This window comes from Photobacterium sanctipauli, assembly GCF_003026495.1.
Lineage (GTDB): Bacteria > Pseudomonadota > Gammaproteobacteria > Enterobacterales > Vibrionaceae > Photobacterium > Photobacterium sanctipauli.
On the sequence record NZ_PYMA01000013.1, the window covers coordinates 1 to 57303 of the forward strand.

Genomic DNA, 57303 nt, shown 5'->3' on the forward strand with positions numbered 1-57303 from the left:
CTTCCTTCAGACCCTACCGTTGGCCAATAACGCCCTTGCCATTCGGATTATCTTCCCCTTAGTCGGGGCGATTCAGGTTTCTTTCAACCTGACGGGTTTGCCAGCTTTGCTGGGCAAACAAAAAAGCAGCGCGGAAAAACGCACTGCTTCTTTCGTTTTTTAGCTAGTCAGCGTTGGCTTATAAGAAAGCAACACCTGGGCCATGCTCAGCCAGCGCTACCGGCGGGTATGGGTTGATACACGGGTCGCGCTTCTCTGCTGCGAACTGCCATAACTTGATGTACAACGCTTTGCGAATTGCCGCAAACTGAGGCTTCTCGGCAAGGTTTTTGGTCTCTTTCGGATCATTTTCTAGATCGTAAAGTTCATCAATATCAAAGCTGTTATAAACCAGTTTCCACTTGCTGGTTGTGATCGAACGCTGGATGCCGTAGATCTCGTTACCATTGGTTTGCGTGTATAGCGCCTCACGGAACGGGCCTTCTTGCTCTTCGCGCAGAAGCGGCACCAAGCTCTGGCCTGAGTTTTCAACCTCAGATTCAACGCCAGTCAGCTCAAGAATGGTCGATGCGAAGTCAACCAGGCTGACCATTTCGTGGCAGACCTGCCCCTTGGTCACACCCGGCACCTTCACGACGGCCGGTACATGGTAGGCTTCCTTGAAGCAAGGTAGCCCCTTAGTCCATAGGCCGTGGCTTGCCATGTAGTCACCGTGATCAGAGAGGAAAATCACAATGGTGTTATCTTCCTGGCCAGTCTCTTTCAGTTTCGCCAGCAACTTGCCGAACAGGTAATCTTCGTAGCTACATAGCGCCAAGTAGTGGTGAATCGTCTCTTTTTGCTCTTGCTCTGTCAGCACATCGAAGCGGGCACGAGTCTTACGGTATAGCCCCGGCTTATCTGCCATCACATCGTTAAACGTCTCAGGTAATTCGATATCATTGATGTCGTACAGATCCAGGAACTCCTGCGGTGCCGTGTAAGGATCATGCGGGCCACGGGTACCGACATACATACACCACGGCTGGTCGCTATCGGCATGGCGGTCCATCTTCTCTAGCGCATCGTCAACAATGGTGCCGTCTTTGAACGGGTCATCATTTTGGCCATACCATTTGAAGTGCGGGTAGCCGTTGCGCAGCAGGTAGCTGTGCTCACGCTCTTTGTCCAGTTCGAGATCTTTGTACTTCTCCCACATTTCTGCTTCTGGGCGGTAGTGGCAATCACGACCATTCAGTGTTTCGCCAAACAGGAACTCCTCGTGGAAACCGCGATCGGATGGGTTCTCAATATTTGATACGTGCCACTTACCTGAGTAAAGCATGCGGTAGCCCGCTTCGTTCAGATCTTCGGTCCAGGTTCTCACCCCTTCATAGAAACCACGCGACAAGGCGCTAGCCACTTCTACGTTGTTCCATACCCCGTGCTCTGTAGGGTATAAGCCCGTAAAGAACGTCGCGCGAGACGGGCAACAGTGCGGAGCAATGGTATTAGCATCAGCAAAGGTCATCGACTCTTGGCAGAACTCATCCATGACCGGCATCTTCGCCTTGTTGAATGGGAAAATAGAATCAGCACGCTGCTGATCGGTCATAAAAATTAATACGTTAGGCTTGTTCATCGTTCTTATTCCTATTTCGCTTCCGCTACTTCTGCATCAACACCAGCGTCTTTACCCGCTGCTTGGTTTTTCTTCGCTTCTTTCGAGATGTAGGCAATACCAATGCCTGTGAAGCCCCATAGTGCTGCGAAGAACAGTGCCGCGTAGTTTTGGATAGCCCAAGGTAGGTAATCAAGTACCGCCACACCCAGTGTGCCCGACATAAAGATTGCGCCCTGAGACCATGGAATCAGCGGGCCAATAACGGTACCGGCATCTTCAAGCGTTCGTGACAAGTTCTTAGAGCAAAGGTCGAACTTCTTGTACATGCCACCCATCAACTCAGCCGTTACGATAAGAGGCAGCTTACCTTCCGCAGTTACCAGCTGGACAGAGATTGCTGTTGCCATGGTTGAACAAATCAGACCGCCTACAGACTTAATGCGCTTGGCCATTTTCTCCATCATCAGATCCATACCGCCACATAGCCCAGTCACACTCGCGAACGAGAAGGCACAGAAGGCGAATAGCGTCAGGCGCATCATCTTCACCATACCACCACGGTTAACCAGCTTAGCCACATCCGCGTTCACCGCTTCAGTTAGACCGAACATCGCCGTGTTGAAACCGGTCATCATTGCGTCAACAGAGGTCTTGATATCAAAGCCCTGGAAGACAATTGCGTTGAAGATACCGAGGAACGCTGCAATCGCCATACAAGGGATTGGTGGGAACTTCTTGATCGCGCCACCAAGAACAAGCAGCGGCGGGATCAGCAGGAACAGGTTCATATTGAACAGTTGCTCGATTGACGCCAGCATGGCATCGACTTTTTCAGAGCCAGACGAAGCGATATCAAGCTGAAAACCAGCGAACAGGAACACCACCAATGCCAGCAATGCACTTGGAATTGTGGTCCAAAGCATATGGCGAATGTGGTCATAAATATCTGTACCCGTTACGATTGAAGCCATGTTGGTACTGTCTGACAGCGGCGACATCTTGTCACCAAAGTAAGCACCAGAGATCACCGCACCGGCAACCGCCGGCAATGGCGCGCCCATACCGGCTGCGATACCCATCAATGCCACACCGATAGTACCTACCGAGCCCCATGAAGTACCGGTACAGATTGAAACCAATGAGGTCACCACAAACGCGGTGACAAGCAAGTAATCAGGACTGATAATTTTCAGGCCGTAGTACACGATCATCGGGATGGTACCACCGGCCATCCACGCACCGATCATGGCACCCACCAAGATCAGGATGAAGTTAGCTGGCAGGGTTTCAGCAATCTTTTTAGTGATTGCCCCCATGATTTCTTTCCATTTGTAACCTTGGAACCATGCAACGGTACACGCAACCGCAGCCGAGGCCATCATAATAAATTCAACCGGTAGCTTTAATTGGCCATAGCCCACTACCAATAGAAAAACCATAGCCAAAATAGGAATTAATCCAAGGCTACGGTTGATGTTATTTTTCTTTTCTACCATCAGAAACCCCCTGTTTCTCATGCTGAATAAAACTAGTTATTGGAAATATAAAGAAAGAGTTATTTATTGAAGCTATTTATATGTCATCTATAAATAACTATTTATTTAATAGGGAACATCATAATAAGAGGGCGTTATTAGATTTATGATAAAAATCATAGTGATATTTTGTCACTACAATAGTTGAGAACTTCAACACAGCTTTATCTATAAAACTTATTAACCCACGCATTCATGTCACATAAATTATTAAAATAAACATTTTAAAGGTGCGTACGATCACATGAGGAAAACATGGCTAACTTTGCTATGATACATATCATATAAATCCATTAATAAGTAATGATAGTTTAATAGTAATCTGAAAATAAAATTAGGATACCACTATGATTGGCGGAATAAGCCCTTGGCAACTGGCTATTGTTGCTCTAATTGTCGTACTGTTATTTGGAACAAAGAAGTTGCGTACACTGGGAACCGATTTAGGAGAAGGGCTAAACGCATTTAAGAAAGCAGTGGATGAACCTCAAGCTAACAAGCCAGATGAGAAAAATAACTATACTGACTCTTCAATTTAAACAAAAAAAGCACGATACAAAATTAGTGCATCGTGCCTTTAAAATTCAATATTAGTATCATAAGTACAAAAGAGAGCTTTCACTCTCTTTTGATTCTTTTTAGTTACTTGAAAGCTGGTCCGTGATCCCACTCATCTTTCCACAAACCTTTCTTACGCAATTCAGCTTCTTTACCAAACTTACGGAAATAGAACGGTAGCTCAGCATCACTAAAGCGTGCACGTGGTAATGGCTCATCACACAGGCGCATAATCACCGTACCGATGATCTGGCTATGACGCTTAACGTCATCAACAGAGATTTTATCCATGGTATCCATGTGTGTATGATAAATTTCTTGCAAACGCTCTTCACCAATTTCCATATCATGATATGGGTTAAGTGATGGCACACCATCCACCAAGAAACTACGCTGGTCACTACCAAAGCCAACCATATGGTCACGGTTTTCGTTAATGTACTCAGGGTAAATCTCTCGTATCACTTCACCTAAGTTATCCAGCATCTGCTTGGCTTCCGGTACTCCAAAGGTGTTAAAGCCTTTCGCATTACCTGACATGTCGATATTCACGTAGTACTTAAGGTTTTCACGTAAACCACGACTAGTCATTTCAGCAATATAGGCTTCTGAGCCCATCATACCCTGTTCTTCAGCACCGAATAGTACGAAGTGGATGGTACGTTTTGGTTGATAGCCAATTTGCATAAAAGCATTGGCAATATCAATAATTGTAAAACAGCCTGAGCCGTTATCAACCGCCCCCGGCCCCAAATCCCAACTGTCAATGTGGCCACCAACAACAATGATTTCATCTGGCTTCTCGCTACCTTGAAGTTCGGCTACGATATTAATTTCTTCTTTACTTTCCCAGTTTTTATTTGTGATAGATGCTTTAATTTTAATTGGTGATGAACCACGCTCTAATAAATAATCTCTTAGCTCTTCGCCATCAGTTTTTTTAATATTTAATGCAGGGATAGCAATAGCCCTTTTACTATCAGGTATACCAGCCCCAGCAGCATTTAACACATCTCGTTTATTAATAATTATCAGAGCAAGCGCACCGTGTTGAGCAAAGCGTTCAGCTTTCTCACCGCGGCCTAGTTTTTCGTCACCACCAGCACCAGTAGCAAGAATAACCTTATTGGCATAAGTAGTTGATATAGAGTTATCAGGTACAAAGTCACCGACATATACTAACTCTGCTTCACTATCCTCGCTAATCAATGTTTCATCAGGAGAACGGGCAAAACAGATAACATCCAATGGTTCCCATACACCAGACTCTTTACGCTCAATTTCAACAGTACAAGTATTTCGATTCCAAACCTGCGCTTTAAATTGCCACGGTTCCACCGGTGAAATACCAATTTCGCCGAAAAGATTAATACAGTATTCTTCAGAATCACGTAGTGGCTGTGTACCAACCATACGAGTTCCAAAAGTATCTATAAACTCTCCTAGTTTTTCATGGCCAATGGAACTACTCGATATATGCTCCCAAAGTTCTACCATCTTTGGAATTGCATCAGTCGGGACATCAGACTTTGAAAGCGTGTCGAAAAAATTACAGCCTGATAAAGCTGGAGCCATTGCAACAGCGCCTGCACCGTAACCCATTTTCTTCAAAAAACTACGTCGATTGTGGTCCATTTGTCACTCCGTTATTGGATATATCTTATTGTTTTAAACCACGTTATTAGAAGGGATATTGACTGGTTTTTATTATGACAAATATCATATCAACCATTCTATAAATTAGAACCACGAAGAAAATCACAAATTCTGAAAATAAAAAAAGGGTAATGGTTATCTCCATCACCCTTTTAATAATTAATTTTTAAACTAATTATATATTATCACATGCCAATTAATGTCATGAATAAACTAATACTTATGATTGCGATTGAAACCATATACATACCGCTATCAGTAATATTTTTAACCACCCTAACTGCCAGCGGCACACCAATAAATGAACCAGCAACAAGTACCAAGGCTGTCGCGATATCGCTCTGACCGCCGCTGCTGTATTTGATGGCTGAAATACCTGATAGCACCAAGGCAATAACAATCGAAGAACCGACTGAGCGTTTAATATCAACGCCAAGAATCGAGTTTAAGGTTGGCAAAATTAAGACTCCACCACCGACTCCGGTTGAGCCGATGATCGCCCCACAAGCTGCACCAGAGCTAATACCTTTCACTTTATTGTCGCCCTTAACTTCAGTCGCCTCTACACCTGATTTAGACTTCCTCAGTTTGATAATCATACTTGCCAAAGCGAAAGACATGATAGAGATAATCAGCACTTCAACGACGCTGTTGATCATACTGTTGTATTTCGGGTTTGCCGTCAGCCTTACAATCACTTCCGTGATAGCGAAGGTAACGGGTACGGCGCCCATTAATACGTAAGATACTTCTTTCCAAGAAACATTTTTAGCCACAACGTGTGAGATAGCCGCATTCACTTTTACCAGTGACGAAATAACACTTGCTGTACCCACGGCTAATACTGGGTTCATACCAAATGCAAGTTGTAGAATAGGGATAATAAGTACTCCGCCACCCACACCGGTTAAACCAAGGCAAAATCCAATGACCGCGCCAAACATCAACCGAATAAATAGTTCATTCAAAGTTAATGTTATAAATAAATCTTGATATAACGTTTCCATAGAGCCTGCTGTACGTATTGCTGTATGAGTTTAATGTAATACAACTTCTTCTACTGACTTATGATAAAAAGCATAAACATAAATAAATTTATAACTATGGCCACGAACCATAAGTCCGAGTTGTTTATACTGGTAAAAAAAAACCTTAACCAAGCGGTTAAGGCTAAAACAAAAGGAATAAAAAATAGATTGCATCAAATTACATGAAAAAGACGGAGACACTTAGCACAGTATTTACTCACATCTTGGTCAGTATTAAATATCAAATTGACTGTTTTACTTATGACAGGGATCATAACGAGAAAGGAAACAATGAAAAAAGCCTTAATAAAAATAAAGCCTCGCTATTTCTAACGAGGCTTTATTAAGTAAATTAATAAATCATTTATAGTTTATTAAATACCGCAATGATTCGCTCTATCTGCTCTTCCACTTGGCTACGCGGGCAACCTAGGTTCAAACGCACGAAGCCTTTACCCATTTCACCAAAGCTGGCCCCCATTGAAGGGATCACTTTCGCTTCTTCGATGATTTTATGCTTAAGGGCATCATCATCGATACCAAAGGCACTGAAATCTAGCCATGCCAAGTAGCTCGACTCAGGCAGTTTAAAACGTACCTGAGGCAGCTGCTCTGCCAACATCTGTTGTGCTAACAGCATATTACCTTCGATGTAGCTACGTAGCTCGTTTAGCCACTGCTCACCGTCTTTATATGCAGCCATGATCGCAGTAATGCTCAATGCATCATAAACATCAAACCCGAATGCCAGCATGCGGGCTTCCAGCTTTTCGCCAAGCTCAAGGTTTGGCACCATCATGTTGGCAATACGCATAGAAGCAAAGCCAAAGGTTTTGGTTGGTGCTAAGCATACTGCCATGTTGTCATGGTATTGCTTAGGCAGGCGCAAGGCACTGTGATACTTGTGGCCAAAGAAGGTCAGATCGGCCCAAATTTCATCAACGATTAGGAAAACATTGTGCTTTTGGCATAGCTCAGCCACCTTAAGCAGCTCCGCTTCTTGCCACACACGGCCAATTGGGTTGTGAGGGTTGCACAGGATCATGGCTTTTAAGTCACCAGCCAACGCCTTATCCAGCGCATCAAAGTCCATTGCGTAAGCACCGTCTTCGGTTTTCACCAGTGGGCTATCAATGGCTTCACGACCAATACCAGTAATCGCACGTTCAAAGGCATGGTAAACCGGGTTCTGGATAAGTACCTTGTCGCCAGGCTTGGTCATGGTTTGCATCATCAACACAATCGCAGGGATCACACCGGGAATAGTGTGGAACCATTCACGCTCAACCGTGGTGTTGTGGTGCTTCTGATACCAATCAGTTACTGCCGTGAAGTAATCTTCGCTTACACCGGTATAGCCCATCACACCATGGTCAATACGTTCGTGCAGTGCCTTCTGAACTGCCGCAGGCACTTGGAAGTCATAGTCTGCCAGGCCACTTGGAATCGTGCCGCTGACATTATCAGTATGCCTAAAACGGAAGTCCCACTTCAGGCAGCTGGTGTCGCGGCGGTTAATAACAGTATCAAAATCACACATAATGTTTTCCTACTAAAAAAGGTGGCTTTGCAGCCACCTTATATATCGTTTTTGTGCTTACTTAGCTGCTGCAGCGTCGGCGACTTCAGCAGCCTGTTCAGGCTTTTTTTCGGTTGGTTCGTCATCTGAGATTGGTGCGATACCAATGCCAGTGAAGCCCCAGATTGCAGCGAAGATCATCGCTACGTAGTTAACAATTGCCCATGGTAGGTAATCTAGCGTTGCAACACCTAGCGTACTCGCCATGAATAGACCAGCCAGTGTCCAAGGCATTAGCGGCTCAGTAACCGTACCCGCATCCTCGATGGTACGAGAAAGGTTCTTACGAGACAGGCCAAACTTCTTGTACACGCCACCTAGTAGCTCAGAAGTCACTAGAAGCGGTAGTTTTGCTTCAGAAGTAATGGTCTGAACCGTTAGCGTCGTTGCCATTGTTGAACAAATTAGCGCGCCTACAGACTGAATACGCTTCGCTAGTTTTTCCATGATTAGGTCAAGACCGCCGCTTAGCGATGTCACACTTGCGAATGCAAATGCACAGAAAGCAAACAGGGTGATCTTCATCATGCCAGCCATACCGCCACGCTGTACCAGTTTAACAACGTCAGCGTTAAGCTCAGTTTCAAGGCCAAACATTGCCACCTTGAAGCCAGTCATCATTGCATCTACTGCACTCTTGATGTCAAAGCCCTGGAAAGCAATGGCGTTGAACACACCTAGTAGAGAAGCAAATAGCATCACTGGAACGGTAGGCCACTTCTTAAGAGCACCAAACAGTACAAGGATTGGCGGAAGGAACACAAGTACGTTCAGGCTGTATAGGCTATCAAGCGTTAGAAGCATGTCTGTTACTTTATCAGATGTTGCTTCAACGGCATCAAGCTGGAAACCGATGAATAGGAAAACCACACAAGCTACGATTGCACTTGGGATTGTTGTCCATAGCATGTGACGAACGTGCTCGTATAGCGGGGTTTCCGTTACGATTGCAGCCATGTTCGTACTATCTGAAAGCGGCGATAGTTTATCACCGAAGTACGCACCAGATACGACCGCACCGGCAACCGCTGGCAATGGCGCACCCATCACGCCTGCAATACCCATCAGTGCCACACCGATAGTACTTGCAGAACCCCAAGATGTACCCGTACATAGTGATACAGCCGCTGTTACAAGGAATGCAGTAACAAGAATGAAATCAGGGCTGATTAGCTGAAGGCCGTAGTATACCAGCGCTGGGATAGTACCACCGGCCATCCAGCTACCAATCATCGCACCGACAAGGATAAGGATGAAGTTTGCTGGCAAAATCGTAGATAGCTTACCAACGATAGTATCGATGATATTTTTCCACGAATAACCCTGGTAGCAAGCCACCAAACCCGCAACCGTTGCAGATGAAAGCATGATGAATTCAACAGGCAGCTTCAGGTAACCGTAGCCCACAGAAAGCATGAATACCATCCATACGATTGGAATTAACCCAAGTCTTTTGTCAATGTTGTCTTTTTTAATTGTCATCGTTTTATAACCAGTAGGGTACAGAAATAATATTTAGAACTTTTGCTTTTTGTCTTCTACGTGAACGCCTTTTGTTGGCATTCCTGTGTCGTAATCACGTACAACGGGCGCATAGCCATCTTTCGGACGAGGACGGAACGCACCCATCCACTCTGCTTCTTTATCGTCACGCCATTCACGCATTGCCCACTCGTAAGTACGGAACGGGTCGCGGCTATCGAAAATCTTCTCAAGCAACTGGTCATGCAGCTCGTTACGGATAGTGGCGAAAGACGCTTCATTGATCAGGTTGTTTAGCTCGTCAGGATCATTGATGCGGTCATATAGCTCATCAGTAACAAACAGGTTCAGTACCATCTTGTATTCGTTGGTCACTAGGCAGCGAACAGGGATAAAGCCACCGAACGAGTCATGTTCGATCTCGTAACGGTTGAACTCAACCATGATGCCGCGCTTGTTCTCTGCGTTTTCTGGCTTGAATAGCGGAGAAATATCATCACCGTGAAGAATTTCAGGCACAGATAGACCAGCCATTGACAGCATGGTCGGCATTAGGTCGATGTGGCTTACTGGTGTGTTAACTTCACCGCGATCTTGCTCTGCCTGCTCCATTGGGGGGCGGATAATAAAAGGAACACGGGTGATGTCGTCGTACATCGCCGCGCCTTTGCTGATCAGGCGGTGTGCACCCATCATTTCACCGTGGTCAGAGGTATAGATAACCCAAGTGTTCTCGATTTGCTTTTCGTCAAGCGCATCAACAATACGGCCGATTTCGTCATCAACGAAGTCGTTACACGCAAAGTACATTGGATGGCGGTATTTACCATCTTCGCCCACTGGTGATGGCATTGCCTTAGACCAGAACTTATGGTGGCGTGGCTTGTTCTCAAGCGTGTCGGTCGCCTTCTCGCCTAGGTCGTAAGCAAAGTCTTCGTACTTATCAACATACTCTGGCGGGCAGGTAAACGGGTGGTGCGGCTCATCGTAAGATAGAACCAACAAGAACGGCTTATCAGCATCACGCTCTTCTAGGAATTGCAGACCACGGTTGGAAATACGGTGACCCCAAATGAATTCCTTGCCGATGTTGTGCTTGCGCAGGTCTTCTGCTGTGTTTAGACTATTACGCCACAATTCAATTTCATGATCAGTCAATTCTGCTAGGTAGTTAGCACCATCGTACCAGTATTTACCATCCCACTCTTCAGGACACTCACCCGTGCCGAAGTAGTCATGACCATCTAAGTGCCACTTACCAACGTAAGTGGTATGGTAGCCACCGTCTTTGAATAGTCGACCCATGGTATTAATATTTGAACCAGGAGCAACGTTATTAGTCCAAGGGCCTGAAGTGTTTGAATAAATACCTGTAAATAAACCAGCTCGGGCAGGGGTACATACGGGCGCAGTTGTATAACCTGAATTAAATTTAATACCTTTTTCTGCTAATGCATCAATGTTATTAGTATTGAGTTCTTTATTACCCGTGTAGCAACCAACCATATTAGTTGCCTGAGTATCTGTCATGATGAAGATGAAATTTGGTTTAGTCATAGCACTTATCAACCGTTCTTTACTTTGCGGCTACTTTAACGAAAGCAACCTCTGAAAATTATGATTTTAGTCATATTTGAAAATTGCCGATTTAATATTGTGATCGCACACACAAAGCAAGAAAAATCCATCAATTAGCACAAGCTAAATTAACAAGTGGAAACGTTAACACCACCTCTTACCCACAAAAAGATAAGCCATTGAAATAAATGAAAATAACAACAATAAAAACATTCATAAAAAAGATATTTAAAAATCACTAACATTAGAAATACTTATGGTTTGGGCTGGTTGATTTTTTATGAAATATTTTGTTACATTTAACGTGAGGTAGGGTGGTAGGTAACACCGAATCTTATTGATAATATTTATATGTCGAAGTGCAGAGCATAGTTCAAGAAATTATATGACTAAATTTGTTAGAACACCTTTTCATATCATGGCAAAGCCAACCAGCTTTGAATGTAATTTATCTTGTGATTATTGTTTTTATCTTGAAAAAGAAAAATATTACAACAAAAAAAAGCAAGCCGTAGCCATGAATGACGAAGTGCTTCGCCAATATATTAAGCAATATATTCAGTCACAAGATACTGATAGTATTAATTTTGCATGGCAAGGTGGCGAGCCAACAATGGCCGGCCTTGCGTTTTATGAAAAAGCAATTAAATACCAAAAGCAGTTTGCTAATGGTAAAAATATCAGTAATTCGATCCAGACCAACGGTATTTTGTTCAACCAGAAGTGGGCTGACTTTCTAGCTGAAAACCAATTCCTTGTCGGTCTATCTATTGATGGGCCAGAAGCGCTGCACAACAAATACCGGGTGACCAACAGCGGTAAAGGCACCTTTGACAAAGTCATTAAGTCGTTGGAATTACTGCAGAAAAATAAGGTTGAATACAATACCTTAACCGTAGTAAACAGTGTCAACCAAGAGCACCCGCTCGAGGTATACCGTTTCTTGAAAGAAATTGGTTCGGCATATCAGCAATATATTCCTATTGTAGAAACCCGGCACAACATTTTCTCCGATCCGTCATTAATCACCGCCTGTGATCCGGAAGGCAACCACTTGCTGCCTTGGAGCGTGGACGGACTCAGCTACGGCAAGTTCATGACCACAATCTTTGACGAGTGGGTGCGCAACGACATAGGTCAGGTGTTTATTCAACTGTTCGACACCACGCTGGGCAGCTGGGCTGGCTACCAGCCAGGATTGTGCATCTTCCAAGAAGAGTGCGGCAGCGCCATGGTGATTGAACGCAACGGCGATCTCTATTCATGTGATCACTACGTTTACCCAGAATTTAAGCTGGGCAACGTGCTGGATAAAAACATGTCAAAACTTGCTCAGTCAAAGCAGCAAGTTAAGTTCGGTAAAGCGAAAAAAAGCAAAATAGCGAAAGAATGCCTTGAATGTGAGTTCCGCTTCGCCTGTAACGGTGGCTGTCCTAAGCATCGCATTAGCTTGCAGGCTAATGGCGACCGACAAAACCACTTATGCGAAGGCTATAAGCACTTCTTCAGCCAAACCAAGCCATACATGCTTGCCATGGTGAACGAATTGCGCCAGCGCCGCTCACCAGCCAATGTCATGGCTTACGCTGATGCTATCGCTGCTCAAAGCAAATAAGTTGGTATGTTATGAACACGCTTCCATCATCCCTTGATACATACACAAAACACCTATGCTTTGATAAAACGGAATTTATCTACGACAACGGTGAGGTGCCTTCAAGGTTCTATTTCATTAACTCTGGATTGGTCACACTAAAATGTGTGTCAGACTCAGGCAAAGACAGTATTCTGCGCCTTTACCAAGAAGGTGAATTCTTCGGTTTCCGCTCAATGATCTCGAACGAGAAATACTATGCATCAGCACGTGCTTTGATCGATTGCGACGTGACATTTATCCGTATTCCAACCTTGGAGCTGCTGAACCAGGTATCGCCGGAAACCAGCTCTCTACTGTTTGCACAGTTGGCGAAAGAGTTACGTGAAGCCGAGCAGCGCATGGCAAAAATTGCCACCAGCAAAGTGAAGGATCGGGTACTGGATTCAATCTACCACCTGATCAATAACTACCCGGACTACCCATGGACTCGCCGTGAAATCGGTGAATACTGCGGAAGCGAAACCGAAACCATTATCCGAGTATGCCGCCAGCTAAAATCCGAAGGGCATATTGATATTTCCAACCGGAAAATCACCCTGCCACCAAGGCACTAAACGGCTATTCAGACAAAAAGCCATCATGACGATGGCTTTTTGATATTGGAAAGACACCAATTAGCCAAGATGTTGCTTGGCAGCGTCTTCCCAGTCGGTCAGCAGCTGCATGATCTGGCGTGAGTCTGCCGGCGTTGCTGCAGGGCGTGCCAATGCCTTCTTCCCCCGCTCTACTGCATGCCTGATTGCCCTTACCTGATACAAGAAGCCATTGCCATCAGCATTGACGGTTACCACCTTGGACGGTTGTTCATACTCGGTGATCACCAGTTGGTTTTCTTGTTCTGGCAACCAGGGATTCGTTGCCAATTGCAAGCTACCTTTTGAGCCAAGTACCGTAAACTCAGCATGCAAACCATAGTCTTCAGCGGTATGAAGTTGTGCCATGACCCCATTGGCAAAGCGCAAGTTCACTGTCGACTCACAGACATTGCCGTCTGCCCCTTTGCGCCCCATCGCTGATAGTTCATAGCTGCTTACTGCCGCTACATCACAACACTGCTGCATAATAAGATGCGTTAGCGACGCCGGGTAGCAACCTAGGTTGTATATCGCGCCTTTGCTATCAGGATTCACAAATTGCGAAATGGCCGCCGTGTATTGGCCATTGATTGTACGAACATCTCCAATGGCACCGCTATTAATCACATCTAATATCTCGGCCACCAAAGGATGATTTAAGTACATCAGGCCTTCAGCAAAGAAGACTTGGTTGCGCTCAACAGCAGCCAGCGCTTGATCGGTTTTATCCATATCAACCGACAAGGACTTTTCACACAAAATGGCCTTGCCGGCATCGGCAGCCTTAACCACATACTCATGATGGAGGTGATTAGGTAAAGCGATATAGACAATATCGACTTGCTCATCGGCAATCACCGCATCATAGCTATCGTAGACAACCGGAATACCGTATTGCTCGGCCATTGCCGTGCGCGGCGCTTCAGAGCGTCCAGCCACTGCATAAAGCTCGGTGTTACCCTCTAGCTGGATGGCATCAGCCATCACGCCGGAAATAAAGCTGGTTCCTAGCACGCCCCACTTTAATGGCTGACTCATTGTGTATCCCCTTGATTCATCAAATTGGTTTCAAAAGCTTGAACTAACTCAGTTATACCTAATTGAATAAAATGCTGGGTATGGGCAGCATTGAAATGTTGCTGAAACGCCGCTTCGTCATCATAGCGCTCCCACAAAATAAATCGGCGTGGATCGCTGTTATCTTGGTGGGCAACAGCCATTGAACAACCGGGTTCGCTGTTCATCCCTTGGCAAAAAGCAGCAATGGCTTGTTTTGCCTCACCCAAATCAACCTCAGCCTTTACCCTGATTTCTGCGGTAATAAATAACCCTGGCTCAAACATTACCTCTGGCTCAAACATAGTACCAATGCCTCTGTAATCGATAATTATCGCACTGTAATTGACAATTCATGCTTGATAAACAACGATCCAATTGGTTATTTATCAACTTATAGTTTGCAGTATGGATAAACTCAAAAGCATGCAGGTGTTTGCCGATGTTGTGCAACGTGGCAGCCTGGCCAAGTCAGCCGCCCATTTCTCGATCACCTCAACCATGGTCGGCAAACACATTAAGGCATTGGAATCTTACCTGGGGATCAAACTGCTCAACCGCACCACCCGCAAGCAATCACTCACCGAGGCCGGAGAAGTGTATTTTCGGGAGTGCCAACGGATATTGGCTGAAATTTCCGAAGCAGAAAACAGCCTGCAAGCAATTACCAACTCACCCCGTGGGCTGATTAGGATTAACTCGCCCGTCACCTATGGCAACTTGGTGCTGGCGCCCATTGTGGCTAAATTCCTCCAACAGTATCCAGACATCAACATCGAACTGACCCTAGACAACCAGCGTATCGACCCGCTAGACGAGCATGTGGATCTCATCGTGCGTATTGGCGAGTTGGAAAATTCGACCCTCATCGCCAAGCCCATTGACCACTACCCAATGCTGTTTTGTGCTTCACCGCAGTACCTGACCCGCCACGGTACACCGCAATCTATCAATAGCCTCATTGACCATGACTGCCTTGGCTTTAGTTACGGGGATATCCAGCCAAGCTTAGCATTAGGGATCAACACGCCAGCATTCAGCCGACAGCATTCTCGCCTGAGCTCGAACAGTGGGCAAGCGCTAAAAGAAGCAGCAATGCAGGGCGCCGGAATCATCTATCAACCTGCTATTTTGGTAAAAACCGCTATCTACGAGGGTACCCTGGTGGAAGTGCTTCAGCACGAGCGTCCTGCCCCTCGCCCGGTGCAGCTACTCTACAAAGGGCGCCAGCAACCGCTTAAAACCCGCACCTTTATCGATTTTTTGGTGTCGTCGTTGAAATAGGCTTGCAAACAATGTGGCAGCGGATGGCATAAAGCGAGCTGGATTCCGTTATGCCTCGCCCCCACAGAGGCCAAACACCAAAACAAATATACTGACCGCCCCAACGAAATCATGAGCGGCCTACTATGAAGGGGTTACATCTCGCCTTGTTGTTCTTAGCGGCAGCATCAGCGTCGGCAGCAGCAACATTGCCATCAACATCGGTTTCAGCAACAAGCGTCACCATTGCCAGTTGGAACATGCAGTGGCTTGATAACCAATCGAGACGCCCTGAATCCCTTCGTACCACCGAGGACTACTCGGCAATGGCAAAAGTCATTGATCAACTGGGTGCCGACATCCTTACCTTTCAAGAAGTCGCGGATATCGATTCACTGAATGAAGTGCTCAACAAGGTCGATCGCCCACATCAATACCGTATCGAGCTTTCAAGCAGGGCCCGGCACCAGAAGACACAGCCAAATCGTGCTGGCAAGAGAAGCTTGCGCTGGCAGCAATATGTCGGCTTCGCGATCAAGCCCCATGTACGTTATGTCCGCAGCCCCGATCTGGTTGCGCTTGATGTGACCAAGCGCCACTACCTCCGCTACGGCGTTGATATCACCTTACTGGATAACAAGCAGCGACCAAGCCTGCGCATACTGGCCATCCACCTTAAAAGCGGTTGCGCTTACTCGGAGCGGCTATCAGGCAAAACCTGCAAGCAACTCGCGAAACAATTCAAGGTTCTGGCACGCTGGGTTAAGCAACGCTACCGGGAAGGCATACCCTTTATGGTTGTGGGCGACTTTAACCGTCGGCTCAACCAAGCAGAAGATAAACTATGGCATCGACTCAATGACCATTCGCCAGCTGGCTTGAAGCTTCACAGAAGCACCCAAGCACAAATAAATCGGTGCCAAGTCAGGGCCTATAACCGCCAACGTCAACAGTGGTACACCCGCCGCAACCGGCATTTTATCGATCATCTCGTCATCGGCCCCCGAGCACAAAAAATGGCCGTCGCACATTCGTTCCAGCAACAGCGTTTCAACTCAAGTCACCAAGTGAAATACCGGCTTTCAGATCATTGCCCAATCAAAATGACGATAAATATCGACCCAGTTTGAAACTGCAACCTAATTTCAAGCAATCAGTAGAACGTCCAGCCTAGAAAATATGATCCTACTCATAAAACCACTACTGCAACATGCCTAATAAACAATACATACATTACCCTGCACACCAGCTGTGATACTCTCCCTGTTTAATATAATTAGAATTATATATAGCGCCCAATTTATATAACTTTTCTATAAAAAGCGCTCAAATTACGCAACCATTACGCAAGATATTTAACCTTGCGCAACCAACTGTAAACAAATTGGTACTAAAAATGAGAATTGGTGTATTACTCGGTGGTGACTCCAGCGAGCGAGAAGTCTCTTTAAAGTCAGGAAATTGCATTGCAAGCGCAATTGAGTCACTGGGTCACGAAGCAATCAAAATAGACCCGCGTCATATTGATATTACGCTTCAAGGTTTCTTCAACCTTGATAAAGTCTTTATCGCCCTGCATGGCGGCATGGGAGAAAGTGGCCATATTCAAGCCCTGCTCGACCTGCTCAAAATTCCATACACGGGTAGCGGCCTGCTCGCTTCTGCGACATCGTTGAACAAAAGTAAAACCAAGGAAGTGTGGAAATCCCACGGCCTTAAAACCGCTGACTGGATCCAAGTAAACAAACACACACCCACCGAATCCATCAAGAACTCTTTAGCAGATCTCACCTACCCGGTCGTCGTCAAGCCACTCAACCAAGGTTGCAGTATCGGTATAACCAAGGCAGATAACCCAGAGCAGCTTTTTGATGCCCTCATCAAAGCCTTCGAGTATGACGATAACATTCTCGTAGAAACCTTCATTACAGGTCGCGAGTACACCTGTGCCATCCTTGATGGCCAGCCGCTACCTTCGGTTCAAATCAAATCTGATACCTTCTTCGATTGGGATGCCAAATTCGGCAAGCAAACAGCGACCTACCACTGCCCTTCCGACCTCACTGCCGAGCAGGAAGAAAAGATGCAACAAGCCGCCTTGAAAGCCTATCAAGTATTGGGTTGTCGAGGCTGGGGCCGCGTCGATACCTTCCTTGATGACGAAGGCGAAGTGCACCTGATTGAGATGAACACCGTGCCGGGCATGACGACCCGCAGTGTCTTCCCGATGGCAGCAAAGGAAGTGGGGTTGAGCTTTGAGGATACCATCGCCAAACTGCTTGATGCCGCTAGCTATGATGAAGTGAATTAAGTCATTTTTTGTCACCCCAAATGCAAAAGGGCTATCAACCTCAGTTGATAGCCCTTTAAATTAGACCGTTTCGCTAACTACTAATGGTAAGCGCTATTTCAACGCTCGCACTAGCTCAGCAATACCTTCCCAGTCGCCATTGTCCATCATCTTCGTTGGTACCATCCAAGTACCACCACAAGCCACAACAGACTTAATCGATAGGTAATCTTCAACATTTGAAGGACTTACACCACCTGTTGGCATGAAGTTCACCGGGTAAACCGCAGTCAGTGCTTTCAGCATTGGTACGCCACCTGATGGCTCGGCAGGGAAGAACTTCAATGTACGTAGGCCCATCTCCATCGCCTGCTCAACCAAGCTTGGGTTATTCACCCCCGGTACAATCGGTACATTACGCTGCTGACAGTACTTCACCGTGGTTGGGTTGAAGCCAGGACTTACAATGAAGTCCACACCCGCATCAATAGCAATATCAACTTGCTCAGTGGTTAGTACCGTACCAGCGCCAATCAATAGCTCTGGGTATGCTTGGCGCATTTGGCGGATTGACTCTGCCGCCGCTTCAGTACGGAAAGTCACTTCCGCACAAGGTAGGCCGTTCTCTACCAGTACCTTAGCCAAAGGCAAGGCGTGTGCAACATCGTTGATGGCAATTACAGGAACGATTTTGATCTCTTTTAATCGTTGTTCAATGGTCGTCATAGATAACCTCTATAGAATGAAGCTTAAGGTTGCAACGATGATAAATGCGATACCACCCAGCAATGTTTCCATTACAGTCCATGTTTTCAGTGTTGTTTTCTCATCCATTTCCAGCAGACGAGATACCAGCCAGAAGCCAGAATCGTTAAAGTGTGAAAGTACTGTCGCACCACCGGCAATGGCAATAACGATGAAACATAGATCCAACTCGCTCAGACCGGTTGACGCAGCAACTACCGGCGCAATTAGCGCAGCCGTTGTGGTAAGTGCAACTGTAGCCGAACCTTGGGCAACACGTAGACAAGTTGAGATAACGAATGCCGCAACAATCACTGGCATACCTGTGTCTGTTAGTACGCCTGCCAATGCATCACCGATACCGCTGGCACGAAGTACGCCACCGAACATGCCGCCAGCACCCGTTACAAGGATCACACCACAAATCGGAGCTAGTGAGTCACCACATAGTTTTTCCAGTTTCGCCATACCGTAGTCTTTGGCAAACACCGCTAGACACGCAATCAAAGTAATTAATAGAGCAACAGGTGTCTTACCTAGCATGCGTAGGAACTCAACCACAGGCGTTTTACCGTCGATAACACCCGCTACAGCTAACGTGTTCAGACCCGTATCCAAGCAGATTAGGATCACTGGCATAACCAATAGCGTCATTACCGTGCTGAATTTCGGTAGCTTAGACTCATCAACAATGGCATCGCTGCTGAACGCTTTCGATAGTGGGATATCGAACTTCTTACCCGCGTAAAGTGCAAACAGGTATGAGCCAAGGTACCAAGTTGGAATAGCCACCAGCAGACCAACCACAAGCAATAGACCAATGTTCGCGCCAAGGAATTCAGCAGCAGCAACCGGACCTGGGTGCGGAGGAACAAAACCGTGCATCACAGCAAACGCACCCGCTGATGGCAATGCGTACTTAATAGGCGAACCGCCGAAGCGCTTAGCAACACTGAAGATGATCGGCATCATTACCACAAGGCCGGCATCAAAGAAGATTGGGAAGCCAAATAGCAAAGAGGCAACACCCAAAGCAAACGGCGCCCGCTCTTTACCGAAACGGCCAATCAAGGTATCCGCCAGTACTTTCGCACCGCCGGTGACCTCAAGAATCTTACCAATCATGGCGCCAAGACCAACCAGAAGAGCAACCGAGGCAAGTGTGCCACCAAAGCCGTTCATCATTGTCGGTACTACCTGATCTGAGGTAACGCCCGTCGCAATTGCGGTACCTAAACTCACAATCGTCAATGCCGCAAAAGCATGTACTTTAAGCTTAATAATTAAGACTAACAGCGCAACGATAGAGAGGGCTGCTATGGTTAGTAAAAAGGCTGGGTCAGGGGTTTGAGCAAGCTGCTCCATAAGTTCACCTATTAAATTTTACTTTGTGTGGTTGTTCACATTTATTGAAGTTACCGGTAACATGTTACCGATAACCTAACTAAGATAAACCCATATTTTAAAGTGAATTCAAAAATTGAGATCACGCGCAAATTTTAGTACGAGGAAAGATTATGGCGGGTAGTAGTGTCATTGTGATGGGCGTATGTGCTTGTGGTAAAAGCACTATTGGTGAACTTCTGGCTCAAAAACTAGGCCGAAAATTCATTGATGGTGATGACCTTCACCCTCGCGCAAACATTCAAAAAATGTCTTCTGGTCAACCACTTAACGATGAAGATCGTAAACCATGGCTAGAACGTATCCGTGATGCTTCTTATAGCCTCGAAAGCAAAAACGAGCATGGCATCATTGTTTGCTCGGCATTGAAGAAAAAATACCGCGACCAAATTCGCGAAGGTAACAACAACGTGACTTTCCTGTTCTTGAATGGCGACAAAGCACTGATCATGGAGCGTATGCGCATGCGCAAGGGCCACTTCATGAAAGAGCAAATGGTTGAAAGCCAGTTTGCTGCACTTGAGCGCCCGGACGACGAAGACGGCACTGTTGTCGTCAGCATCGATGCCACTATCGAGCAAGTTGTCGAAGAGGCTGCGAATAAAATCATCGCCAAGCAGGAGGCGGTACTATGACCCACCCAGTCGTACTCGCCGTTACCGAGCGCTTAGTTGAACGTAGCCAAGATCGCCGTGCAGCATTTCTCCAGCGTACCCAACAACAAGCCGATGCAGGCAAAGGGCGCATGGGACTATCATGCGGTAACCTAGCCCACGCAGTGGCCGCCTCTTGTTCAAGCGAAAAGAAACAACTACTGAACTTTACCCAATCCAATGTGGCTTTGATCAGCGCTTATAACGATATGTTAAGCGCCCACCAGCCATACAAGGATTACCCAGAGCAAATCAAGCAGGCGCTAGCTCAATATGGTCACACCGCCCAAGTTGCCGGTAGCGTACCTGCCATGTGTGATGGTGTTACCCAAGGTCAGGCCGGTATGGATATGTCGCTATTCTCACGCGACCTGATTGCCCAGGCAACGGCCTTGTCACTGAGCCATAACGTATTTGACTCAACACTGTTGCTGGGGATTTGTGACAAAATCGCACCGGGTCAGTTGATGGGGGCACTGTCTTATGCCCACCTGCCGACGGCTTTCGTCCCTGCCGGCTTGATGGCAACTGGCATTAGCAACGATGAAAAAGTCAATGTGCGCCAGAAATTTGCAGCAGGTGAAGTAGGTAAAGATGCCCTGCTTGAAATGGAGTGCAATGCCTACCACTCGGCTGGCACCTGCACCTTCTACGGTACGGCAAATACCAACCAACTGGTATTTGAAGCCATGGGCCTAATGCTGCCAGGTTCGGCATTTATCCACCCGCATTCCGAACTTCGCCATGCACTAACCGATCATGCCGCCGTGAAAATTGCCGCAATGACCGAAGGATCAACCCACTTCCGCCCGCTTTCTGACGTGGTTAACGAGAAGAGCCTGATCAACGGTATCATTGCCCTATTGGCATCGGGGGGGAGTACCAACCATACCATCCACATGCTAGCTGTTGCCCGTGCCGCTGGCCTGAACCTAACTTGGCAAGACATTAGCGATCTATCTGAAGTAGTACCGCTGCTAGCACGCGTTTACCCTAACGGTCCCGCAGACATGAATGCCTTCCAACAAGCCGGTGGCGTACCTGCATTGCTGCACCGCCTGAATGAGTCGGAGCTACTTCATCGTGATGTGACGCCGACCTTCGGTACTTTTGACGATCAAATGACCTTGCCGGCATTAGAAAACGGCGAATTGGTTTGGCACTCATGCCAAGGAAGCCAAGATCCTGAGGTGATCGCCGCACCTGCAAGCGTTTTCCAAAACACGGGTGGTACCCGGGTACTTAAGGGCAACCTCGGCTCATCGGTCGTCAAAGTATCGGCGGTAAAAGAAGATCAGCGCCTGATCGAAGCGCCGGCGGTGGTTTTCTCATGCCAGCATGAAGTTGAAGCGGCATACAAACGTGGCGAGCTCAACAAAGACTGTATTGTTGTTGTCACCCATAACGGCCCTGCCGCAAACGGCATGCCTGAGCTGCACAAGCTCATGCCAATTCTGGGTAACATCCAGAAAGCGGGCTTTAAAGTGGCACTGGTGACGGACGGTCGCTTATCGGGCGCCTCGGGCAAGATCCCATCGGCTATCCACCTATCACCGGAAGCCATCCGTGGAGGGGCTATCGGCTTGGTTCGCGATGGCGATCTCATTCGCTTGGACTGCGAAACCGGCACGCTAGACAACTTGGCTGACACCTCAGGCCGTACCCATACCGAACTCGACACCGAAGCGAACCAACAAACTTGGGGACGTGACTTGTTCAAAGTGTTCCGCCAAAACGTCACCAGCGCGGAACAAGGCGCAAGCTTTATCATCTAATAAAAAAAGTGGAGCCAGCTGGCTCCACCCTTTGTCTATACCTTACAAACTCTTGTTTATACCTTACAAGCTTTCGCCTTCGGTGACGGTAAAACCAAGATCATGCACCTTCAGCGCTTCAGGCTTTCCCTCAATGGACGACAGCAACAGCTCAGCACTTTTCTCACCAATCTCAAATCGTGGTGTATCAACACTGGTCAAGCGTGGCGAAATTGCCTGACCGATATCAAGGGCGTTATAACCCACAATACTCAGCTGCTCTGGCACTTGGATCCCGCGCTCCTTACAAGCAAGGATGGCCCCGATGGCAATATCATCATTGGTGCAAAACACCCCGTCTAACGCTGTCGTTTCCTCCAATGCGCGCACCAGCAGCTCCCCGCCTAGGGTAAAGCTGGAATGCTCCTGGGTCAGGATATGGGATTTTTCCAATCCGGCTTCATCCATCGCCCGATCGTAGCCTGCCATACGCAGTTGGGTACGGGTATCCAAACGGGCACCAAAATAAGAGATGTGCTTTTTACCCTTCTCAATCATGGCTTTAACTGCGGTATATGACGCTTCGACATGATCAAGCCCAACCACCATGTCGATAGGGCTATCTGGCAATTCCATCGCTTCCACTACCGGAATGCCAGCCGTTTTGATCATCTGTAACGTTCTTGCCGTGTGTGATGTGCCGGTCAGGATCAGGCCATCCACCTGATAGGACAACAACGATGCGATCTTACGCTCTTCCACTTCTTCGTCGTAACTAAAGTGGGCAATCAAGGTTTCATAGCCCTTGGCATTGGTCACGGCCTCGATGCCCTGGGCAAAGCTGGCAAACACTTGGTTCGACAACGACGGCAGTAATACCCCAATGGCCTTACTGGAGGACTTAGACAGCATGGCCGGCGCGCGGTTTTGGATATAGCCCAGCTCTTCAACCACAACCGCTATTTTCTCGCGAGTTTTTGCCGAAACCGACTCAGGGTTGCGCATGTATCGGCTAACGGTCATTTTGGTAATACCAACACGGTCGGCAATATCTTGAAGGGTTGGACGGGACTTTTTTTGTTCTTGTTGCATGCTGGGAATCGTAAACTGCGAGGATTAAGTATGATGTTACAGTAACATAACAATATAGCTAGGTAAAAGTAATTGCATATCATTAAAATGACAGCACTTTATCGCCAATGTTAAGCTGACAGTCAGCATATGCAATAGCATTAAACGTATACTGAAAGAATAGACAAGCAGCTGATCACTCAGTGTAATTCTCGCAGTGCAATGCTCCACCATGATTTCGCATCGCGTGATCACCCTCTCCCCTTAGCTGTCGCAATCACTTGCTAGTCTTAATTTAAAGCGTGAAAGAAAGCCAAACACTGCTACGCTTTTACTGTCTGGCTCTTATCCCCCGAATCATTTCGGGCACAAGGGCCACACTGCATCTGTACCTTGAAGTCGGTGGACTTAGTCATGTAATGCTCAACAAGTGGAGGAAACAATGAAAAAGCTCTTCGTGCTGTTCTGTATCGCCTTCTCTAGCTTTACTTTCGCTGAAGGAATGAGTGGAGGCAGTAGTGCCACAGTACCGTATATCATCTGTATGCAAGACGGTAAGATTCTCGGCACCACAGCAATCCCTGTATACGAGTGTGACAAACTCAAAAAAGCCGAGGCTAAAAAGTCTCAGTACTAATGCATACCTTGTAGACATACCATCGGCTAGGCAACCTCGGTTGGCTAGCCTTTTCTTTTATTCCTGCACCCACACTGCAAAGATACAAAACTTAACAATATATTCATGGCACAAATAATTGACGATTGGTATTTTCCCTACGCTTATTGGGGTAAATCCAATCACAATGACACGCATAATATAGCTACAGAGAATAGTGACCATGATCCTTTTGTTATTGATACTTGTCTGTTCCTTGCTGACTATCCTGTCGACAAAGGAGAAAGTGCCAGTAAGGAAAAAGATCTATGGCGCCAGTGCAGTCTTGTCTTTCATGCTGATGTGCCACTTTCTGATTGATTTTTTACTGGAAGAAAAGAAACGTCGTACCCTGCCCACCAAGCCACCACAAGTGGTGATCGACAATACTGCTGACGTTTATCGCAATATCAACGATGAGCAATTCAGCTACCAGGAAATGGAGGCTATCGCTCAAGCCCTTCATCACCAACTCTCCCAATCGGAAGACGAGATAAAACAACTTCAACAACGGTTAGACGCGAAAAGGGCCTTTATTCTAGATAATTGGGAAGGAGAATCCCCAATTGAGGTTGGAAGCACTCGCCTGGAGCCGTGATCAAATACAGTGACAAAACTCGCGGCTAGTAGCTCAATTCAAACGTCACAGAGCCGCTGTCGACATCCAGCGAATCTAAATCATTGAGCTCACCACCAGCCTGCACCGAAATACTAAAATCATCAGTGGCATTGAATTTTACCCCGGTGCCAAACTCAGTGGGATCAGATGAATTCATATTCTGGTTTACGCTATGGTCATCAACCATGGTGTTATGAACAGGGCGGTTGCCTTCACCGATGAATTCCAGTCGCTGGGTTTGCTTCGACTCTTGGATAAACACCTCGCCAAGCTCACGCTCCTGAGCCAGTAATGAGCCAGAAACCGAGCTCCCAAGCAACAATGCAAGCACCATTAAATGTTTACGCATAACGACCATCCTTGTTGCGCCCCTCGATAAAAAGCAATTTGGTGTTCTTATTTAGATTACCGCTCTCATAAGCAGAGTCAATTATTGCATAGAAATGGCAAAGAAAAACCCGCCTTGGCAATCCAACGCGGGTTTTCAATACTTATCACTAAATACAACGAAGCTGCTATTAACGCACGAAAATTAACGTACCTGACGAACGCGGAACGAGCGGCCTTTCAGTTTGCCGTTTTCCAGCTTCTTCAAGGCGAAGCGGGCAACGTCGCTCTTCACTGCCACAAAGGCTGTCATGGCAAACACATTGATTTTGCCAACCTGATCGCCACGGATACCATTTTCACCCGTTAGCGCCCCCAGAATATCGCCTGGGCGGACTTTCTGCTTCTTACCACCACCGATTTGCAGCGTTACCATCGAAGGGCGATGGGTTGGCTGATCAAGCAGGTGGAGCGGAGGCAGTTCTTCGCCTTCAATCGTCTTATCAAGGTAGTCTTCCAACAGGGCAATCTTGTAATGCTCTTTGTCGCTAAAGAACGAACAAGCGATGCCTCGGCTACCCGCTCGGCCTGTACGGCCAATACGGTGAACATGCACTTCGGTATCACGGGCAACATGGTAGTTGATCACGCAATCCAACGCGTCGATATCAAGGCCGCGGGCAGCCACATCGGTGGCCACCAGCACAGAGGCGCTCTTGTTCGCAAAACGCACCAAGGTCTGGTCACGCTCGCGCTGCTCCAAATCACCGTGTAGCGCAAGGGCACTGAAGCCATAACGCTCCAAGTCATCCGCCACTTCCTGCGCTTCACGCTTGGTGTTACAGAACACGACAGTGGACTCAGGGCGGTGCTGCGATAGCAACAGGCGCAGCGCCGTCATACGGTCGTCGTTGGTTTCCACTTTGTAGAAATGCTGATCGATACTGCTGCTATCGTGGGTGGACTCCACCTTCACCATAACCGGCTTATGCATAATGCGGCTGGCAATCGACTCAATCTGCTTCGGATAAGTAGCACTAAACAGCAAAGTTTGGCGGTCAACCGGCGCGGCATCAGTAATGGCATCCAAGGCATCCTGGAATCCCATTTCCAGCATACGGTCGGCTTCGTCCAATACCAGCAAGTTAAGATCATCAAGCGATAGGAAGCCTTTACGCAAATGCTCTTCAACACGGCCCGGCGTACCAACAATGATATGGGCACCATGCTCAAGCGAGCCGATTTGCGGACCAAAAGGCATGCCGCCGCATAGCGTCAGTACCTTGATGTTATGAATCGCGCGTGCCAACTTGCGGATTTCTTTCGCGACCTGATCGGCCAGTTCGCGGGTCGGGCACAACACCAAAGATTGGATACGAAAACGCTTCACGTTCAGGTGATCAAGCAAGCCCAAGCCAAATGCCGCAGTTTTACCCGAGCCGGTTTTACCCTGAGCAATCACGTCCTTGCCCGCCAAGATGTGCGGTAGGCTCTGTGCCTGGATCGGGGTCATTTCTTCGTAACCCATGGTGGTCAGGTTACTAAGAAGATCTGGTTTAAGGCTTAAGTTTGAAAATGCGTTCTTGCTCACAGGCAGTATCCTATCATCCCCCGCACACCCAAACGTGTTGCGTATGCAGGCAAAAAAGAAATCATAAATCGTGATACCGCTGGTCGAAATACAGCACCTATCACCTCAAGGGCAGCGACACTAACAGCCTTGGGGATAAAAAGATAGCAATAATCGCCAAAGAATAGCCGTCCCGTTCAAGCGGGGAAGCAAACAAGAATGAAATAGGAAAAAGGAGGGTTTAAACTTGGTTGCCACGCAATGGCAACCAAGTAGTTAACATTCCTGATCTAACCTTGGGCTGGGCCTGAGGTTACAGCGCCGAGGTGTCGGACGCTTTGGCTTGCTCTGCCTTGCCCTCGTTGCTCGCTGTCGCTATCGGGCGGGCAATGTGCGGCGACTGGGTAAGTTGCACCTGCATCGACACCACATTCCCCACCATATCCAGCAGCGATGCCCACTGCACGGTTTTTTCTTGCTCAAACAAGGAATCAAAGTTATCCGGCGTCCATTCGACGAACGGGCGGGGGTCCAGCGCCCGGCCAAGGAAGCGGATTTCATAGTGCAAATGTGGGCCCGTTGATAGACCGGAATTCCCTGACCAACCGATCAAGTCTCCCTTGCGAACAAACTTACCACGCTTAACATTGAACTTGCTTAGGTGTGAGTAAGTGGTCGCAAACCCCATCGCATGCTCAACCTTAAGGAAATTGCCCGACCCTTTGTTGCTCGGACGAATGATCTCCACCACCCCATCAGCCGGCGCATAAATTTCTGTCCCCGTGTTGGCCGCAAAGTCCAACCCAAGGTGACGTTTAAGCTTGCCGGTTACCGGGTGGATCCGCGCGCCGAAATGCGACGACATACGAATACCCGGCGTAGGACTGCCGTTAGGTAGCATTCTAAACAAGGTACCGCGCACTGCGGAGCTGATTGCCGCACTATCGACTCGGTCTTCCAGCGAAATTTCTTCGCCGTCTTCCGATGACTGCAAACCCAAGATAGTCTCAACGTCATCGATACGCTGAGTTAACACTTCCAGCTCGACTTTCTTGCTATGTAGCTCATCGAGTAGGGCTTGGTTCACTTCGTTTTCCGCTGATAGTGACTCGGTCAACTGCTCAGCCTGCACGTTCAGCTGGCTCAACTGCTGATTCGAACGCAAGTTCTCCTGATACAGGCTATAAACACTGAAACTACCGACGCCAATGGTTAGCAATAGCGAACTCGCCACCAAGGCGGCATAGCGTTTCTTCAGGCGGTTAATGACATAATGAGAGGAGCCCCGGTGATCTGACACCGAGATACAAATATTGTCTGACATGGTTTCCGACGACTACTCGTTAATTGGTTTTTGTAAATCAGCGAGCTGCTCTAGCTCTCGGTGTAATAGTTCGTCGGTTCCAACATTCAGTTCGACCAGACGCCGGAGGTGCCCGGCACTTTCAATATCAATATGATAAATCTGCATACGTAAGTAGTGAGCGTCATGGTGAACGAGTTCAGTTTCCATCCTCAATGCGATATCGCATTCATGCAGGCAAAATTTTACCCAGTAGCGCCCATCGGGGCTGGCTCTCCAGTTATCCGGACAAGTCAGTAAAATTCCACGCAATGACAAATCCCGCACTTCTGCCTGCCACTCGTCACCGGAGTGGGTAAGCGTTGCCGGAACTTGGTAAAGAATGCGACTAAAATGACGACGTTCGACCATAAACACTTCATTTTTGTTGTTCTTTTATCCACTAAGTATAAAGATTTTGAGATGTTTCTCCATCTTTTTACATTGCGCCTACAGACAAAATAAAAAAGTTATGATCTAGATTCGCTATTTACCCCGTTCATTTAGCTGCAACCGCTTTCTCATGCTCCAGCAACCAAATTTTAATGTCTAACCCACCCGCATAGCCGGTCAGTTTGCCCGAGCTACCTATCACCCGATGGCACGGTACAATAATTGGAATTGGGTTCTTGCCGTTTGCGGCCCCTACCGCCCTTACCGCCTTTGGGTTGCCAATTTGGTTAGCTATGTCCCCGTAGGAGCAAGTCTGGCCATAGTCCAAAGTATTGAGTACCTGCCATACAGTGCGCTGGAATGCCGTCCCCTTCATGTTCAACGGCACATCAAACGCCAACCTCTTGCCTGCGAAGTAATCAGAGAGTTGCTCGAAACAGAGCGCCGTCATCGCATTGGGCTGTTGCACCATATCGGGGGCAGCATCAAATTCTATGGCCGTGACAGCGCTGTCGTCCGCGACAATATTCAGCCAGCCAAACGGGCTATTAATCAGTTGATTGCTCATGACAAGGTATTCCATAAATAAAGTGTTAAGTAACTGCGCCAAGGGGCTGCCAGTTCAGGCTTGCAAGGTGTCTTTGCTATCGCTTTCTTCACCCCGAGATCGCCTTCAAGAAAAATATCCGGATCGCTTATCCCACGCATGCGCAGGTAGTTCACCGTCCAAGGGCCAATCCCCGGCAAGGCCAGCAAGGCTTGGCTGTCGTGCAAATCATGCTCGCAGGCATACGCCGCGAAGGTTTTAATGGTTTCGCGCCTGCGTTGCGGCATTCCAAGGGTATCGAGATCCAACAGCCCAAACTGCGCAGGACGGGGAAAGAACAACTTTTGTTGCTGGTTATCCGGGTTCATCGCCACCAGCTTAGCCACCAGGTTTCTAGCCGCCTTCACCGATACCTGCTGGCCAAGGATAGCCCGTATTCCCGCCTCAAACGGGCTCCATACCCCGGGTAGCCGTAACCCGGTGATAGCCGGTTGAGGCATGCCAACCGCTTGCCCAACCCGGCTCTCAATCAAGGTCGAATCGGCATCCAAATCCAAGCAGCGGCGAATATTGGCAATCACTTTGGCTAATTCGGTCAACTCAGATAACTGGATCTCGACAAGGAACCTTGCCTTATCACCTTGGTGCCTTGCGGTAAACCACCCCGTCCCCAAGCCGTCGTTGATCGTCCGGCCGTAATAGTCATCCCCCAACCATTCCAGCCCTTCTATTAAGCGTGAAGCGAAAAAGTCGTGAATGTCTTGCCAATTATACGGTGGGCGATATGACAAGCTGATGGTTATGGCTTTACCGCCCAGTATCTTATCGTCATTTTCCTTGCGCAGTGCCGAAGGCGACAACGAAAACTGTTTTTTGAAGCAGTCATTGAAGCGGCGGATACTGTTAAAGCCGCAGGCATAAGCCAGCTGGGTGATTGGTAGGTTGGTTTCATGCAATAGCTTTTTTGCCAACAAGCATTGGTTATACAAGCTGTAGGCTTTTGGTGATAAGCCTATTTCCTCAACAAATAGCTGCCGAAGGTAACGATCGCTAACCCCTAACCGCGCCGCGAGTTCTGAAAGCGAATGCTCAGCAAGATCGCCTTGCTCTATTAGCCCCATTGCACGGGTCAAGGTCGCATTTTTCCCCCGCCAAGCCGGAGAGCCCGGCGCACTATCAGGGCGGCAGCGCAAGCATGGACGATACCCGGCCTGGGCAGCCGCAAACGCCGAGTCGAAATATTCAACGTTCTTTTCCAACGGTGAAGGCGCAGGGCAAATTGAACGGCAGTATATGCCTGTGGTTTTCACGGCAGTGAAGAACAAGCCGTCGTAGCGGTTATCCCGCGCCAACCTGGCTTGCTGGCACTGAGCGGGTGACATCATAGCGGTGACCCCTGATTAAGTCGTGATTCGACAATGGTTAAGTGATGATCCTTAACTCAAGTCTACCGCCTGTGATGCCCTTTACTAGCCATTTTCGGAACTGAATGCTGACCAACGATAATAGCGCTATTTACCCAGCGTTGTGATTTACCAAGCGCCGTTATTTGCCAATCGTTACTATTTACCAAGCGTGGCTATTTCAATTTAACAGCGGTGCCGTAAACCAAAATCTCACTGGCACCTTGCATTATCGCCGACGTCGTAAAGCGCACATTGACAATGGCATCGGCTCCAATCGACTCAGCCTCGGTGATTGCGCGGTGCAAGGCTTCATTGCGCGCTTCGGTCAACATCTCGGTATAGCCTTTGATCTCGCCGCCAAAGATGGTCTTGAAGCCAGCCATGATATCTCGCCCGACATGCTTCGATTGCACCACGTTTCCCGTGACGGTGCCCAATGCTTCACTGATCTCCCTACCGGGTACATCTGGGGTTGTTACAAACAGCATGGTCATCTCCTTAGTTAATCACCAATTAGAAAAGGTATAAGAGTTGCCGGCTAAAGGCAAAACAAGACAACAAAAAGCGTTCACGCTGATCAAACAGTGACTTAATGCTACTATCGATATATATCAAGCTACAAGGAACGAAGATGACGGCCTTTTCAGAATTTATCAAACATGTCGGTCGCGGCGAGAAAGGACGGCGCCCGCTGACCCAAGAAGAAGCCAAAGAAGCGTTGGGCATGTACCTCGATGGCAAAGCTAAGCGCCTCCAGCTAGCCACCCTGCTGATGCTGCAACGGGTTCGCTGCGAAACCAATGAAGAAGCTGCAGGTTACATTCAAGCCTTGCGTGAACGCATATCACCGCAATGGCAAGCGTTGGATGTGGATGTCGACTGGCCGTGTTTTGCCGGTAAGCGCCGCCAACCGCCTTACCTGCTGCTTGCAGCCAAGCTGCTGGCTCAAAATGGTATCCGGATCATGCTTAGCGGCCACCTTGCGGTTGATGCTATCAAATACCAAATTGAAAGTGCCTGCCCTGACTTGGGGATCCGGCAAGCCAGTACCCCCGAGGAAGCCAGTCAAATCCTTGGAAAAGACAACATCTGCTATATCCCCCTGTCAGCGTACTGCGAGCCACTGATTGAGCTGCTAGCACTTCGCGATTTAGTCGGGCTTCGTACCCCGCTCAATACCGTTGCCAGGGCGCTGAACCCAACCGCAGCCCCTTTTGCCATCCATGGTATCTTCCACCAAGGCTACGAACAATTGCACGCAGAAGCGGCCCAGCTGGTCGGCGACAGGAACATGGTGGCGCTAAAAGGTGAAGGCGGTGAGAGCGAGCGCAATCCGCGCACGGCCTGCCGTGTCGCAGGTGTCCAGCAAGGGCAGCTGTTTAACGAAGAGTGGCCAACCTACCTCGAAGGGGCATCAGGCAAGCACGGCGAGATCAGCGGGACGTTTTTACAGCAACTCTGGCTTGGTGAAGTCGAGAACAACTATGGTAAGCATGCCGTTATATCAACCGCCGCATTGATCCTCAAATTGATGGGGGTATGCCCCGATCAAGCTGCAGCATTGGAGCAAGCTGGCCACTGGTGGGAACATCGCTTGGCTTAACGGCCCCTGCCGATATTTACCGAAATAAAAACACCGGCTGACAAAGCCGGTGTTTTTATTTCAACGCCAAAGGAAGCAGGAAAGAATTAATCAATACGCACCGAAATTGGTGTATCACTATTGATCTTGAACTCGTTCACTTCCGCTGCCAGCTCAGTCATTCGCGATTTCACCATCGCCATCTCATCATGGATATTGGCAATGGCCTGCATGGTATTGCCTGCCAACTCAAGTAGGCCGTCAACATCGCTATCAACGCTACGGGCGGTTTGCGACTGCTGCTCAGAAGCGGCTGCAATACTGGTGTTGAAATCGGCAATTTCATTAACATTACCAATCAATCCTTCTACCAATGCCTTGGTTTCAGAAACGACCTGCTGAGTTTCCAGGCTCGATTCACGGCTCTGCTGCATATTCTGGTATGAGGTTTTGGCATCATCTGAAATACCATTGAGTAGCTGGCGAATATCTTCAGTCGACTGCTTGCTACGCTGGGCCAGCGTTCTCACCTCATCGGCCACCACGGCAAAGCCTCGGCCCTGCTCTCCAGCACGAGCGGCTTCAATTGCCGCATTCAGCGCCAATAGGTTTGTCTGCTCAGAAATCGCATTAATCGTATCAAGGATCTCCGACACGCTACCCATCTGCTTTTCCAGTGATTCAATGCAGTGATAGGTTTCGTTCACGCTTTCCAACAAGCTTGTTGTTGAGGTAAGTGAGCGCTCGCTATGGGTAAAGCTTGATTCAGCACTCTCACGTACAGAGTCTGTGCTGCGCTGGGCATCGGTAGTGACCCCGGCAACCTCCTCACTGGTTTGTGCCATTTCGGTCATTGCCGTAGCAATGCTATCGCAACGGGTATGGGTTTGCTCACTGTCGTTGCGGGCACGGGAAATCAACTGCACCATGGCCTCGATTTCATTCTGGGTATCGTCAGCCACGGTATGGGCTTTTTGCAGGGTCTCCCGCATGCTGCTTGTCAGGTGATCAAGCAATCGGGCGATCTGGCCGAACTCATCTTCCTGCTCATCACCGACACGGATCGTTAGATCTTTATTGGCCGCCATTGTCGAAAGCTGCTTCGACAAGCGCTCCACTCGCTGAGTCAGCTGGCGCAGCGACATCACGGTCAACACCACCAGTGGCACAATCACCAAGGAGATGACAGCAAACGACAGCCATAGCATTTGCTGGCTGTAGGTCTTGTGGGCAGATACGGTCGCAACCAACTCGCTGGTCATCTGATCACGCAGTGCCTTCACCATACCAATACGCTCGGTCGCCAACGCAAACCACTGTGAAGCCTCGGGCCCGTTGACAGTATCCAGTGATGCTTTCTGGCCAAGGAACTGCTGCTGAATTTGCATTACCTGCTGCCATTGGCTGGTACCAGTAATACGGTTAACTTCCGCAGCCATATCACCGGTTAACAACAGTTGCGCCTGACGCAAGGCATAACTTTCAGCTTTAATATAGCTATCAATTTGGGCGTAGCGCTCCAGATCAGCCTGCTTCGCTGCAAAGACGCCGTTCAGCGCGCCACGCGCCATGCCCGCCTGCTCCTTAATGACCAACAATTGCAGTAAGCCTTGCATCTCTTGCTTGAGCTCAGCGTTACTGATTTGGGAAAGCAGGATAGACAGGTTATCCAACGCCAACTTGTTAATGTTGGAGTAGTAGGCAAAAGGCGAGTCCACCAGCACTAACGCATCAACTTGACGGCGGATGTCTTGTCGTCTGTCTAATTGCTCACGCACCACACCAACCAGTTGGCGCATTTCACCCGCATTCAAATACTCAGGCTGGAAACTCAGTAGTGCCTGATAGGCCTGATCGGCGGCAACACGCTGCTTAGTCAGTGCTGCGACCTGCTTACCTTGCCCCTTGGAACCAATCACACCAGCAGTTAGCCCTCGCTCAACCGCAAATTGATGGGCCACTTCATCATACCGGTTAAATAACGCGACGGTTTCTTCTGCAATTTTGGCTTCTTGCAGCGCGGTAAGTTGGGTATTGATCTGCAATGAAAGGAACGTTAGCAGCAAAATGGTAGGAACAATAAAGACAACTTGTAGGGTGCGCCTGACTGTCAGTTTACGAAGCGGGTTAAACATAAATAACCTCTTTTTATTAATGGAGCCTCATTATTTAGTCAAAGGTAGCAAAATCTATACTCATAAGGGATTAGATTGCATACTTTTTGCAACTTTAATGACAGAGATCAACAACTTATTTTCCAGAGCCCTATGTACACAATTGATGACAAGTTAATCAATTAGATCTGGTATTTACCATAAAGTTACCCACTGAATTTGTGGATAACAGTAAAAAATCCTTATTAAACAGAAAATTAATAAAATCAACATGCAATAGACGCTTTTATTAATAAAAAAGCATGATATTCAGTGATAAGGCGCGAAGCGGCCAATTTGGGGCGCGGGTAAGATACCATTGAGGCATAATCATGCACTTATAGTGTGCACAATTATAATTCAGGCAAATAAAAAGCCGCACCATTGCAGTGCGGCTTGTACTTATATCTCTATTGTTGCCGTCATGCTCAACTCGACACTCGCCGGGTCAACGCACATCAGGCGTGAATGTTATGTTTCACTACTTGCGGCTTCGCCACTCATTACGTTGAGTATGCCGTGCCCGGATACAGTCACTAATTTAAAACGGGCATCAATCTGTATTGGCGAAGAAGTATAAATATTTTGTGTTGCTCACCAAATTGTAAACTAAGCATAAAAAGCACTTAGCGTGTTGCGTTTACGGTATAACAATGTAGCTGTGTTACTTTTAACGCAATGGTTGATTCTCATCAACCTGATCCCTGTAGCCCTGAGCCCTATGAAAACAGCTCATTCCTCCGTAAGCTTTTAATGAAACAGCTCGTTTACAGGTCACACAATAAATATGGTACTAATTCGTACTTTTAGCAAACAGATTTCGAAAAATCTTATGCTGAAATGTGATCTCACTTGTCCAAGTACTTCCAAAAGTAACAATCTTAGGTTGCATCCCCGATCGGTCCAGATCTGGTGTAAAATACACAGTTCTGTTATCCACTATTTACAAGGCCTTTTTGATTCAATGACAGCGATTGCAGCCACCCTGCTACGTATCCCCACCGCCCAAGCTGCGCTAGCCCTTGCCACAACTGGTACGGGATTGGCGTGGTCTTTGTTCTTCCCCAGCGAGGAAAGCTGGATACGGGGAACCTGCGCATTCATCGGCGCGCTACTGCTAACGCCTGTCGTTGCAAAATACCTGCTGAACCCCAAACAATTTATCACCGACCTTCGTCATCCGCTCTATGGCAGCTTGATGGCTCCCATGTCGATGTCGCTGCTGATGCTGGCTGACTACCTGTCATCTATCAATGTTTTTGCCGCCAAGTTACTTTGGTATCCAGCTTTGAGCCTACATTTTACGATGCTAAGCATCTTCTTCTTCTTTCAGCTCAGAAAGTTTCGCTTTACCAACCTTTATCCAAGCTGGTTTCTTTACCCGGTTGGGGCGATCAGCGGCACCTTGGCCGGTACCCAAATAGGCCAGGAAGAATTTGCCCTGGCGATGACTGACATCTGTATTACCATCTACTTCCTGATGCTGCCTGTCGTCTTGTACCGCCTTTGCTTTTCAGGCCGCTTGCCTCGCCCAGCAAGGCCAACACTTGCCATTATGGCAGCCCCCGTCAACCTTGCGCTGACAGCTTATCTTGTCAACGTTGAAGAACCGGATCCGATCCTTACCGGTGCATTAGCCGGCGTGGGTATCACCATGACCATCTTGGTGTACCTCTGCTATTTCTATCTGCTCAAACAGCGTTTTCAACCATCACTGGCTGCGGTCACCTTCCCTTCGGTGATCAGTGCCGTTGCCCTAGAGCGCCTGACGCAGCAACTGCTGGTTGATTACCCCCACTGGGTATGGCTAGAAAGACTGGGCGCATTCGAGCTCGTTGTTGCCACTGGCTTGGTACTCTGGGTTGGCTGGAATTACCTCGGATATTACTGCCCTAAGGCCGCGCCACAACGCCTGCTGTCATCCAATACCTAGCCCACTTAAGCAAAATAAAGAAAAGACCTTGTTTTTTATAAGGCCTTTTTATTTTCTGGTCATATACTTATAAAGGGAAAGATGAAGGAGGTTGACCATGAAGCTACTTGTTATATTGGTTACAGCGTTCACGCTCTTTGCCTGTACTGGCCAAAGTCAGTATGAAGACGAACTGGCACAGAAAGGGCAATGGGAATACCTTGGCCTCAAAGATGGTGAATCTGGCCGTATTGTCAGAAACCAATCAGAGCTAGAACTACTCAACAGCCTCTCCGAGGCTGACATCGAAAAATACATGCTCGGTTACCAAAAGGGCATCGAAGACTACTGCCTTCCTTACAACACCTACAAACACGGTAAAAATGGCCAACAATACACAGGCCAATGCCTAAATACCGCCAATGAGCGATTGGCTGTTGAAGGTTGGGAAGTGGGCTACAAGGAATATGTCGCTGGGCAGGATCTGCTTTGGCTAAACAGCGAATAAGCGTTATAAATTGAAAGAAAAAACGGCGCTGGACTTATGCCCAGCGCCGTTTCCCGTTCCGTAATTACCCTGTGTTCCAAGCAGGATATCTGGGTTTCCCCAGCACAATCTACAAGCATGATATGCGCAATAGATTTGCCATTCCCCTTCCTACAAAAAGGGCAACAGTACAAATATTGTTGATTTGATGCTCTTAAATCATGAAGCTAATTTATCATATTTTTTTATTAACACAAAAACTATTTTAGTTTACTCAACTTAATTTGATCGAAATCATCTGAAGCTGACCTTAAAACCAAACCAGTTGCATATCGATTTGCAGGCGACTAAATGTCAATTATCCAACCCGAGCAAAAAACAAACACGGCTGTTGCTTTTTTAAAAAAATCACAGAGTGGTAAAAAAGCGCACTACCAATTTGCTTTATTCACAGAAAAAGTTGTAATTACTGCTCCGTGATCTGACGGATGAAACTCTTGGTGTCCATCATTAAGAAGACACTTTGCCTCAACAGCTGTAATTTGATCCCCTTTATAATGAATAAAGTCGATACGTCCTTGGCCGGGGTTGGAAGTATGGAAAGGCGACCAAGTGAAACAGAGATCTTTCGTCTCATCAGGGTAAACCTCACGGTATGAATCAATATATCCTTCATTTTGAAATAACTCTGACTTTGGCAATGAAAGCTGTCCACGTCCGTAACGATTAGAGGCATCGGTATAATCCAAGTGCGAAATCGTATTGTGATCACCGCCGACAATGATTGGCCTTGTGCTTTGCGCTGATGCTTCAAATTCAGGCAATGCAGCTTCAAGCACACTATAATCGGCCGCAAAATCAATTTCAGTCAGTTCTTCGTTCGTTATTTCAGGATCGGCTGCACTGTTGACAGTATCATCACCATAATGAAGCCAAGTGCTGTAAACATCAATTTCACGCCCTTCACCAATATCTAATCGCACGCCGACAAAACGCCCATCATTTATCAGCTCGTCCAATATAGGAAAACGAGATAAAACTGTGATGTTTTGACCTTCCGCGTCGGTTTTTGGCCATAAATGAAAACCAAGTTTATCTGCTAGCGCCTGCTGATAACCATATGACTCTTGCATAAGCACAATATCAACGCCGTTTTCTACCATTTGCTCGTAAACATATTCTTGGCTTCGTGCCCCTCCAGGTGCAGCACCAGCCCACCAAATGTTATACGCCATCACCCTAATTTGATCCGGCGTTTGTGTCTCATCAATCTCAGCTTCAGTAGTAAACCTCCAGACATCACCAATGGCAATCTCTCCATTCGTAACGACATCAACCCGCCAGTAGTACGTTTTACCCGGTTCGAGCAATTCTGGCTTAAAAAAGCTATCCGTGGTTGAGTGCTCTGAAATTACGTTTTTAAAATCTTCAGAGTCGCTAACAAACACTTTAAATGTTCTACCCTCATCACTCATAAATTCCGGAGGCAACTGCCATGACAACTCAAAGTTTTTAAAGCGAATATTCTTTACCCCAATAGATGGAGTTGGGTTGATAGCAGGTACACCCACCGCTTCCTCACCACTTTCTCTACTGAATAATGCCTTCACATAGCGCCCTGACATCTCGTTTTGGTAGACGCGAATATTGTCCATCGCCATTTTAGCTGACTGAACATCTGGGTATGGGTTCACTTCCCCTGGGTAGCTGCGACCAAAATGCAATGCTGGTGAGTTAACTAAGATAGGTTCGCCAGTACCGGCCAACTCACCATTCAAGAAAATTTGAGAGTATTCCAAACTAGAAGTGACGACTATGTGATGCCACTTCCCACGCTCGACCGGTACATCATCAATTAAATTAACAGGCGGAGCATCATTCGGCTCTGTAGAACCATGATATTTACGCCACAATTCAAGCGTACCGCTATCAGGGTCATACATTAAAAAAGGCTCACGGCCTCGTCGGGTATTTTTGGAACCATCCATGATAGACAGAATTTGTCCAGACTCTTGCTCTTTATCAAGCTTGAACCAGAAAGAGACAGCTCGTTGTTCCGAAAGCTGTATATCTTCAATACTCAGCATTGAATCGTAATCGAAATAAAGAGCCTCAGAACCATTGAAACTCATGGTACGCCCGACCAAAGTATCATAGTCATGCTCAACAAGTGTTGCGGTTTTTATTTGACCAACATTATCTGGTGCAATTTTCACACCATACGGTTCAGTATCGACATCCCATGCAACTGCTAGCGTTACATTCGAATCCGGCTTTATGTGATTGGGTATGTTTTGTCCATGCTGCTCACCGGATACAGAAACGGTCTCGTCATCACACCCCGTTATTGCCCAGGCAATTAACGCCACCAGAGCTGAATATTTCCATTTAATCACAACTTTTTCCTTGCCATTGGTTGAAGAAGGCAAAGCATAATTTCGAATGATGACAGTTTTTATCTAATGTGATTAAGAAATACTTAATACTAAATTAAGTTAAAGTTATATTCTGCGACAGGTGAGGGCTAGGGAAGTAAAAAAAAGCCCCAGCTAGCTGACACTAACTGAGGCTCCATATTGTGCGGCTTTCGAGTAATCAATTAAGCGTGTAGTAGCGCCATTGATTCTTTCGCGATGACCCACTCTTCGTTAGTCGGGATAACCATCGCAACAGGCGTGTTTGGCTTGGTGATAATACCCTGGTTACCGAAGCGAGCAGCAGCGTTTGCTTCTTCGTCTTCGCGGTAGCCGAAGATCTTCAGGTTCTCTAGGATCTTGCTACGGATTGGCATTGAGTTCTCACCGATACCCGCAGTGAAGATGATGCTGTCTAGCTCATCCAGTGCCACCATGTAAGAGCCGATGTATTTTGCTACTCGGTAGCAGAACAGCTCAAATGCCAGTGTTGCGCCTTCATGGCCGTTTTCCATCGCTTCGATGATGCCGCGACAGTCGCTAGTTAGGCCAGATACACCTAGTAGGCCAGACTTCTTGTTCAGCTCGTCGAATACTGCTTGCTGAGACCAGCCTTTCTTCAGAAGGAACTCGATGATACTCGGGTCAAGGTCACCACAACGCGTACCCATCATAAGGCCGGCTAGTGGGGTGAAGCCCATGCTGGTGTCAACACTCTTACCGTTCTTGATAGCACATACAGATGCGCCGTTACCAAGGTGAACAGAGATGAAGTTGCTCTCTTCTACAGGCTTGTTGATTACTTTCGCAGCTTCACGGCTTACGAAGTAGTGGCTTGTGCCGTGGAAGCCGTAGCGACGGATACCATAGTCTGTGTATAGCTTCTGAGAGATTGCACCCGTGTATGCTTTAGCAGGCATAGACTGGTGGAAAGCAGTGTCGAATACTGCGTACTGAGCCAGAGCAGGGAAGGCTTTCATCGCTGCACGCATGCCGATAACGTGTGCAGGGTTGTGAAGCGGCGCAAGATCGCTCAGCTTCTCGATTTCAGCAAGTACATTCTCGTCAACTTTCACTGTCTTAGTGAACTTCTCGCCGCCGTGTACAACGCGGTGACCGATGGCAACGATGTCTTGCTTCATACCAAGTTCTTCAAGCAGGGTAACGATGCGATCGACTGCCTGCTGGTGGTGGTTACCTTCAGCGTCAAGCTTGTGCTCGTGCTTTTCACCATCGATTTTCCAGCTAACTACAGCTTCAGGTAGGCCGAAACACTCGCCCAAACCGCTCAGGGTTGCTTCACCGCTAACAGTGTCGATTAGTGCGAACTTCAGTGAAGAACTACCAGAGTTGATTACAAGTACTAGAGAGTTGCTCATGGTTATCTCATCAAGAATGTTTAGGGCTCAAGGACAATACGTCCTATTACACGTTTTTCAGAACTGCAAAGGAAAATGTGTGGAGCAGCATTTTCTCAGCATTATAGGTTTTGATTACATTATTCAATTTTTTTTGAATAACTCAACTTTTGTTTTTACAAAAATGAAAAAAATTGAAATTTCACTGGTTCAGATCAATTTTTATCGACGAAAACGTTTCCCTTTGCCTAATTATTAGCCATGGGTACAGATTATTCTTAACTTTTTTTTATATGCATCAAATTTTGCCAGCATTTATAGGCTAGAAGCATACTTTTGCGAAGCATCACCCTTCCCACTTTGAAACCACTGGCTCAAAAATGTCATCAGATGGCGGATACGGGGGTTGATGTGTACATCACGGTGGCAAACCAGCCACCAATTTACGTCAGGCAGCTGGGCCTTAGGGAGTGCAGGGACAAGCTCGGGGTAGCGGGCGACGATCGTTTTAAACAGCACCGCCACGCCAGCTTTCGCCCTAGCCAACTCAATTTGCATCTTATGGCTATCGGTACGAAAGCTCAGCTGAGACTTGGACATAGTGTGGCCCACTTGCTGTGCTGCTTGTTGGTAGAAGTCGAGTTGATCATAGCCAATAAGATTAAACCGGCCATGGTGCAAATCCGCCAAGGATGAGGGCATACCGACCTCCGCCAAATACGCTTGGTGGGCGTAAAAAGACATTGGCTCTTGGTGCAAGAAGCTCACAACCATATCCGGTTGCTCGGGTTTGGTACGTGAAATAAGTAGGTCGGCTTCGCGTTTATTGAGGTTAGCGCCTTGGTTGGCAATCAAAATCTCAACATCGATTGACAGGTACTGCTGGTGGAAAGCCTTCAGTGCCTCGGGCAAGAAATAATAGGGCTCCGTTGCAAAGTTTGAGTACTCAGGCACGCTAGCCTTAAATACCTAACGGAGCCATTGTATGTCAGATTTCAAAGGGCGTCATTTTTCCCGCGATATTATCCTTTGGGCAGTGCGATGGTACTGCAAATACGGTATTAGCTACCGAGAGCTGGCAGAGATGTTGTTAGAACGGGGTGTCACCGTCAACCACACTACTTTATACCGATGGGTTCAGCGTTATGCCCCTGAAGTAGAAAGGCGATTACGTTGGTGCTGGAAACCTGGATGGAGTAGCAGCTGGCAGGTTGATGAGACCTATGTGCGAGTGAGTGGGATCTGGATGTACTTGTATCGCGCCATCACCAAAGAGGGCCATACCGTCGATTTTTACCTCTCCCGCACTCGAAATCAAAAGGCAGCGAAATGCTTTCTGGGCAAGGCGTTACGCAGCATCGAGCCTCATCAACATCCAAAAACGATCAACACGGATAAAGACAGGTCGTATACACCGGCCTTGGCGTCTTTAAAGAAAAATAAGGTGTGTGCTGACAACATCGTGCAGCGACAGGTTAAATACCTGAACAACCCGATAGAATCCGACCATGGCAAATTAAAGCGATTGATTAATCCGGTTCGAGGGTTTCAATCGATGAAAACAGCATTTGCGACCATCAGGGGCTTTGAAGTGATGCGCATGTTTCGAAAAGGGCAGTTTGCGCATTGGTTATATGGCCGAGGTCCTTTGGCCGAAGTGCGTCTGGTTGAGGAGATGTTTACTGTTTAGGGAATGAAAGTCCCGATAAAACAGGTTCATCGTCAACTTTGCAACAGTGCCGTAAACAGCCAATAACAATTTGAGCATTGTTATGGTCAGGCTGCCCGCTACCTACCGGGCAGCCTTTTTCATATGCAGCTATCAATCACAAGACAGCACCTTGAACCTGCCCAGCTATAAGCGTATCATCGCGACCTTAACCCCATCACCAAGCCATTCAGGAGTGCTCATGCCAGTTTTACATTGCTGCCCGACAGAAAGCACGACTGTGGTAGTGATTGCTTACCTAAAGCAACCCCGTATTGCTTAGCGTTGGCAGTGAATGCTCCACCCGCACAAACATTCACTGCCGCATCAAACCAATACATTGCAAATCGCCACTATCAATTATCAACCTCAACCAGCAATAGGTTGAAATGGCGTACGCGTGTACTTGCGGCTTTATCGCATAAGCCCAAGCTACTTGGGTATAAATATTTTAGGTATAACCGTATGAAGCACTGGTCAAAGATGGAAATGCTCCATCAAACCGTCACCAACAAAAACATTACCATCAAAGGCAAACACAGCTATTACAGCGACGCCTACGATGATGGGTTCGAACGCTCGGTAGTCCGCTACCTCCATGGCGATGAGGTGAGTCGTAACTGGGAGCCCCGCTGGGAAGTCGACAAACTCCATATCGGGGATTACGTCTGCATTGGGGCACAAGCGGTGATCTTGATGGGCGGTAACCATACCCACCGCCAAGATTGGTTTTCGCTCTACCCGTTTATGGACAATATCGAGGAAAGCTACCAATCGAAGGGGGACACCCGCCTTGGCGATGGCTGCTGGATAGGCATGCGGGCGATGATCATGCCCGGCGTAACCATTGGGGAGGGGGCAATTGTGGCAGCCAATAGCGTAGTTACCAAGCATGTCGCCCCCTACACCATTGTTGGTGGCTCGCCAGCCAAGCCGATAAAAACGCGATTCTCAAACGAAGTGATTGCTCGCTTATTGGCATTGGATATCTACGACTGGCCACAAGAAAAATTCGATGCGCTCAAATCACTGATTTGTGCCTCTGATATCGATGCCCTGGAGATTGCCCACCAGCGATACGATGCGCGGTAGAGCAAGCAACCCACCCATAATAACAACACACCGGCCTAAAGTTGGCCGGTGCGAAACAGGTTAGTGTTTGCTCACTACGTTACTATGGTTAAAAATCAGCGAGTTTGCAGGTAACGTTGGTACAAACCTTCAATATCATTACTGCACATAATATCCATATTGGCCTGCAGCACGTCCAACGGCCAATCCCACCATTTCATTTCCAGCAGCATGGCAATTTGCGCTTGGCTAAAGCGCTGCTTGATTTCCTGCCCCGGGTTGCCCACCACAACCGAATAGGGCGCAACATCCTTGGTGACCACGGCACGGGCCCCAATAACGGCACCGTCACCAATTTTCACGCCAGGCATGATCACGCACTCGGAGCCAATCCAGACATCATTGCCGATGACGGTGTCCCCCGCACGTTCAAAACCGGATTTGACCTTGTCGCCAAACTTACCGACATCGAACGGGAACGACGAAATCCAATCGTGGCGATGGCCTTGATTACCGGCCAACATGAAGGTGGCACCCGAGGCGATAGAGCAATACTTACCAATGATGAGTTGGTCTACTTCACCAAAAATACCCGATTCCCACACCGCCTTGCTGGAGTGATCCCCCAGCAAATACCTTACACAGTGATCTTCAAAATGCTTGTCGTGGTAGTAACCGGAATAGTAAGTGTGTTCGCCCACTGTGATATTCGGGTTACGGACATGAGCCTTGATCTCATAGCCACCCAGCCATGATGGAAAGATGGAAGAAGACATAGCTACCCCTTATAATGATTGCCAGTATGCTCTCCGTTTTGCTTTTCTCCCTGCAACCACCATCCAATACAGGTTACCCATGCATTTAGAACAGTTGTATTCCGCTTACCTTGGTGAGCTATACGGCATTGCCTTTTTCTCTGCTTTTGCCCAAAAGTATAGCGACGATAGCCATATCGATAAATGGCAACTTCTGATACAAGTTGAAGAAATTACCGCCCTGAAGCTCGAAACAGCGCTACAGAAGCACCCAATAAGCCTGAATGACAGAGCAGAAGAGATGCGAAACAAAGGGATCGGCGACGCGCAAAAATGGATGCACCTCGATTGGGCCAGCCTCATCGATACTCTGGTGCCATGGGTTAAACCCTATGCATTGAAGTACCGCGAACAAGCCGATGCTGCCACCGCCGAGCGAGAGATGTTCAAGTTGGTACAGGAACACGAAGATGCCATTTATGACTTCCTGCTTGCCGAACAACAACAATCCGGCAACAGCATCGATATACTAAAGCAATTCATCACGAAATGGCGTTAACACTAAGCGCTGAGTAGTATTGTTAAATCAATTACTAACGGCAAGCGAATACGCTTGCCGCCACATTTTTACTCCCCCCATTGTTGCCAACAGCGATACAGGTAACAAAACACTAAACTGTATATTGTCGAACGGCCCAGCCTGTAATATCAATCTTGGTATCCCCACGAAAACCGGGTTTGAAAATAACTGACAGGCTAGGATGTATCATGGACAGACCACATAAGATCCGCTGCGTGATCTTTGATTGCGACGGCACGCTCGTTGACAGCGAAATACTGTGCAATCAGGCCCTAGTGAATATCTTTTCGCGCCAAGGCGGCAAGCTAAGCCTTGAGGAGTGCATCCGCCATTTTCAGGGGGGAAAAATCTTCGATATCCTTGCCGAAACCCGCAAGCGCACAGGCGTCACAACGCCCATCGATATTCTAGAACCCATGTACCGCGAAGAGTGCCGCCAACTGTTCGACAAGCACCTGCAGCCTATTGACGGGGTTCCTGAGGTGCTTGCCCAGCTTCAGCAAATGGGTATCGAGATGTGTATCGCCTCCAACGGCCCGGTATTTAAGATGGAGCACACCCTGGGGCTGACGGGCTTGCTGCCCTACTTTGAAGGAAAGCTGTTCAGTGGTTTTGAAGCCAGCAGCTGGAAGCCGGATCCGGACCTGCTCCACTTTGCGGCCATGCACATGGGATACCGCCTAAGCGATTGCGTCTTCGTCGATGATACCGAGAAGGGGGTACGCGCCGGGATCAATGCCAATATCCCCACCTTCCACTTTGCGGCGAACGAGCATGCGCCCGATATCAAGCATCCTGTAGTGACCACCATTCGCTCTATGCACCAATTTCTGGAGCATATTGAAGCCAAATAGTGGCCAATCAACTAGGCGTTTTTGGCCGCCAACGAGCGGGCTAGAATAGCCAATGTTGTGCCATTGTGAAGCAATGCGCTCATCGCAGGGCTTAGCATCCCCATCGCAGCTGAGAACATGATGCCGCTGTTGACGTACTCGGCCAGCTTAATGTTGCTGTTCACCAATGACATTGCCACTTGGGATAACTGACGCACTTCCGCCACGCCGTGGAGTGTATCCTTGAGCAACACCACATCGGCGGCCTGCCTAGCCAGCTCCGTTCCCTTGTGCATGGCAATCCCCACATCGGCAGCCGTCAGCGCCGGTGCATCGTTAACACCATCGCCCACGAACATCACCTTGCGGCCCGACTGTTTTAGCGACTCGATAATTGCCGACTTGCTCTCGGGCGTCGCTTCGGCATAGACCTTATCCAGCTTAAGCTCATTGCCCAACATCTCGGCCTTGAAAGCCCGGTCGCCAGAAATCATGACTAGCTCATTGATCCCCAAATCGCGCAGCGAGGCTAGCGTCTGGTGGACATCATCACGCAAATGGTCTCGCAGCCCTATCATCCCGATGAGCTTTTGCTGGTGAGAAATAAAGATAAGGTGGCGCCCCTTTTGCTCGAACTCACGGATCTGCGGCTCGAACGGCACAAAGTCGACATCTTCATGGACTTCCAGGAAGTGGCGGCTGCCCATGACCAAGCAATGGGTATCCAACGTACTACGCAAGCCGTGGGCAATCACATACTCAACCTCACCATGGTCGATATGCGGTAGCTCATTGTGCTTGGCTGCACTTACCACGGCCTGCGATAGCGGGTGGCTGCTGTGCTCCTCTACCGATGCGGCGATAGCGAGCAAGTCGCGGGCTGTGTTGGCATCGCTGAGCGGTACCACATCCGTCACTTCCATATCGCCGTAAGTCAGCGTACCCGTCTTGTCGAAAACACAAGTGTCGGCATCAACAATCTTCTCGATCGCGCTGCCGCCCTTGAGCAAGATTCCACTTTGCGCCGCCCGGTACATAATCGACTTGAAGGTCACAGGCGTGCTTAGCTTAAGGGCACAGGAATAGTCGACCAAGAATACCGAGGCGACCCGGTTCATATCTTGGGTCAGGGCAAAAACCGCGGCGCCGATCCCCAAGGTTAGTTTAACCCGGCGATCAGCCATATCTTGGGTAACTTGTTGAATTTCACTTTTCTCGCTCAGCGAGTCATAGATCAGCTTGGCGATTTTTGCCGTCGTCGCCTCGCTACCGACTTTCTCAACCCGGATCTTAATCCCGCCTTCGTGCACCGAAGTCCCGGAATAAACCTGCGCGCCTTCCTCCCGGCGAACCGGTACGCTTTCACCGGTCAGCGTCGATTGGTTGATAAGCCCCACACCGGACTCAATTACCCCGTCGACAGGTATGGCATCGCCAGGCATCAGCTCGATCAAATCACCTGCAACCAAGTCCGATGAACAGCATTGCTGCTTGCCAGCAGAGGTAATGCGCCATACCAACGACTCTTGCGGCCGGATCAGGTCCGCCAACAACTTATCGCTGCTTCGGCTGGTATGCTGCTCCATGTACTCACCAAAGCTGATGAGACTCTGGGTAAGCATGGCGGTTCGATAGTCGCCACGCCACGCCGATAGCCCAACGGCAATAGCATCGAGCACTTCAACAGTCACCCGCTTTTCTTGCAACTCGCTGATCCCTTCCGCCAAGGTCGGGGCAATCAAGCTAGCCGTGGTCAGCGCCCCCCAGCACTTGGGCAACAAGGCTGCCGATAAGGTACCGATAACATTCAGGGCCACATCACCACGGGTATACTCGTGCTCTGACTCCGAGGCTTCCCCCGAGGCCAGATCCAGCGCCTGCAGGCGTGCTGATAATGTCGGATTATCCAATAGGAGGGTATCGTATTGGATGATCACAGAGCATGCATACTGGTTAACCCGCACATCGTTTACACCTTGAATGGCAATCAGGCTTTGCTTGATCCAATTACCGATATCAGGGTACTGCTTGAGCGCGGGAACCTTGAACCTTATCCGGCCCGGAAAACGGTGCTGAAGGTAAATTTCATTCATCACTCACCCTTATGCAGGCTTCGGTAATACTCGAGCTCCGCTTGGGTGTCTTCAAGGCGCTCTTTTAATTCTTCCACTTCACCACGAACTGCAGACCACGCTTTTTCACCCGTGGCACTCACCCCTTGCTGAAACTTCTTGTTGGTCAGCAAGTAAGCCACAGCCGCCCCTGCCGCCAACCCCATTGCAAAGTGGGTTTTGCTGTTGTCTTTCTTGTAACTTGGTGCTTGGGGTGCAGGTTGCTGAGTTTGCACAGGTGCCTGATATCCATAATATGGGTGGTAATACTGTGGGTTATTCTTATCCATGTTTTTTCTTTTCCGCGTATTGATCCATCAAGTACAAGCCAACGGCCCCGGTACTCAGTACCGTCAGCATCGACAAGACAGGCCGCCCTGCCATTTTATCGGCAACATACGTAGCGGCTCCGCTTGCAAGCCCAGTTTTCAGCGCATCGGTAGTGACCTTAGTCACCATCTGGTTAGTCTCCAGCTCGCCTTGCTGATGCGACTTCCACTGGCTTGCAGCCGAAGCGGTACCACCAATGATGGCACCCGCTATCATTGCCCGACTTGCTGGATTCAGCTTATTAGTCGAGTTAGTCATAGTTTATTTTTCTGTATCAGATGGTGGTAAAGACTCAATTTGCTCTGGGGACTCAGCTTGGGTTGTTCTCTCCTGCTGGTGGCGCTCCACAGACTCTTTAAAGCCTTCCTTGCCTGCCGCGTAAGTATCACGGAAGATTTCACTGCCCGCCGTTACATTTTGCTGAACAGTCGAGGCCGTCTGGGTCGCTGTGTCTTTCACCGTTTCGCCACCGGATTTCAGCATATTGCCCGCACCTGACAGTGCGCCCATCAAGCCCTTGCGAACGTTCTCATTGCTCAATACAAGTGCAGCAGCGGCACCCACCATGGCGCCTTTCCAAAATTCTTTATCATTCATACCAATCGTTCCTAATATTTCCTTAAACATGCCTGCTTCTTCGCCAAGAGCCCCCTCAAGCATGGCTTGAGCTTGCTCAAACATTGGGTCACTTTCTGGTTCAGGTTGCGGGGTTGGCTGTGGCGGCGGAGCCATTCCCGGATGCACGCCCCCCACATAAGCGTGAGCCATTTGCGGCGGCACATACCCAGGGGGAATATGCGCTGGCGGTACCTGGCCTTGATGGTAATGGTGGGGGTGCGGATAGTGGGGGGGCATTCCCGGGTGACCGTAATAATGCGGGTGCATCATATGAGGTGGATACCCCGGATGGTGCGGTGGCGGTGCCTGATGCATCCATGCCGCCGGATCATGGTGCTGAGCTGAAGGTTCGCCCATATGCCCTTCATGTTCTTTGTTGCTCATCGTTAGCTCCGTCTATAACGCCAAATAAGCGCTCAAGGCATAGCATGCCTGTTTCGCTTCCTGGTCCGAACGAGAGAACAATGCTTCCAGCAATTGTGGTTTGATCAGCGTGGCATCATATTCAACCAACAAACTGCCTGTCGCATTATTGATTTTATAGTGCTTAAGTGCCGGTATTTTCAGGAGGGCTTGCTCTATTTCGTTTCGGTTCAAACTTGCCAAGCTAGCAACAATACCCAGCTTATACTTGAGTCGAATCCTTCCCGGAATGTGGTGAGCAACCACAACCCACTGGCGTAGCTTTAACACTGTATCTATATGTTTTTCCATAAATTCAGTATATCCAATTACTGTTCAAACCAATGCATATACCTGTCCTGCCGCCCGTTTTTCTGCATTTTTTTTGCGCTCAATCAATTGCCGTGGTATCGTTGCAAATGGAAATGATTATCATCTTTATTGGTACTTTTATGAACACTTATATTCACCGGACAAATAGTCGATTACGTGTTCGATCTGACTTTATTCGCCAGAATCCAGAGCAAGTAAAATCACTGATTGAGAACCTAAAAGAAATTGATGCCATTAAACACATCAAGCACAAACAATACGCTGGCTCGGTCGCTATCTGCTTTGACGAAAAAGAATTGGATTGTGAAAGTTTATTAGACGTGCTTTCCAGTCATGACTGGACCAAAGAAAACAGCAAGCCATCTCTCGTCGAGCATGCGGTTTCCCGAGGTACAAAAACATTTGCAAAAGGTATCGCCACCATGGCACTGACTCGATTAGTCGGCCCATCGGTCAGCCGTGCCATTATGAGCATCTAACGCTACGCGTTCAGCCCGAATTTCTTTGCGGCACATTTGCACATGCCATTGGCTAAGGCAGGGCAACGCTTACACGGCGGTGATTTTAGCGGCAAACGGGCTATCTCCCGGTTATCTTGCAGCGATAATTGAGGCTGGTTGGCTGCTTTAAGAGAAGTGCTTAAAGCAATGTTTTGTTGGGTGTGTTGCTGGGCAGGCTGCTGAATAGCTCTCGCGGCAGGAAATGAAACAATATCCCCCCCTTCATTGAACCACGACAGTAGCGGGTTCAATGGCTTGGCAAGCTCCGTAGCGGTGGCAAGCAATGCCTGTTGAGAAACAGACGTAAGCTCTTGCTTAAGCTGGCTATCATTAGCAACAGAATGAGACACAGAGCGACTCAAATCCGCTAGCTTTGCAGCTGAGCGACTGGTGGTTTTCACCGTGGTCTTTTTCAGCTTCTTTAGTGCCTTCTTTGCCCCCATTTCTGCCTCATTCACTCTAATATGGTCGAGTGGCAAAGGTATCAGAATCTTCCCTTCAGATAAAGACAAATGAATATCAATATCATTTCCGGCACGGCAATGAAGTGCAGCAATGAGAACCTAACCAGCCGGGTTGCTCAACCCTTAGCGGTAATTTAGCTCTTGTCACTCTCCGTCATAAAATTATCCCACGACGTCTGCCAAGCCTGTTGCTGGTATTCCTTCTTTGCCGAGGTATTGGCTTTTGTTTCAGTACCTTGTTCAGAAGCTGAGTCTGGCTGAGAGCTAATAGGGGCCTTTGCGTTCGTTTGATTCGATATCGAAGATGCCGGCACAGATTGCGTTGACGCCGAAGGTTCAAAGCTAAGCTGCACCTCAGGCGGCGGGCTGTCAGGTTGATACAGTTCATTTCCCTTAGCCTGCGCTTGAGAGGCGCTATCCCAACTTTCCTGTACTGCGGGTTGCTCTTCCCCATGCTCACCGGCCAAGTTGCCGGCCGCCAGTGCCGCGAGCTCTTCGTCGTTCGGGCGGTAGCCCTTACGGCCATAAACCTTATCAAGCAAGGCAATAACAGAGTGGGACTTCACCTCACCCTGCTTCATGAACCGGTAGATGGTATTGGCGACGTTCTGGACACCGAGAATGGCATCAATCCCGATATGCTGGACCACCTCGTCACGCTCGGCCTTGGCGGATAAGTTGCCGCCCGCATAGGCCAGGGATAGCCAAATATAAGCAATGGCGGTTTCGTTCGCCCCAACCCCAATATGCATCTTGGCGGCCAGCTGTTGCGCCTCGGTGTCGCCCTGCTCGGCGGCACGCTCAAGCCAGTAAGTGGTGCGTAAACGGTTCTTGGCAACGGCAATGCCCGTCTGGTAGCAATAGGCTGTTTTGACGCATGCACGAAGATCCCCTTGCAGGGCGCCGCGCACCCGCCAGATAAACGCTTCCTCGGGATCTTTTCTCGGCGCCACATCGGAGACATACCAATCGCCCAAAAACGACTGGGCAGGCATATGCCCGGCTTCTGCGGCTGTGTGGATATTCTCAAGGCCGGCATCGACATTTGCCTCGGTGCCATAGCCACGGATCTGGTAGCGGCCAAGCTCAAACTTGGCGGCACTGTCATTACCCTTGGCCTTAACCACTTGCTCCCAGTAAGTCGACTTGGCATTACCCTCAGGATCATCTAAATCCATTTTGCAAAGGCGGGCCAAGGCATTTTGCGCGATAGTGCTGTCGAGTTTCGCGGCCTTTTGGTACCAACCAATCGCCTCGCGGATATTGGTAAGCTCGTACTCTTTCGCCAAGGACAGCTGGCTCGACACATGGCCCGTCTGCGCCTTGAAGATCTTCTCTTCGCGTTCGGCAATTTTGGCCTTTTCCAGCACACGCTGATACTTATCATCTTTCATGCGCTGCGCAATGGCTTCTTGGCTCTGCCTTTTCTGGGTCGCAAAGTAACGATAAAGCACCCAACCGAGCAGACCACCAGCGACGCTCAAGCCAATAAGTAGGTTAGACATAATTCCTCGACAGCATAGTACAACTCACCTTCCTCCCTATTATCGGCTACCAAAATTAAAACTAAAGCAATATCCCGAATTTTCACCGCAAAAGAGCTCAATCCACCCAAGTTATTAAAATCATGCACAAAAATGAATGAGTGCTAGATTTAGTTATGCCAGTTTAGTTTCAGATACAGGATGCCAACCATAAGGAGCAAGGATGTTTCTCGACTATTTTGCCCTCGGGGTACTGTGTTTCGTGGCAGTTTTCCTGTTTTACGGGATCATTGCGATTCACGATATCCCCTATGAAATATCAAAAAAACGCAACCACCCCCACCAAGATGCCATCCATTACGCTGGGTGGGTCAGCCTCTTTACCCTCCACGCGCTGTGGCCGTTTCTCTGGATTTGGGCCACCCTGTGGCGCGAGGACCGGGGGTGGGGGTTTACCAAGATTCAGAACGAGCAAAATGAGCTGCACCACGAGGTGCTGAAGCTGTCCGAGCAAGTTGAGCGATTAACAGAGAAAGTTGCCGAGCTTGAGGTAAGCAATGCACAAGGGCAGCCAATGCCTAAACAAGGGCCTAACGAAGATACAAGCCAAGGACCTAGCCAAGGAGATGAGCGCTAATGGATTTATTACTCATTCTCACCTACGCCGCCCTGTGTATCGCAGTGTTCAAGATCTTCAATATTCCCCTGAACAAGTGGACGGTACCAACGGCAGTACTTGGCGGTATTGTGCTTATTGGCACCCTGATCTTGCTGATGAACTATAACCACCCCCACAGCAACATGGGTGGCCAGTTCTACGTAACAACGCCTATCGTTCCTGGTGTTCGGGGCAAGGTAGTGGAAGTTCCCGTCACGCCCAACACCCCAATCAAAGCCGGGGATGTCCTGTTCCGTGTCGATCCAACCCCCTATGAAGCGGAAGTCCAACTACAATTGGCAGCGCTTGCCGAAGCACAACAGAATGTCATGGGCCTCGAAGCTTCCTACCAAGCAGCCAAGGCCAGCACCGAGCGGGCGATTTCAGAGCGGGATAGAACACTGACCCAATTCCAGCGCTATGAAAAAGGCTACAAGCGTGGCGCATTTACCAAATCGGAAGTGGATAACCGCCGCCAGTTCTACCGCAGTGCCGAGGCATCGCTGGCAGCCGCTCGTGCCGAAGAGCAGCGTGCCAAGCTGGCCTATGAGTCGGAAATCATGGGTGAAAACACCGCCATCGCCAAGGTTCGCGCCCAGTTAATCCAAGCCCAGTTCAACTTGGAAGAAACCGTGGTCCATGCCCCTACCGATGGTTACGTCACCCAAGTCACATTGCGCCCCGGCATGATGGCAGTCCCGTTACCGCTAAGGCCGGTCATGACCTTCATCCACCAAGAAGAGCAGTTCTTTATTGGGGCATTCAGGCAGAATTCGCTGCTAAGGCTACGCCCCGGTTTTAAGGCCGACTTTATCTTCCGCGCCTTGCCCGGCAAGACTTTCCAAGGCGAAGTGATAGAAGTGTTACCCGCGATTGGCGAAAGCCAAGTTCAGGCAGCTGGCGTGCTGTACGGCAGTGATCTCTTGCTGCGCCAAGGCAGGCCGCTGGTGAAGCTCAAGATCACCGATGATTTGTCCGAATACCGCTTACCCCAAGGGGCAAATGTCGAGATTGCGGTTTATTCAGACAGCTTCGAACATGTTTCCGTGATGCGAAAAGTGCTGATCAGAATGAAGAGTTGGCAAAACTACCTCTTCCTTGATCATTGATCCGTATATCCATATCAAAATGGCTGCCCCGACATCACTCGGCGCAGCCATTTTTTCTAACCGCTTATTTCTTGCGTAGCTCGGTAATTAGCACCATTTTACTTCGACCGAAGCGTACCGCGCTCAACCAATTCAACCGGGATCATTAATTTGACCATGGTTTGATCATCGGTTTGGACCTGTTTTAGCAGCTGCTTAACCGCCTCTTTCGCCAAGCGGTTAAAATCCTGCTTGAACGTTGAAAGCTGATAACCCAGCCAGCTGGCTTGCGGGATATCATCAAAACCGAGCACCTGAAAATCTTCCGGGATAGACAAGCCAAACTCGTTCTTAGCAACATCCATCAAGGCAATTGCCAAAATATCGGTCGAACAGAAGAAAGCGTCAGGGCGGTCATCCGCAGCCAATACCGCTCGGATACCCTCCAGCGCTTGCTCATAGACATAGCTGGTATTGATTTCACGCGGCGCACTGCCGGTTAAGTCGGTTAGCTCCTCGGTGAAGCCTTCCAAGCGTTCGTTATTGGTATAAGAAGGAATATCACCGGTGAGGTAAGCCAACTTCTTCGCCCCCCGTTCAACCAACGTACGTGCAGCCAACTTGCCGGCACTGTAGTTGTCGCTGATAGCAGAGCTGCAAGAGGTGCCCTCTTCAACCCGGGCAAATTGCACAATCGGGATATTGAAGTCTTGGCACTCTTCGTACAATGCCGTGTTGAACTGCGCCGACGCCGCCATGACACCATCGACCCGGTATTGGAAAATATTCGGGATCGAGTGCTGCTGCTGGGCATCAAGCTCCCAAGGGATCAGCACCGCAGAATAACCATTCTTTTGCAGCTCTTTACTCAACAGCTGCAGGGTTTCCATATGGATGGGATAGTCGGAATCGGGGAATACCAAGCCAATCAGCTTGGACTCATTGGTCGTCAGGCTACGGGCAAACGCATTGGGACGATAATTGAGCTCTTTCGCCGCGGCGAACACTTTCTCGCGGGCAGCGGCAGAGACTGAACTCCCATCAATGAATACTCGAGACACAGTCGACTGGGAAACGCCAGCAAGCTTTGCAACATCACTAGCGGTAACTGGTTGTTTTTTAACAGACATATAGGGAATTCGCTTTAAATTACTGGCTTGATTATAACAAACTCCCTTATGAATGCGCATGCAAATTTTATATCGCCGCCAGGAAAAACTTAAATGCCTGGCACCTATCTTACGGATCTCGTCGTTGCGGTTTCACACGAAAAAAAGCCGCTACCAGCGTCCGGACTGGTAACGGCCTTGATCGTTAGGTTCCTTTTCCGTTCGGCTACCTTGGGTAGCCTATCACTTCAGAGAGTGAAGCAATCATTAGAAGTAGTAACGAATACCTGCCGAGAACTTGTCGTCAGCATTGGTGAACTCGCTACCGCTCAACTTATCAGTGCCTTCATCGAACTGGTATTCAGCCCAAAGCAGGAAAGTGTTCTTGGTAAAGTGGTATTCCACGCCCGGCGTAAATGTCTTACGCTCATAGCCTGATGCACGACCATCGGTTTCTGTCATGTAGTTCGCATTGAAGGTTGCGCGGAAGCCGTTGTCGAAGTGGTAGTGGGTGTATAGCTCACCGCCGCGAGAGTCGAAGAACTCTTGGTTGCCAGCCACTTCCCAGCTATCTGCAACGTGGTAGGTCAAGCCCAAGAAGTAATTGTCTGTCGCGTAGTTCAAGCCAACCAAGCCAATGCGCGCAGTGTCGCCGTTCTTCATATTGCTCGCACTGACATTTTCAAGATCAGTCACTTCGTTTTGATGGTACGCCGCGCCCACAGTCACACCGGGTGCCACTGGGTATAATACCGATGCGCCGATACCGTTTTTCAGTGTTGCGGTTGCGTCACCAGCCAAAGCAACGTCATTACGCGTGGTCTGGTAGGTGAAGCCGTATTTTAGGTCACCCAGGCTGTTGCGGTAAGTCAGCGAGTTTGCCGCACGGCCAGTACCACTGCTGATACCCCAGTCAGACAGGTTGTAAACGTTAGAGCCGCGTGTACCGTAGGTACGGCCCATATCGGTAAACCATGCTACATCGTAGAACGTTGACCACTGCTTGGTGCCCGCGGCAATTTTACCGTATTTGTCGTGCTCGACACCGGCGTAAAGAAGACGGTCGTAAATATCGCTACCGTTCGAGCCAGAGTTATAGCCCCACTCCGCGTGGCCAAAACCCTGCCAGCCGTTGTCCAGTTGTTTCACGCCCTTCAGGCCGAAACGCGAGCTGCCGCTGTTCCATACCGGATCGGTATCACCGCCATTGTCTTGGTAGCGCGCTTCGAAGCGGCCATCAATCGTTAGGCTATCGCCATTGTCATTAACAAAAGTGTGGGCCGCAAAAGCAGAGCCAGAAGTTAGTGCTGCCAATACAATTAGAGATAGTTTTGTTTTATTCATCATACTGCTTGTCTCAACATTACTGCTTGTCTTAAGCCAGACGTCAGCCACCCTCAGGCTGATTCCCGACAAATTGATAAATAGGATTAATATTTCTTTTAAAAAAGGGCGTCCTAGCAGGACGCCCGACGTCGCACAGGCGTGCTATCTTTCACAAGAGGATCAGTGGAGCGCTGATTACAGTGAAGGGTTCAGGATTTGCTGAGTACGCTCGAATACGTCCAGACCCTGCTGCTTCAGCCAGTATGGAAGGTCGATCAGTACCCAGTTCTCAGACAGCTTGTCACCGTCACGGTAGTAAACGTCAACCACCTGCATGTCAGCACGAACTTCGCCACCCGTCATACCTAGGAAACCACCGATTGGCGTGTTTGATAGGTTTGGCCAGCCGAAGAAGCAAGAGAAGCTGCCTTCAGCGAAACGACATACGTGACCGTTGAACTTCTTGTCTTTCAGGTTGTTACGGAACGGTAGCTGATGCTGCTGCTGGTAACGCGGGATGGTGTAAGACGCACCGATACCACATGGGCCGTACCAGATCATGTCTTTAGACCAGCTCTTCTCAAGCACTTCCGGTGGGCAACCCATTGCGCCGCTGTCGTTAAGCGCAGACAGGTCATCAACCATTTTGTTTACCAGTGCCAGTGTCGCTACACCTTCTTCCGGTGCTGCATCTTCGAACAGTAGGCCGTCGTGGTTGCGAGGGCCAGGGTATACGAAGTGCTTACCTGTTGATGGTGGTAGTGGGTAGCAACCCGCTTGGTCCATCGCGCCGAGTAGGTCTAGGAACAGGCCTGTCTTGGTGATCTTGCCGTTTTCAACACAGTTGAATTCTGCGTAACGGATGTTCATGATTTTGCCAGTTGGGCGCATACCTAGGTATTCTGCGTCAAACAGGCCCATGAAGTGACCCATGCTCATTACCCAGATTTCACCCGAGGTAACTTCGTTCTCACCGCCGATAAAGATGTCTTGGCGACGCTGCATGCGAGTCATCGACTTCATTAGTGGCGACCAGAAAACATCAGCAGCGGCTTGCGCGCCTTCTTGCTCGCGGAATGGGTAAACACCGCGCCATAGGTAATCTTCAGAAGTGTGTGCTTTTAGTACTTCAGCAACGTTCTCGTGAGTTGCATTTTCCATTGCATCGAAATATTCACGTACGATGCGCTTAGCTTCTTGATACTTGCTCATTTTGCAAATTCCTATCTTTGTACACGTTGGCTAGTTTGACTAACCAGAATTTAGGGAGGGCCTCGTCTCACACGAGACCCGAGATTCGTTATTAAGCGGTAGCTTGTGCTTTCTCTTTCTTAGAGAACACGCCTTTTTTCAGTGTTTCAGGCAGGGATAGCCACAGTAGACCAGCCAGTACCCAAACAATTGGTGAGCCCCACATCGCGGTTTGTAGATCCGAACGCTCTTGGATGAATACCAATACCATTGGTGCCCACATACCAATCAGACGGCCACCGTGGAACAGTGCTGCACCGAAGCTGCGTAGGTGTGCCGGGAATAGCTCAGAGAAGTAGCCGCCCCAAACCGCACTTGATGCTAGGCCGAAGTTGTAAATCAGGCCCAGAATAGCCAGCAGGTTCAGGCCCATGAAGCTCACGTCAGATGGCGCAACGAAGAAGACTGACGCCATGATACCCGCAAGAATG

Annotated in this window: 56 protein-coding genes (1 of these 56 only partly in view); 20 read left to right on the plus strand and 36 right to left on the minus strand. The window is 48.5% G+C overall.

What is annotated here, in order from left to right:
* Positions 1 to 178: 178 nt before the first annotated feature.
* Both C9I98_RS17995 and nhaC (C9I98_RS18000) read right to left on the minus strand, forming a co-directional pair.
* Positions 179 to 1621, minus strand: a complete 1443-nt coding sequence (locus C9I98_RS17995) for a sulfatase family protein (protein WP_036828810.1) — start codon at positions 1619 to 1621, stop codon at positions 179 to 181.
* Positions 1622 to 1632: 11 nt separating this feature from the next.
* Entirely contained in the window at positions 1633 to 3099 is a 1467-nt protein-coding gene (nhaC, locus tag C9I98_RS18000) for a Na+/H+ antiporter NhaC (protein WP_107272302.1), read from the minus strand.
* A gap of 389 nt (positions 3100 to 3488) precedes the next feature.
* Here nhaC (C9I98_RS18000) and tatA point away from each other — a divergent pair, with 389 nt between their 5' ends.
* The gene (tatA, locus tag C9I98_RS18005) at positions 3489 to 3677 is read left to right on the plus strand and encodes a twin-arginine translocase TatA/TatE family subunit (protein WP_107272327.1); all 189 of its coding nucleotides are present in this window, start codon (positions 3489 to 3491) and stop codon (positions 3675 to 3677) included.
* A gap of 103 nt (positions 3678 to 3780) precedes the next feature.
* Here the strand turns inward: tatA and C9I98_RS18010 are convergent, their stop codons facing one another.
* The 5 genes from C9I98_RS18010 to C9I98_RS18030 all read right to left on the minus strand — a co-directional run bounded on the left by C9I98_RS18010 (position 3781) and on the right by C9I98_RS18030 (position 10998).
* Positions 3781 to 5331, minus strand: a complete 1551-nt coding sequence (locus C9I98_RS18010; protein WP_036825267.1) for a M20/M25/M40 family metallo-hydrolase — start codon at positions 5329 to 5331, stop codon at positions 3781 to 3783.
* Between the two features lie 206 nt (positions 5332 to 5537).
* Positions 5538 to 6359 (minus strand): sulfite exporter TauE/SafE family protein, encoded by an 822-nt coding sequence (locus tag C9I98_RS18015; protein WP_107272303.1) that lies wholly within the window; start codon positions 6357 to 6359, stop codon positions 5538 to 5540.
* Between the two features lie 385 nt (positions 6360 to 6744).
* Positions 6745 to 7920 carry a MalY/PatB family protein gene (locus C9I98_RS18020; RefSeq protein ID WP_107272304.1) on the minus strand — a complete coding sequence of 392 codons (1176 nt, stop codon included), beginning with the start codon at positions 7918 to 7920 and terminating at the stop codon, positions 6745 to 6747.
* Between the two features lie 57 nt (positions 7921 to 7977).
* Entirely contained in the window at positions 7978 to 9441 is a 1464-nt protein-coding gene (gene nhaC / locus C9I98_RS18025) for a Na+/H+ antiporter NhaC (RefSeq protein ID WP_036818018.1), read from the minus strand.
* A 33-nt stretch (positions 9442 to 9474) separates the two neighbouring features.
* Complete coding sequence (locus C9I98_RS18030) at positions 9475 to 10998, minus strand: sulfatase-like hydrolase/transferase (protein ID WP_036818020.1); 1524 nt, start codon at positions 10996 to 10998, stop codon at positions 9475 to 9477.
* Between the two features lie 439 nt (positions 10999 to 11437).
* On the opposite strand from C9I98_RS18030, the gene C9I98_RS18035 reads away from it, so the two are divergent.
* Both C9I98_RS18035 and C9I98_RS18040 read left to right on the plus strand, forming a co-directional pair.
* Positions 11438 to 12634, plus strand: coding sequence for an anaerobic sulfatase maturase (locus C9I98_RS18035; protein ID WP_036817528.1), 1197 nt, complete (start codon positions 11438 to 11440; stop codon positions 12632 to 12634).
* An 11-nt stretch (positions 12635 to 12645) separates the two neighbouring features.
* Complete coding sequence (locus C9I98_RS18040) at positions 12646 to 13230, plus strand: Crp/Fnr family transcriptional regulator (protein WP_036817527.1); 585 nt, start codon at positions 12646 to 12648, stop codon at positions 13228 to 13230.
* A 60-nt stretch (positions 13231 to 13290) separates the two neighbouring features.
* Here C9I98_RS18040 and C9I98_RS18045 read toward each other — a convergent pair whose 3' ends face one another.
* Both C9I98_RS18045 and C9I98_RS18050 read right to left on the minus strand, forming a co-directional pair.
* Positions 13291 to 14289, minus strand: a complete 999-nt coding sequence (locus tag C9I98_RS18045; protein WP_036817526.1) for a Gfo/Idh/MocA family protein — start codon at positions 14287 to 14289, stop codon at positions 13291 to 13293.
* Positions 14286 to 14612: a putative quinol monooxygenase gene (locus C9I98_RS18050; RefSeq protein WP_245907182.1), complete on the minus strand. Its 327-nt coding sequence runs from the start codon at positions 14610 to 14612 to the stop codon at positions 14286 to 14288. The genes C9I98_RS18045 and C9I98_RS18050 overlap by 4 nt, the downstream gene beginning before the upstream one ends.
* A gap of 103 nt (positions 14613 to 14715) precedes the next feature.
* Here C9I98_RS18050 and C9I98_RS18055 point away from each other — a divergent pair, with 103 nt between their 5' ends.
* The 3 genes from C9I98_RS18055 to C9I98_RS18065 all read left to right on the plus strand — a co-directional run bounded on the left by C9I98_RS18055 (position 14716) and on the right by C9I98_RS18065 (position 17881).
* Positions 14716 to 15591, plus strand: coding sequence for a LysR substrate-binding domain-containing protein (locus C9I98_RS18055; protein ID WP_036817518.1), 876 nt, complete (start codon positions 14716 to 14718; stop codon positions 15589 to 15591).
* A gap of 125 nt (positions 15592 to 15716) precedes the next feature.
* Positions 15717 to 16700: an endonuclease/exonuclease/phosphatase family protein gene (locus C9I98_RS18060; protein WP_081878837.1), complete on the plus strand. Its 984-nt coding sequence runs from the start codon at positions 15717 to 15719 to the stop codon at positions 16698 to 16700.
* Positions 16701 to 16966: 266 nt separating this feature from the next.
* On the plus strand, positions 16967 to 17881 hold the full coding sequence (locus C9I98_RS18065; protein ID WP_036819331.1) for a D-alanine--D-alanine ligase family protein: 915 nt from the start codon (positions 16967 to 16969) through the stop codon (positions 17879 to 17881).
* Between the two features lie 93 nt (positions 17882 to 17974).
* Here C9I98_RS18065 and C9I98_RS18070 read toward each other — a convergent pair whose 3' ends face one another.
* Together C9I98_RS18070 and C9I98_RS18075 are read right to left on the minus strand one after the other, a co-directional pair.
* Positions 17975 to 18586, minus strand: coding sequence for a bifunctional 4-hydroxy-2-oxoglutarate aldolase/2-dehydro-3-deoxy-phosphogluconate aldolase (locus tag C9I98_RS18070; protein ID WP_036819329.1), 612 nt, complete (start codon positions 18584 to 18586; stop codon positions 17975 to 17977).
* A gap of 9 nt (positions 18587 to 18595) precedes the next feature.
* Positions 18596 to 19969, minus strand: coding sequence for a GntP family permease (locus C9I98_RS18075; RefSeq protein WP_036819327.1), 1374 nt, complete (start codon positions 19967 to 19969; stop codon positions 18596 to 18598).
* A gap of 152 nt (positions 19970 to 20121) precedes the next feature.
* Here C9I98_RS18075 and C9I98_RS18080 point away from each other — a divergent pair, with 152 nt between their 5' ends.
* Positions 20122 to 20643 (plus strand): gluconokinase, encoded by a 522-nt coding sequence (locus C9I98_RS18080; protein ID WP_036819325.1) that lies wholly within the window; start codon positions 20122 to 20124, stop codon positions 20641 to 20643.
* Positions 20640 to 22436 carry a phosphogluconate dehydratase gene (edd, locus tag C9I98_RS18085; RefSeq protein WP_036819323.1) on the plus strand — a complete coding sequence of 599 codons (1797 nt, stop codon included), beginning with the start codon at positions 20640 to 20642 and terminating at the stop codon, positions 22434 to 22436. The genes C9I98_RS18080 and edd overlap by 4 nt, the downstream gene beginning before the upstream one ends.
* A 63-nt stretch (positions 22437 to 22499) precedes the next feature.
* Here edd and C9I98_RS18090 read toward each other — a convergent pair whose 3' ends face one another.
* Positions 22500 to 23507 (minus strand): substrate-binding domain-containing protein, encoded by a 1008-nt coding sequence (locus tag C9I98_RS18090; RefSeq protein WP_036819321.1) that lies wholly within the window; start codon positions 23505 to 23507, stop codon positions 22500 to 22502.
* Positions 23508 to 23928: 421 nt separating this feature from the next.
* Between C9I98_RS18090 and C9I98_RS18095 the strand changes: the two genes are divergently transcribed.
* Positions 23929 to 24123 carry a hypothetical protein gene (locus tag C9I98_RS18095; RefSeq protein ID WP_036819319.1) on the plus strand — a complete coding sequence of 65 codons (195 nt, stop codon included), beginning with the start codon at positions 23929 to 23931 and terminating at the stop codon, positions 24121 to 24123.
* Between the two features lie 265 nt (positions 24124 to 24388).
* Positions 24389 to 24739 carry a WXG100 family type VII secretion target gene (locus tag C9I98_RS18100; protein ID WP_146153888.1) on the plus strand — a complete coding sequence of 117 codons (351 nt, stop codon included), beginning with the start codon at positions 24389 to 24391 and terminating at the stop codon, positions 24737 to 24739.
* A 25-nt stretch (positions 24740 to 24764) separates the two neighbouring features.
* Here the strand turns inward: C9I98_RS18100 and C9I98_RS18105 are convergent, their stop codons facing one another.
* From C9I98_RS18105 to C9I98_RS18135, 7 genes are all read right to left on the minus strand, one after another.
* A complete protein-coding gene (locus C9I98_RS18105; RefSeq protein ID WP_036819315.1) occupies positions 24765 to 25109 on the minus strand; it encodes a hypothetical protein in 345 nt (114 codons plus the stop codon).
* A 183-nt stretch (positions 25110 to 25292) separates the two neighbouring features.
* Positions 25293 to 26678, minus strand: a complete 1386-nt coding sequence (gene dbpA / locus C9I98_RS18110; RefSeq protein ID WP_036819312.1) for an ATP-dependent RNA helicase DbpA — start codon at positions 26676 to 26678, stop codon at positions 25293 to 25295.
* 292 nt (positions 26679 to 26970) lie between these two features.
* Positions 26971 to 27981, minus strand: coding sequence for a M23 family metallopeptidase (locus C9I98_RS18115; RefSeq protein ID WP_036819311.1), 1011 nt, complete (start codon positions 27979 to 27981; stop codon positions 26971 to 26973).
* 12 nt (positions 27982 to 27993) lie between these two features.
* Complete coding sequence (locus tag C9I98_RS18120) at positions 27994 to 28371, minus strand: PilZ domain-containing protein (RefSeq protein WP_036819309.1); 378 nt, start codon at positions 28369 to 28371, stop codon at positions 27994 to 27996.
* Positions 28372 to 28498: 127 nt separating this feature from the next.
* Positions 28499 to 28960, minus strand: coding sequence for a methylated-DNA--[protein]-cysteine S-methyltransferase (locus C9I98_RS18125; RefSeq protein WP_036819307.1), 462 nt, complete (start codon positions 28958 to 28960; stop codon positions 28499 to 28501).
* Positions 28957 to 30324, minus strand: coding sequence for a DNA-3-methyladenine glycosylase 2 family protein (locus C9I98_RS18130; protein WP_036819305.1), 1368 nt, complete (start codon positions 30322 to 30324; stop codon positions 28957 to 28959). Before C9I98_RS18130 ends, C9I98_RS18125 begins: the two co-directional genes overlap by 4 nt.
* A 194-nt stretch (positions 30325 to 30518) precedes the next feature.
* Complete coding sequence (locus C9I98_RS18135) at positions 30519 to 30833, minus strand: YbjQ family protein (protein ID WP_036819304.1); 315 nt, start codon at positions 30831 to 30833, stop codon at positions 30519 to 30521.
* Between the two features lie 143 nt (positions 30834 to 30976).
* Between C9I98_RS18135 and C9I98_RS18140 the strand changes: the two genes are divergently transcribed.
* A complete protein-coding gene (locus C9I98_RS18140; RefSeq protein WP_036819303.1) occupies positions 30977 to 31948 on the plus strand; it encodes a glycosyl transferase family protein in 972 nt (323 codons plus the stop codon).
* 86 nt (positions 31949 to 32034) lie between these two features.
* Here C9I98_RS18140 and C9I98_RS18145 read toward each other — a convergent pair whose 3' ends face one another.
* Positions 32035 to 34062, minus strand: coding sequence for a methyl-accepting chemotaxis protein (locus C9I98_RS18145; protein WP_107272305.1), 2028 nt, complete (start codon positions 34060 to 34062; stop codon positions 32035 to 32037).
* Between the two features lie 982 nt (positions 34063 to 35044).
* Here C9I98_RS18145 and C9I98_RS18150 point away from each other — a divergent pair.
* On the plus strand, positions 35045 to 36013 hold the full coding sequence (locus tag C9I98_RS18150; protein ID WP_036824038.1) for a TDT family transporter: 969 nt from the start codon (positions 35045 to 35047) through the stop codon (positions 36011 to 36013).
* A 97-nt stretch (positions 36014 to 36110) separates the two neighbouring features.
* The gene (locus C9I98_RS18155) at positions 36111 to 36500 is read left to right on the plus strand and encodes a DUF2799 domain-containing protein (RefSeq protein ID WP_036824041.1); all 390 of its coding nucleotides are present in this window, start codon (positions 36111 to 36113) and stop codon (positions 36498 to 36500) included.
* 410 nt (positions 36501 to 36910) lie between these two features.
* Here the strand turns inward: C9I98_RS18155 and C9I98_RS18160 are convergent, their stop codons facing one another.
* From C9I98_RS18160 to C9I98_RS18175, 3 genes are all read right to left on the minus strand, one after another.
* Entirely contained in the window at positions 36911 to 38875 is a 1965-nt protein-coding gene (locus C9I98_RS18160; protein ID WP_107272306.1) for a LamG-like jellyroll fold domain-containing protein, read from the minus strand.
* Positions 38876 to 39078: 203 nt separating this feature from the next.
* A complete protein-coding gene (locus C9I98_RS18165; protein ID WP_107272307.1) occupies positions 39079 to 40272 on the minus strand; it encodes an acetate/propionate family kinase in 1194 nt (397 codons plus the stop codon).
* 294 nt (positions 40273 to 40566) lie between these two features.
* The gene (locus C9I98_RS18175; protein WP_051902177.1) at positions 40567 to 41205 is read right to left on the minus strand and encodes a substrate-binding domain-containing protein; all 639 of its coding nucleotides are present in this window, start codon (positions 41203 to 41205) and stop codon (positions 40567 to 40569) included.
* 31 nt (positions 41206 to 41236) lie between these two features.
* Between C9I98_RS18175 and C9I98_RS18180 the strand changes: the two genes are divergently transcribed.
* The gene (locus C9I98_RS18180) at positions 41237 to 41941 is read left to right on the plus strand and encodes an IS6 family transposase (RefSeq protein WP_036822227.1); all 705 of its coding nucleotides are present in this window, start codon (positions 41237 to 41239) and stop codon (positions 41939 to 41941) included.
* Positions 41942 to 42159: 218 nt separating this feature from the next.
* On the opposite strand, the gene C9I98_RS26565 is transcribed toward C9I98_RS18180, so the two are convergent.
* Positions 42160 to 42300 carry a hypothetical protein gene (locus tag C9I98_RS26565; RefSeq protein ID WP_158262696.1) on the minus strand — a complete coding sequence of 47 codons (141 nt, stop codon included), beginning with the start codon at positions 42298 to 42300 and terminating at the stop codon, positions 42160 to 42162.
* Positions 42301 to 42424: 124 nt separating this feature from the next.
* On the opposite strand from C9I98_RS26565, the gene C9I98_RS18185 reads away from it, so the two are divergent.
* A complete protein-coding gene (locus C9I98_RS18185; RefSeq protein ID WP_036822230.1) occupies positions 42425 to 43051 on the plus strand; it encodes a CatB-related O-acetyltransferase in 627 nt (208 codons plus the stop codon).
* A 95-nt stretch (positions 43052 to 43146) separates the two neighbouring features.
* On the opposite strand, the gene C9I98_RS18190 is transcribed toward C9I98_RS18185, so the two are convergent.
* Entirely contained in the window at positions 43147 to 43806 is a 660-nt protein-coding gene (locus tag C9I98_RS18190) for a CatB-related O-acetyltransferase (protein WP_036822232.1), read from the minus strand.
* A gap of 79 nt (positions 43807 to 43885) precedes the next feature.
* Between C9I98_RS18190 and C9I98_RS18195 the strand changes: the two genes are divergently transcribed.
* Positions 43886 to 44344 (plus strand): hypothetical protein, encoded by a 459-nt coding sequence (locus C9I98_RS18195; protein WP_107272328.1) that lies wholly within the window; start codon positions 43886 to 43888, stop codon positions 44342 to 44344.
* Between the two features lie 209 nt (positions 44345 to 44553).
* A complete protein-coding gene (gene yieH / locus C9I98_RS18200; RefSeq protein WP_036826849.1) occupies positions 44554 to 45219 on the plus strand; it encodes a 6-phosphogluconate phosphatase in 666 nt (221 codons plus the stop codon).
* 11 nt (positions 45220 to 45230) lie between these two features.
* Here yieH and C9I98_RS18205 read toward each other — a convergent pair whose 3' ends face one another.
* The 5 genes from C9I98_RS18205 to C9I98_RS18225 are packed head-to-tail and all read right to left on the minus strand — an operon-like array spanning position 45231 to position 48971.
* On the minus strand, positions 45231 to 47291 hold the full coding sequence (locus C9I98_RS18205) for a heavy metal translocating P-type ATPase (protein WP_036826852.1): 2061 nt from the start codon (positions 47289 to 47291) through the stop codon (positions 45231 to 45233).
* A complete protein-coding gene (locus C9I98_RS18210) occupies positions 47291 to 47599 on the minus strand; it encodes a YtxH domain-containing protein (protein WP_036826855.1) in 309 nt (102 codons plus the stop codon). Before C9I98_RS18210 ends, C9I98_RS18205 begins: the two co-directional genes overlap by 1 nt.
* Complete coding sequence (locus tag C9I98_RS18215) at positions 47592 to 47897, minus strand: magnetosome protein MamC family protein (protein ID WP_036826858.1); 306 nt, start codon at positions 47895 to 47897, stop codon at positions 47592 to 47594. The genes C9I98_RS18210 and C9I98_RS18215 overlap by 8 nt, the downstream gene beginning before the upstream one ends.
* Positions 47898 to 47900: 3 nt before the next feature.
* Positions 47901 to 48641 carry a YtxH domain-containing protein gene (locus C9I98_RS26730; protein WP_211318334.1) on the minus strand — a complete coding sequence of 247 codons (741 nt, stop codon included), beginning with the start codon at positions 48639 to 48641 and terminating at the stop codon, positions 47901 to 47903.
* 12 nt (positions 48642 to 48653) lie between these two features.
* A complete protein-coding gene (locus C9I98_RS18225) occupies positions 48654 to 48971 on the minus strand; it encodes a cation transporter (RefSeq protein ID WP_211318335.1) in 318 nt (105 codons plus the stop codon).
* 140 nt (positions 48972 to 49111) lie between these two features.
* Between C9I98_RS18225 and C9I98_RS18230 the strand changes: the two genes are divergently transcribed.
* Positions 49112 to 49471 (plus strand): HMA2 domain-containing protein, encoded by a 360-nt coding sequence (locus C9I98_RS18230; protein WP_245907183.1) that lies wholly within the window; start codon positions 49112 to 49114, stop codon positions 49469 to 49471.
* 2 nt (positions 49472 to 49473) lie between these two features.
* Here the strand turns inward: C9I98_RS18230 and C9I98_RS18235 are convergent, their stop codons facing one another.
* Both C9I98_RS18235 and C9I98_RS18240 read right to left on the minus strand, forming a co-directional pair.
* The gene (locus tag C9I98_RS18235; protein WP_107272309.1) at positions 49474 to 49935 is read right to left on the minus strand and encodes a hypothetical protein; all 462 of its coding nucleotides are present in this window, start codon (positions 49933 to 49935) and stop codon (positions 49474 to 49476) included.
* A 155-nt stretch (positions 49936 to 50090) separates the two neighbouring features.
* On the minus strand, positions 50091 to 51461 hold the full coding sequence (locus C9I98_RS18240; protein WP_107272310.1) for a tetratricopeptide repeat protein: 1371 nt from the start codon (positions 51459 to 51461) through the stop codon (positions 50091 to 50093).
* Positions 51462 to 51663: 202 nt separating this feature from the next.
* Here C9I98_RS18240 and C9I98_RS18245 point away from each other — a divergent pair, with 202 nt between their 5' ends.
* Together C9I98_RS18245 and C9I98_RS18250 are read left to right on the plus strand one after the other, a co-directional pair.
* Positions 51664 to 52077 (plus strand): DUF3302 domain-containing protein, encoded by a 414-nt coding sequence (locus C9I98_RS18245; RefSeq protein ID WP_036821550.1) that lies wholly within the window; start codon positions 51664 to 51666, stop codon positions 52075 to 52077.
* Entirely contained in the window at positions 52077 to 53207 is a 1131-nt protein-coding gene (locus tag C9I98_RS18250) for an HlyD family secretion protein (protein WP_036821552.1), read from the plus strand. Before C9I98_RS18245 ends, C9I98_RS18250 begins: the two co-directional genes overlap by 1 nt.
* A 98-nt stretch (positions 53208 to 53305) precedes the next feature.
* On the opposite strand, the gene C9I98_RS18255 is transcribed toward C9I98_RS18250, so the two are convergent.
* The 4 genes from C9I98_RS18255 to C9I98_RS18270 all read right to left on the minus strand — a co-directional run.
* Positions 53306 to 54316 (minus strand): LacI family DNA-binding transcriptional regulator, encoded by a 1011-nt coding sequence (locus C9I98_RS18255; RefSeq protein ID WP_036821554.1) that lies wholly within the window; start codon positions 54314 to 54316, stop codon positions 53306 to 53308.
* 246 nt (positions 54317 to 54562) lie between these two features.
* Entirely contained in the window at positions 54563 to 55639 is a 1077-nt protein-coding gene (locus tag C9I98_RS18260) for a porin (protein ID WP_036821556.1), read from the minus strand.
* 177 nt (positions 55640 to 55816) lie between these two features.
* On the minus strand, positions 55817 to 56833 hold the full coding sequence (locus C9I98_RS18265) for a nuclear transport factor 2 family protein (RefSeq protein ID WP_036821558.1): 1017 nt from the start codon (positions 56831 to 56833) through the stop codon (positions 55817 to 55819).
* Positions 56834 to 56924: 91 nt separating this feature from the next.
* Positions 56925 to 57303 carry the end of an MFS transporter gene (locus C9I98_RS18270; RefSeq protein WP_036821561.1) on the minus strand. Its footprint extends 914 nt past the window's final position, so only the last 379 of its 1293 coding nucleotides appear in the window; its start codon lies beyond the right edge, outside the window; its stop codon occupies positions 56925 to 56927.

What these genes read in the sequence shown, in the direction of transcription:
- C9I98_RS18130 (WP_036819305.1), bottom strand. Translation starts at nt 30,324, where the DNA reads ATGATGTCACCCGCTCAGTGCCAGCAAGCCAGGTTGGCGCGGGATAAC.
- C9I98_RS18125 (WP_036819307.1), bottom strand. Translation starts at nt 28,960, where the DNA reads ATGAGCAATCAACTGATTAATAGCCCGTTTGGCTGGCTGAATATTGTC.
- C9I98_RS18115 (WP_036819311.1), bottom strand. Translation starts at nt 27,981, where the DNA reads ATGTCAGACAATATTTGTATCTCGGTGTCAGATCACCGGGGCTCCTCT.
- C9I98_RS18135 (WP_036819304.1), bottom strand. Translation starts at nt 30,833, where the DNA reads ATGCTGTTTGTAACAACCCCAGATGTACCCGGTAGGGAGATCAGTGAA.
- C9I98_RS18060 (WP_081878837.1), top strand. Translation starts at nt 15,717, where the DNA reads ATGAAGGGGTTACATCTCGCCTTGTTGTTCTTAGCGGCAGCATCAGCG.
- C9I98_RS18040 (WP_036817527.1), top strand. Translation starts at nt 12,646, where the DNA reads ATGAACACGCTTCCATCATCCCTTGATACATACACAAAACACCTATGC.
- nhaC (WP_036818018.1), bottom strand. Translation starts at nt 9,441, where the DNA reads ATGACAATTAAAAAAGACAACATTGACAAAAGACTTGGGTTAATTCCA.
- yieH (WP_036826849.1), top strand. Translation starts at nt 44,554, where the DNA reads ATGGACAGACCACATAAGATCCGCTGCGTGATCTTTGATTGCGACGGC.
- C9I98_RS18155 (WP_036824041.1), top strand. Translation starts at nt 36,111, where the DNA reads ATGAAGCTACTTGTTATATTGGTTACAGCGTTCACGCTCTTTGCCTGT.
- C9I98_RS18165 (WP_107272307.1), bottom strand. Translation starts at nt 40,272, where the DNA reads ATGAGCAACTCTCTAGTACTTGTAATCAACTCTGGTAGTTCTTCACTG.
- C9I98_RS18180 (WP_036822227.1), top strand. Translation starts at nt 41,237, where the DNA reads ATGTCAGATTTCAAAGGGCGTCATTTTTCCCGCGATATTATCCTTTGG.
- C9I98_RS18240 (WP_107272310.1), bottom strand. Translation starts at nt 51,461, where the DNA reads ATGTCTAACCTACTTATTGGCTTGAGCGTCGCTGGTGGTCTGCTCGGT.
- C9I98_RS18210 (WP_036826855.1), bottom strand. Translation starts at nt 47,599, where the DNA reads ATGGATAAGAATAACCCACAGTATTACCACCCATATTATGGATATCAG.
- C9I98_RS18145 (WP_107272305.1), bottom strand. Translation starts at nt 34,062, where the DNA reads ATGTTTAACCCGCTTCGTAAACTGACAGTCAGGCGCACCCTACAAGTT.
- C9I98_RS18105 (WP_036819315.1), bottom strand. Translation starts at nt 25,109, where the DNA reads ATGCGTAAACATTTAATGGTGCTTGCATTGTTGCTTGGGAGCTCGGTT.
- C9I98_RS18050 (WP_245907182.1), bottom strand. Translation starts at nt 14,612, where the DNA reads ATGTTTGAGCCAGAGGTAATGTTTGAGCCAGGGTTATTTATTACCGCA.
- C9I98_RS18035 (WP_036817528.1), top strand. Translation starts at nt 11,438, where the DNA reads ATGGCAAAGCCAACCAGCTTTGAATGTAATTTATCTTGTGATTATTGT.
- C9I98_RS18245 (WP_036821550.1), top strand. Translation starts at nt 51,664, where the DNA reads ATGTTTCTCGACTATTTTGCCCTCGGGGTACTGTGTTTCGTGGCAGTT.
- C9I98_RS18045 (WP_036817526.1), bottom strand. Translation starts at nt 14,289, where the DNA reads ATGAGTCAGCCATTAAAGTGGGGCGTGCTAGGAACCAGCTTTATTTCC.
- C9I98_RS18055 (WP_036817518.1), top strand. Translation starts at nt 14,716, where the DNA reads ATGGATAAACTCAAAAGCATGCAGGTGTTTGCCGATGTTGTGCAACGT.
- C9I98_RS18075 (WP_036819327.1), bottom strand. Translation starts at nt 19,969, where the DNA reads ATGGAGCAGCTTGCTCAAACCCCTGACCCAGCCTTTTTACTAACCATA.
- C9I98_RS26565 (WP_158262696.1), bottom strand. Translation starts at nt 42,300, where the DNA reads ATGTATTGGTTTGATGCGGCAGTGAATGTTTGTGCGGGTGGAGCATTC.
- nhaC (WP_107272302.1), bottom strand. Translation starts at nt 3,099, where the DNA reads ATGGTAGAAAAGAAAAATAACATCAACCGTAGCCTTGGATTAATTCCT.
- C9I98_RS18095 (WP_036819319.1), top strand. Translation starts at nt 23,929, where the DNA reads ATGAAAAAGCTCTTCGTGCTGTTCTGTATCGCCTTCTCTAGCTTTACT.
- C9I98_RS18020 (WP_107272304.1), bottom strand. Translation starts at nt 7,920, where the DNA reads ATGTGTGATTTTGATACTGTTATTAACCGCCGCGACACCAGCTGCCTG.
- C9I98_RS18140 (WP_036819303.1), top strand. Translation starts at nt 30,977, where the DNA reads ATGACGGCCTTTTCAGAATTTATCAAACATGTCGGTCGCGGCGAGAAA.
- C9I98_RS18255 (WP_036821554.1), bottom strand. Translation starts at nt 54,316, where the DNA reads ATGTCTGTTAAAAAACAACCAGTTACCGCTAGTGATGTTGCAAAGCTT.
- C9I98_RS17995 (WP_036828810.1), bottom strand. Translation starts at nt 1,621, where the DNA reads ATGAACAAGCCTAACGTATTAATTTTTATGACCGATCAGCAGCGTGCT.
- C9I98_RS18185 (WP_036822230.1), top strand. Translation starts at nt 42,425, where the DNA reads ATGAAGCACTGGTCAAAGATGGAAATGCTCCATCAAACCGTCACCAAC.
- C9I98_RS18090 (WP_036819321.1), bottom strand. Translation starts at nt 23,507, where the DNA reads ATGCAACAAGAACAAAAAAAGTCCCGTCCAACCCTTCAAGATATTGCC.
- C9I98_RS18120 (WP_036819309.1), bottom strand. Translation starts at nt 28,371, where the DNA reads ATGGTCGAACGTCGTCATTTTAGTCGCATTCTTTACCAAGTTCCGGCA.
- C9I98_RS18190 (WP_036822232.1), bottom strand. Translation starts at nt 43,806, where the DNA reads ATGTCTTCTTCCATCTTTCCATCATGGCTGGGTGGCTATGAGATCAAG.
- C9I98_RS18195 (WP_107272328.1), top strand. Translation starts at nt 43,886, where the DNA reads ATGCATTTAGAACAGTTGTATTCCGCTTACCTTGGTGAGCTATACGGC.
- C9I98_RS18230 (WP_245907183.1), top strand. Translation starts at nt 49,112, where the DNA reads ATGAACACTTATATTCACCGGACAAATAGTCGATTACGTGTTCGATCT.
- C9I98_RS18260 (WP_036821556.1), bottom strand. Translation starts at nt 55,639, where the DNA reads ATGAATAAAACAAAACTATCTCTAATTGTATTGGCAGCACTAACTTCT.
- C9I98_RS18250 (WP_036821552.1), top strand. Translation starts at nt 52,077, where the DNA reads ATGGATTTATTACTCATTCTCACCTACGCCGCCCTGTGTATCGCAGTG.
- C9I98_RS26730 (WP_211318334.1), bottom strand. Translation starts at nt 48,641, where the DNA reads ATGAGCAACAAAGAACATGAAGGGCATATGGGCGAACCTTCAGCTCAG.
- C9I98_RS18215 (WP_036826858.1), bottom strand. Translation starts at nt 47,897, where the DNA reads ATGACTAACTCGACTAATAAGCTGAATCCAGCAAGTCGGGCAATGATA.
- C9I98_RS18205 (WP_036826852.1), bottom strand. Translation starts at nt 47,291, where the DNA reads ATGAATGAAATTTACCTTCAGCACCGTTTTCCGGGCCGGATAAGGTTC.
- C9I98_RS18265 (WP_036821558.1), bottom strand. Translation starts at nt 56,833, where the DNA reads ATGAGCAAGTATCAAGAAGCTAAGCGCATCGTACGTGAATATTTCGAT.
- C9I98_RS18150 (WP_036824038.1), top strand. Translation starts at nt 35,045, where the DNA reads ATGACAGCGATTGCAGCCACCCTGCTACGTATCCCCACCGCCCAAGCT.
- C9I98_RS18070 (WP_036819329.1), bottom strand. Translation starts at nt 18,586, where the DNA reads ATGACGACCATTGAACAACGATTAAAAGAGATCAAAATCGTTCCTGTA.
- C9I98_RS18030 (WP_036818020.1), bottom strand. Translation starts at nt 10,998, where the DNA reads ATGACTAAACCAAATTTCATCTTCATCATGACAGATACTCAGGCAACT.
- C9I98_RS18080 (WP_036819325.1), top strand. Translation starts at nt 20,122, where the DNA reads ATGGCGGGTAGTAGTGTCATTGTGATGGGCGTATGTGCTTGTGGTAAA.
- edd (WP_036819323.1), top strand. Translation starts at nt 20,640, where the DNA reads ATGACCCACCCAGTCGTACTCGCCGTTACCGAGCGCTTAGTTGAACGT.
- C9I98_RS18235 (WP_107272309.1), bottom strand. Translation starts at nt 49,935, where the DNA reads ATGGGGGCAAAGAAGGCACTAAAGAAGCTGAAAAAGACCACGGTGAAA.
- C9I98_RS18065 (WP_036819331.1), top strand. Translation starts at nt 16,967, where the DNA reads ATGAGAATTGGTGTATTACTCGGTGGTGACTCCAGCGAGCGAGAAGTC.
- C9I98_RS18010 (WP_036825267.1), bottom strand. Translation starts at nt 5,331, where the DNA reads ATGGACCACAATCGACGTAGTTTTTTGAAGAAAATGGGTTACGGTGCA.
- C9I98_RS18015 (WP_107272303.1), bottom strand. Translation starts at nt 6,359, where the DNA reads ATGGAAACGTTATATCAAGATTTATTTATAACATTAACTTTGAATGAA.
- C9I98_RS18225 (WP_211318335.1), bottom strand. Translation starts at nt 48,971, where the DNA reads ATGGAAAAACATATAGATACAGTGTTAAAGCTACGCCAGTGGGTTGTG.